This window comes from Streptomyces sp. Isolate_45, from assembly GCF_024721315.2.
Classification (GTDB): Bacteria; Actinomycetota; Actinomycetes; order Streptomycetales; family Streptomycetaceae; genus Streptomyces.
Window position 1 is genome coordinate 1 of the sequence record NZ_JANFAK020000014.1, and the last position, 57,671, is coordinate 57,671.

Sequence of the window (57,671 nt, forward strand, 5' to 3'; positions counted from 1 at the left end):
CCGACGTCGCCGAGGCGGTGCCCCGCAGGCCGGCCGGCCAGGCCAGAGTGACCCGCAGGCCCCCACCACCGGCCCGGGGGGGGGGGGGGGGGGGGGGGGGGGGGGGGGGCGGCCCGCCCCCCCCCCCCCCCCCCCCCCCCCCCCCCCCCCCCCCCCCCCCCCCCCCCCCCCACCGCCGTGTTCACGGTGTCGCGGCGCCGGGGCGGCGGTTGCGCCGGGGCGGCGGGGCGGCGGTGCTGCGGTGCTGCGGTGCTGCGGTGCTGCGGTGCTGCGGTCAGGACACCTTCAGCAGCGCGTCGTCGCGCCACTTCAGCATCTTGTCGAAGCTCACCACGGCTCCCCGACCCGGCCGGTTGCGGAAGCGGACGTGGTCGGCGAGTTCCTCGATCAGGTGCAGGCCCCGGCCGTGCTCGGCCAGGGAGGGTCTGCGACGGGCCACCGTCGCGGCCGGGAACCCCGGGCCGGAATCGGACACTTCGATGCGGCAGCGGTCCCCGTCCAGATAGGCCGTGACGTGGTACGCCCCGGTCCCGTCCGGATCGTCGGAACCATCCCCGTCACCGCCGCCGGAACCGTCCGGGGCGTCGATGCCGGAGGAGCCGCAGCGGGGGCCCGCCCCGCGGCCGCCGTGCTCCACCGCGTTCGCACACGCCTCGGTCAGTGCCACCGACAGGTCGAAAGAGATGTCCGGGTCCACCCCCGCGGTCTCCATCGTCCCCAGCAGCAGTCGCCTGGCGAGCGGCACGCTCGCAGCTTCGCGCCTCAAGTGGAGAGACCACCAGATGCTCATACGGTTACCTATTGCCGCCCAGGGTGGGCCGTAAGCCCCCCATGGCCGGCGGAGCCCTCATTCGGCCGATGCGGCACTCCCGGGAAGCCGTGTACGCCGGTGCCGTCGGGCGGCACGGGAGAGCCCTTCGCCGATCCATGCGCCGATCCCCGCGCCGGCCCCTTCGCTGACCTCGGCCTGACCGGAGGCCGGAACTCAAAGGTCCCTTACGCACCTGCCGTATGCAGGGCCTAAGCGCAGTGCGATGATGGCCCGGCCATGACTGCCCCCCACACGACGCGCACCGGAGCCGGGCTCCGGACCACCCGGGCCGCGGTGTTCGCCGCGGTCTGCGTCGTGCTGTCCGCGGTGGGTCACGTCGTGGCATCCTGCGCCTCCGTGCCGTGGTGGGCGCTGGTCTCCGCCTTCGTCGCCGTGTTCGCGGTCGCGGCCCCGCTCTCCGGACGTCGGCGTTCGCCGGGTGGCATCGCCGCCGCGCTCGCCCTCGGCCAGGTCGGGCTGCACACCCTATTCGGCCTCGGCCAGCACGGCGAAGGCGCCGCACGGGCGACGGCCGCGGACTCCGACACCTCCCTCGCGGCGCTCGCCGCCCGACTGGTCTGCGGGGGCAACTCCGTACCGCTCAGCCCGGCCGACGCCCGGAGGATCCTGGAGACCGCCGGCCTCGACCCGGCCGCCCTGACCGAACAGGCCGCCGCACAGGGCCACGCGGCGCACGAGCACCTGGCGGACGCCGCCGGGCAGCAGGCGACCGGGCTGTTCAGCCCGGCCATGCTCGCCGGGCACCTGCTGGCCGCGCTGGTGGCCGGCTGGCTGCTGGGCCGGGGGGACGCCGCTCTGGTCCGGCTCCTCGAACTGTCCCGGCTCTCCGCCGAAGCCGACCCCGTACGTCCGCTGCGCGCCGCGCTGGCCTTCGTACGCGCCCTCGCCGCCGGAATCCCGGGCGCACCCGTCCGTACCCGGCGCACCGGACGCGGCTCTGCCGCGCCGACGGTGGCGACCGGCCGCGAAGCTCTCCAGCACACGGTGATCAGGCGCGGGCCACCCACGGCACTCGCCCTCGCAGCCTGACGCGGCACCCACGCCCCCGGAGCAGACAGCCACGGGAGCACCGGTGCCGCGACCTCCGCGCGCGCCCGTGTGCGGAGCCGTCACCCCTGCTTCCGTGGAGTGTTTCTGCCGTGAAGACCTCTCGCGTCTCCTTCGCCGCCGCCCTCGCCGCCGGCACCGTCCTCGTCCTGTCCGCTCCCGCCTTCGCGCACGTCGGCGTACAGCCCGGCGAAGCCACCAAGGGCGGCTACGCGACGATCAACTTCAAGGTCCCCAACGAGCGCGACAATGCGTCGACCACCCAGCTGGAGGTCAGCTTCCCGATCGACCAGCCGCTCACGTCCGTCATGCCGCAGGACATCCCCGGTTGGACCGTGAGCGTCGAGAAGAGCAAGCTCGACAAGCCGCTCACCGTGCACGGCAAGCAGATCAACGAGGCCGTCACCAAGGTGACCTGGTCCGGCGGCAAGATCGAGCCCGGCAAGTTCCAGCAGTTCCCGGTCTCCGTCGGCAAGCTTCCGGAGAACGCCGACCAGATGGTCTTCAAGGCGATCCAGACGTACGACAACAACGAGGTCGTCCGCTGGATCGAGGAGGCCAAGGAAGGCGCCCCGGAGCCGCAGACCCCCGCGCCCGTGCTGAAGCTGACCGCCGCCAAGGGCGACGACCACCACGACGCAGGCGACAAGAAGACCGACGACGCGAAGGCCTCCGGCAAGGACGACAAGGCGGCCGGCGACCACCACGACGAGGCCGCCAAGGCCTCCGACACGACCGCCCGGGCCCTCGGCATCGCGGGCATCGTCATCGGACTCGGTGGTGTCGCCTTCGGAATCGCCTCTCGTCGGCGCGCTTCCTGACCCGTCGCGGACGCAGGCCGTGTCATTTCGAGAACATCCGCACCTTCCCCGATCACAGGGACATTCCTCCATGCGCACCACACGTGTGACGGTCGCCGCCCTCGCGGTGGCGACCGCCCTCGCCCTCACCGCTTGCGGCGGTGAAAAGGCCGAGAACACCGGCTCGGTCACCCAGATCACCGGTGAGAAGAAGGCCGGGGCCGCGACGGTCCTCGACCGCCCCTTCGACAAGCCCGAGCTCGTCCTGACGGACACCACCGGCCGGCCGTGGAACCTGCGCGAGCAGACCAAGGGCAAGCCGACGCTCATCTACTTCGGCTACACCAAGTGCCCGGACGTCTGCCCTCTGACGATGAGCAACATCGCCGTCGCCAAGAAGGCACTCCCCAAGGCCGACCAGGACAACCTCCGGGTCGTCTTCGTCACCACGGACCCCGAACGGGACACTCCCGAGTCGCTCGGCTCGTGGCTCAAGGCCCAGGATCCGTCCTTCATCGGACTGACCGGGGACTTCGCCACCATCCAGGCCGCCGCACGGTCGCTCGGCATCGGCATCGAGGCCGCCAAGAAGGAGGCCAACGGAGACGTCGTCTCCATGCACGGTGCCCAGGTCATCGCGTTCTCGCCCAAGACCGACGAGGGCTACGCCCTCTACGGCGAGGGCACCACCGTCGATGACTACACCAAGGACATGCCGAAGCTCGTCAAGGGACTGAACCCGTGAACCACCGCACCACCCGTACCCTCGCCGCCCTCTCCCTGACGGCCGCGCTCGCCATATCCGGCTGCTCGTCCGACTCCTCCGAGTCCTCGGGGGCCGACGGAGCCAAGCCCGAGCTGACGGTCAGCGGGGCCTTCATGCCGGAACCGGTCAACGCCGAGATGGCCGGCGCGTTCATGGTCATCAAGAACGGGTCGAAGACCGCGGACAAGCTGACCGGCGTCACCAGCCCCCTCTCGGACGATGTTCAGATCCACGAGACCAAGGACCAGAAGATGCGGCAGGTCCAGTCGATGGACGTGCCCGCCAACGGCGAGCTGAAGCTGACTCGGGGCGGCAACCACGTCATGTTCATGGGCCTCAAGAGCAAGCCGGCCGTCGGGGACAAGATCACCGTCGAGCTCCGGTTCGAAAAGGCCGACCCGGTCAAGGTCGAGGTCGACGTGAAAGAGCGGACCTACAACGCACAGAACTCCAACGCCCACTGACGGACCGAGGAACTGACACGCCATGACGGCCACCGCCCCCGCCCCTTCCCCAGCCCGGGTCCGCATCACGGCACTCCTGCCGCGGCTCGCGCTGGTCCTCGCAGCCCTGCTGGCAACACTGTTCACCGCGGCCGCACCGGCCACGGCACACGCCGCACTCACCGCGAGCGACCCGCAGGACGGGGCGGTGGTCGCCACGGCACCCGCCCAGGTCACCCTCTCCTTCTCGGAGCAGGTCGCCATGGGCGACGACTCCATCCGCGTCATGGACCCTCAGGGCAGACGAGTGGACACCGGCGAGCTCCGCGACATGTGCAGCGGCTCGGTCATCCGGTACGGCACCGCGCTGCACGCCGGCCTGCCCAACGGCACCTACACCGTCGCCTGGCAGGCCGTGTCCGCCGACAGCCACCCGATCTCCGGCGCCTTCACCTTCTCCATCGGCGCCCCCTCGGCCACCGCCGTCTCCCTGCCCACCCAACAGGCGGGCGGCGGACCCGTCGGCATCGCCTACGGGATCGCCCGGTACGCCGCCTACGCCGGGTTCACCGTCCTCGTCGGTGGCGCCGCCTTCATCCTGATGTGCTGGCGCCGCGGGTCCGCGGAACGGTCGCTGCAGAAGCTCGTCCTGCGCGGCTGGGTCACCCTCACCGCGGCAACCCTGGCGATGCTGGCGCTCCGCAACCCGTACACGGGCTCGGGCAAGTTCGCCGACGTCTTCGACCTCGACGGGCTGCGAGCCGTGCTGGAGACCAAGACCGGCGCCTCGTTCGTCTCCCGGCTGCTGCTCCTCGGCGCCGCCGCGCTGTTCGTCGCCGTGCTCTTCGGGGCGTACGCACGCCATCAGCAGGCGTCGGGTTCCGGGGAAGAGGATCAGGCCGGGGAGGACACCAAGCAGACGAGCGACCTGGCCTTCGGGCTCGGCATCGGTGGAGCCGTCGTGGCCGCCGGCATCGCCGCGACCTGGGCCCTGTCCGAGCACGCCTCCACCGGCATCCAGCCCGGCATCGCGATGCCGGCCGACATCCTCCACCTGCTGGCCGTCGCCGCCTGGCTCGGCGGTCTCACCGCACTGCTGGTCGCCCTGTACAAGGTGCCGGACATCGAGCGGGACGCCGTCCGGCGCTTCTCCAAGGTCGCCTTCGTCAGCGTCGTGGTCCTCGTCGTCACCGGCGTCTACCAGTCCTGGCGTCAGCTCGGCAGCTGGTCGGCCCTCACCGGCACCAGCTACGGCCGACTGCTGATCATCAAGGTGGGGCTGGTCGCCGTACTCCTCGGCATCGCCTACCTCTCACGGGAGTGGACCGCCCGACTCGCGGACGGGCAGGCCACGGCCACCGCCGACGAGCCGATCGGGGCCCTCACGGGGAAGGCCGTTTCACGTGAAACGGCGAGCGATGTTTCACGTGGAACGAGCCCGGCGGCCTCTCCGGAAGCGACCAGTGACGTTCCGCGGGGAACGAGCAGCGATGTTTCACGTGAAACGCACGCAGCCCCCGAAGCCGCCGACCCGCGGCGGGCCGCCCAGCTCGCCCGTCAGCACGCCGCTCGTGAGAAGGCGCGCGAGCACCAGGTGCGCGACGCCGACCCCGTCCGGGGCGGCCTGCGTCGGTCCGTTCTCGCCGAGGCGGCGGTGGCCGTGGCCCTGCTCGCCGTCACCACCGTCCTGACCAGCACGGAGCCGGGACGCGCCGTGGAGCAGGAGGCGGGCAGGGGATCGGCCTCCACCGCAGTGCCCAACCGGCCCATCAAGATCACCCTGCCCTTCGAAACCGGCGGCCAGAACGGCAAGGGCGCCGTACGGCTGGAGCTCGACCCGGGCCGGGTCGGCGCCAACACCCTCCACCTGTGGGCGGAGGACCTGGGCGGCAGGCCCCTCGACCTGCCGGAGATCAAGGTCTCCTTCACCCTCCCCGCCAAGGAGATCGGCCCGCTGCCGCTCGTCCCGGACCGTTCCGGTCCCGGACACTGGACCGCGTCCGGGGTACAGCTGCCGCTGACGGGTGAATGGCGCATCGACGTGACCGTCCGCACCTCCGACATCGACCAGACGACCGTCCAGAAGAACGTGAAGATCGGCTGAGCAGCGTGACCGACAGCATCCGGAGCAACCCGGACATCGAGATTTCCCGGCGCAGGCTGCTGGGCACCGTGGGCGCCGCCGGCGCCGCCGGACTCGCCCTCGGCGCCACGGGCGGGGCCCTTGCCCACGCCTCCGTCGCCGACTCCCCGGCCGGTGCCCCCGGCGCGGCCGGGACGCTCGCCTCCCTGGGCGCCACCGAGGTGGCCTTCCACGGGGACCACCAGGCCGGGATCACCACCCCGCTCCAGGCCAAGGGCCATGTCCTCGCCTTCGACCTGGCGCCCGGCGCCGGCCGTACCGAGGCCGCCGCGCTGCTGCGCCGCTGGTCGGACACCGCGCGGCAACTGATGGCGGGTGCGGCCGCCCCGACCGCCGACACCGGGATCGCCCTCGACGCGGGCCCGTCCTCCCTCACGCTGACCTTCGGGTTCGGGCATTCCTTCTTCGAGCGCACCGGCCTGACCGCCCGCCGCCCCGCGGCCCTCGATCCGCTGCCGGACTTCTCCTCGGACCGGCTCGATGCCCAGCGCAGCAACGGCGACCTGTGGGTCCAGATCGGCGCGGACGACGGACTCGTCGCGTTCCACGCCCTACGGGCCGTGCAGAAGGACGCCGGGGACGCGGCGCGCGTGCGCTGGCAGATGAACGGCTTCAACCGGTCCCCGGGCGCCACCGCGAAGCCGATGACAGCACGGAACCTGATGGGCCAGGTCGACGGCACCGGGAACCCGAAGCCCTCGGAGCCCGACTTCGACAAGCGGATCTTCGTGCCGGATACCGGCCCGGGGCCCACCGAGCACGCCTGGATGGCCGGGGGGTCGTACGCCGTCGTGCGCCGGATCCGGATGCTGCTCGACGACTGGGAGAAGCAGTCCTTGGGCGACCAGGAGCGGGTCATCGGCCGGAGGAAGGCCGATGGGGCCCCGCTGACCGGTGGCACCGAGACCACGGAGATGGCCCTGGACAAGATCGGCGGCGACGGCAAGCCCGTCATCGCCTCCAATGCCCACGCCCGGATCTCGGCGCCGGAGCAGAACGGCGGGGCCGCCATGCTGCGGCGGCCGTTCTCCTTCCACGACGGGATCGCCCCCGACGGCGCTCCGGACGCCGGGTTGCTGTTCATCTGCTGGCAGGCCGATCCGCTGCGCGGCTTCGTCCCCGTTCAGCGCAAGCTCGACCGGGGGGACGCCCTGTCCGCGTTCATCCGGCACGAGTCCAGCGGGCTGTACGCCGTGCCGCCGGGCCCGCGTGCCGGGGAGTACGTCGGACAGCGGCTGCTCGAAGGGTGAACGGCCCCGCGGCGGCGGCCTCCCCGGCATTAGGCTGACCGCATGTCGGCCACCCGCTTCACCTATCTCGGTCCCGAGGGCACGTTCACCGAAGCCGCCCTCCGTACGCTGCCGGAAGCCGCCACCCGGGAGCTCGTCCCGATGGTGTCGGTCCCCGCGGCCCTCGATGCCGTACGGAACGGCGAAGCGGCGGCGGCCCTGGTGCCGATCGAGAACTCGGTGGAGGGCGGGGTCACCGCCACCCTCGACGAGCTGGCCTCGGGCGAGCCGCTGATGATCTACCGCGAGGTACTGCTGCCGATCGCGTTCGCGCTGCTCGTACGGCCCGGGACCAAGCTGTCGGACGTCAAGACCGTCACCGGGCACCCCGTCGCGCAGCCGCAGGTGCGGAACTGGCTGCGGACCCACCTGCCCGACGCGGTGTGGGAGTCGGCCGCGTCCAACGCCGACGGCGCCCGGCTGGTGCAGGAGGGTCGCTTCGACGCTGCCTTCGCGGGTGAGTTCGCCGCCGTCACGTACGGACTGGAGGCGCTGGTCAAGGAGATCCACGACGCGGAGAACGCCGAGACCCGGTTCGTACTCGTCGGTCGGCCCGCCCGGCCGGCCGCGCCGACCGGTGCCGACAAGACGTCCGTGGTGCTGTGGCTCGGCGACGACCACCCGGGTGCGCTGCTGGAGCTGCTCCAGGAGTTCGCGGTCCGGGGTGTGAACCTGATGCTCATCCAGTCCCGGCCGACCGGCCAGGGAATCGGCAACTACTGCTTCGCGGTCGACGCCGAAGGACATATTTCCGACCGCCGGGTGAGCGAGGCCCTGATGGGCCTGAAGCGGACCTGCCCCCAGGTCCGCTTCCTCGGTTCCTACCCGCGGGCCGGTGTCGCTCTCAGTGAGGTGCGCGCGGCACGGCCGGGAACCTCCGACGGCGACTTCACCGCGGCGTCGGACTGGCTGGCGCGCTGCCTCGACGGTCGCGCGTAGGACACCGTCCACTGTCCACAGAGTTATCCACAGGCCGGGATGGGGGCCTGGGGACAAGTCGACACGGCGACGCGACAAGGTCGACAAATCACTCGGGGGCTCAGGTTTCGCGCTGGGGAGCGATAGGTGAACGCTGTCACCCCCGTATCCGCGATCAACTCTTTGGAGCGAGCCATTCCCACCCGAATGAGCGTGTGAGGGCGGTTTGAACCCTGATGGACCCCGCCCCGGCGCCGATCCCTATTGATCTAATTCCGTGTCCACAGATGCGGCGCACAGCCTGTGGATAAGCCGCCCTCACGGAGAATTCCTGTGGACAAGGAACCCCCTCCGACGCTGCTCAGGACCAGCCCCGCGACCGGCACCGTGCCCCATTTCAGCGAATGGCACCGGTTTTATCCACTCCCTGCCCCACCCCGCTTCGGGTTGCCGGACAAGAGATTTCCATTCGTACCAATTGGGACATACTGACACGCAGCGTGATATCGGTGTGATCCCAGGAAGGCCGGCCCGGTAGCCTGGAGGGGTGATTGACCTTCGGCTGCTCCGTGATGACCCTGACCGTGTCCGCGCCTCGCAGCGCGCCCGTGGAGAGGACGTCGGCCTCGTCGACGCACTGCTCTCCGCCGACGAGCGCCGCAGGTCCTCCGGCATGCGCTTCGACGAACTGCGCAATGAGCAGAAGTCGCTCGGCAAGCTCATCCCCAAGGCCTCCCCGGAGGAGCGGGCCGAGCTGCTGACCAAGGCCGAGCAGCTCAAGCAGGACGTCAAGGCCGCCGAGGCCGAGCAGAACGAGGCCGACGAAGCGGCCAAGAAGCTCCTGCTCCAGCTGGGCAACATCGTCCACAGCGACGTCCCGGTCGGCGGCGAGGAGGACTTCACCGTCCTGGAGACGCACGGCACGATCCGCGACTTCGGTGCCGAGGGCTTCGAGCCGAAGGACCACCTCGAACTCGGCGAATCGCTCGGCGCCATCGACGTCGAGCGCGGCGCCAAGGTGTCGGGTTCGCGCTTCTACTACCTGACCGGCGTCGGCGCGCTGCTGGAACTCGCCCTGGTCAACGCCGCGATCGCGCAGGCCACCGAGGCGGGCTTCATCCCGATGCTGACGCCGGCGCTGGTCCGCCCGCGCGCCATGGAGGGCACCGGCTTCCTCGGCCAGGCCGCGGAGAACGTGTACCACCTGGAGAAGGACGACTACTACCTGGTCGGCACCTCCGAGGTCCCGCTCGCCGCGTACCACATGGACGAGATCATCGACGCGGACAAGCTGCCGCTGCGGTACGCCGGTTTCTCCCCGTGCTTCCGCCGCGAGGCCGGTACGTACGGCAAGGACACCCGGGGCATCTTCCGCGTCCACCAGTTCGACAAGGTCGAGATGTTCTCGTACGTCGCGCCGGAGGAGGCCGAGGCCGAGCACAAGCGGCTCCTCGACTGGGAGAAGCAGTGGCTGACCAGCCTGGAGCTGCCGTTCCAGGTCATCGACGTCGCCACGGGCGACCTGGGCTCGTCTGCCTCGCGCAAGTTCGACTGCGAGGCCTGGATCCCCACCCAGGGCAAGTACCGCGAGCTGACCTCCGCGTCGAACTGCGACGGCTTCCAGGCCCGCCGCCTGTCGATCCGCTACCGCGAGGGCAAGAAGACCGCGCCGCTGTCGACGCTCAACGGCACGCTGTGCGCCGTACCGCGCACGATCGTCGCGATCCTGGAGAACCACCAGCAGGCCGACGGTTCGGTACGGGTACCTCCGGTGCTCCGCCCCTACCTCGGCGGCCGCGAGTTCCTGGAGCCGATCGCCAAGTGAGCCCGGCCCCGTTCCCGTACAAGCTCGTCGCGACGGACCTCGACGGCACGCTGCTGCGTGACGACGACACCGTCTCGGAGCGCACCCGTGAGGCGCTCGCCGCGGCCACCGCGGCGGGCGCGGCTCACATCATCGTCACCGGCCGGGCCGTGCCCTGGACCCGCCACGTGCTCGACGACCTCGGCTACAAGGGGATCGCCGTGTGCGGGCAGGGCGCACAGGTCTACGACGCGGGGGCGCACCGGCTGTTGACCTCGGTGACCCTGGACCGGCAGCTGGCCGGCCTGGCGCTGTCGAAGATAGAGGCAGAGGTGGGTCCGCTGGCCTTGGCGGCCAGTCGGGACGGGGTGGACGGCGAAGTGCTGTTCGGTCCTGGGTACCAGGTCCAGGAGGGCCTGCCGGCGCTCTACCTGGAGGACACGGCGGCGGTCTGGACCGCCCCGCTGAACAAGCTGTACATCCAGCACCCGGGGATGGGCGAGGACGAGCTCGTCAGGGTGGCCAGGGCGACGGTCGGCAGTCTCGTGGACATCGTGATGGCGGGTCCCGGCATCGTGGAGATCCTGCCGCTCGGTCTGAGCAAGGCGACCGGCCTGTCGCTGGCCGCTCGACGGCTGGGCGTGAAGGCCGCGGACACGATCGCCTTCGGTGACATGCCCAACGACATCCCGATGTTCGGATGGTCTGCTCACGGCGTGGCCATGGCGAACGCCCACCCGGAGCTCAAGGCCGTGGCCGACGAGGTGACGACCTCCAATCAGGAGGACGGCATCGCGGTGGTCCTGGAACGCCTCCTGGGCGCCGCGTAACACACAGGACGTACGAGAGGTCCGGAGCAGCCCGCGCCGCAAGGCGCGCTCGAAGCGGCTGCCCCGGACCTTTTGTTGCTCCCCGCACCGCTCACTCTGCCCCGGGGCGAAGCCGCGTACCAGCGATTTTCCCCGCGTACGTCATGGGTGCGGTAACTCCGCGCGTCCGGGGGAGGGGACCGGCCCTCGGCATGTTTCACGTGAAACAGGGGTCGTGTTCCACGCGGAACGCGGGTCATGTTTCACGTGAAACGGGGTGGCGGGTGAGCGGCCAGGCAAGCAGTCCGACGGCGAGCGAGATGGCGTGGCCGAGGTCGGTGAAACTGCCGTCGCTGAGCAGCGGGACGCCGAAGAAGGCGACCGCGCCGGCGAGGTAGAACCATCTCCAGGGATGGGGCAGCCGGTAGGTGAGCACGCCCACGGAGGCTGCCAGGCCGTAGCTGACGCCGATGTCGACGACGTGGGTCATGCTGTGCGGCGCGCGGTGGTCCTGAATGGCCATCAGGAGGACCTTCTGGCTGACCAAGGTCGCCGTGATGTGGGCGGTCGCGACGATCAGGAGCCAGCGCACGGTGCCGAGCCAGCGCTCGACGGGGGCGTGGAAGCACTCGAAGAGCAGGGCGTAGAGGGCGAGCGATGCCGGGTTCTCGATCCAGAACGCGCTGCTGAGCAAGGCGCGGATGGGGTGCTGGACGAGTTCGTGGATGTTGCTGCTGTTGCGGTGGAGCAGCACGTGTTCGACCCGGTCCGGGGCGATCACGACGATGACGCTGGTGACGGCGATGATCAGCAGCCAGATGTGCGTCCCGGGGGAGGACCGTATCCAGGACCGCAAGGGTCTGGACGGCTCCGGCCCGGTGTGCTCGATCATGCCCCGATGATCCCGCGCGAAGCTGTGCCCCGCCCGGCCGGTGGGCCGGGCGGGGCACGGGGCGAACAGCCTGTCGGGGTGGGCCTACTCCTCGCCGGCCAGAGTGAGGCGGCGCAGCTTCTGGCCCGCGTAGGCGGTGGCGCCGACGGTGACCACGAGGAGCAGGATCACGGCGGTGGGCAGGCCCACAGTGGCGTCGACGTACCCCGGTCCGGCGACCTTCTCGGCCAGGGACAGGGACCACTGCTGGACGCTGAGGGTCTTCGCTCCGGAGACGAGGCTGCCGAAGAGGGACTCCCAGATCAGGGCGTAGACGAGGCCGAAGACAACCGCGTGCCGGCTGACGGTGCCCAGCAGCAGGAACAGCGCGCTGTAGGCGATCGAGGCGACGAGGGCGGCGACGGTGTAGGCGACGGCGATCTGCTGGCCGTTGCCGTTGAGGATGAAGCCGGCGATCAGTGTGGGGATCGCGGAGAAGGCCATCGTGACGGAGATCGCGACGATCAGCTTGGTCAGGATGATCGTGGGTCGCTTCACCGGCTTGGAGAGCAGGTAGACGATCGAGCCGTCGTCGATCTCGGGACCGATGGCTCCGGTGCCGGCGATGACGCCGATCAGCGGGACCATCGTCGCCAGGGCGAAGCCGCCGAGCAGATCGGCGGCGACCTTGTCGTCCACCCCGGTGAAGGCGCGGACCGCGACGGAGATGACGATCAGCAGGGCGGGCAGCGCGAAGAGGATCAGCGCGCGGCGGCGGCCGAGCAGGGCCCGGTAGGTGAGCCGGGCAACGGTGGGGTTGTACATGCCAGCTCCTTCAGGCCGTGACGAGGTAGGAGAAGACCGACTCAAGGGACTCGTCGGAGGGCGAGACCGTGAGAAGCCGGATGCCGTGCGCCCGGGCCACCTGCGGCAGCAGCTCGGTGAAGCGTCCGAAGTCGACGGCCTGGATGCGCAGGGCGCCCTCCTTGAGGTCGACCTCGATGCCGGCCGTGGAGGGGTCGGCGATCAGGGCGGCGGCGAGGGCCCGGTCGTCGGAGGAACGGACCAGGTAGCGGTGCGGGCGGTCCGTCATCAGGCGGCGGATCCGACGGAAGTCGCCGGAGGCGGCGTGCCGCCCGGCGACGACCACCTCGATGTGCGAGGCGAGCTGCTCGACCTCCTCCAGGATGTGGGAGGAGAACAGGACGGTGCGGCCCTCGTCGCCCATGCGTCGCAGCAGGTCCATGAGCTGCATGCGCTGTCGCGGGTCCATGCCGTTGAACGGCTCGTCGAGGAGCAGCACGGACGGGTCGTGGACGAGCGCCGAAGCCATCTTCACGCGCTGGCGCATGCCCTTGGAGTAGGTGGCGATCTTGCGGTCCTGGGCGTACTCCATCTCGACGGTGGCGAGCGCGCGCTGGGCGGCCGCGTCGTCGAGTCCGTGCAGTTCGGCGTTGGCCACCACGAACTCGCGGCCGGTGAGGAAGTCGTACATGGCCTCGCGCTCGGGCACGACGCCGATCTGCTTGTAGACCTGCTCGTTGCGCCAGATCGGCGCGCCGTCGAGGGTGACGGTGCCCGTGGAGGGGGCCAGGAAGCCGCCCATCATGTTGATGAGGGTGGACTTGCCGGCGCCGTTGGGGCCCAGCAGGCCGGTCACACCGGGGCCGATGCGCATGGTGACGTCGTTGACGGCGACGACGTTGCCGAACCAGCGGGAGGTGTGGTCGATGTCGATGACGGTCACAGCCCGGCCTTCCGGTAGCGGGCCATCAGGGCGGCGTAGGAGCCGGCGATGAGGCCGAGGACGACGAGCAGGTAGACGACGCCGACGGCGGCCGAGGGGCCGTCACCGCCGGGGAAGGCTGAGGTGGCATCGAGGAACGCGGTCTGCACGCCGTCGATCAGGGTGATCGGGGAGAACAGGCCCATCCACTCGATGGCGCCGGTGTTGCCCGTCGAGTAGGCAACGGCCTGGATGGTGGAGACGGCGCCGTAGGGAATGAGCAGCAGGCCGATCACGGCGGCGACGCCGAACCCGCGGCGCGGGGTGAGCGCGGCCATGACCAGGCCGAGGCCCGCGAAGAGCAGCGACAGCAGCAGTACCGACACCAGTCCCTGCCCGAATCCCTTGGTCTGGTCACCGAAGTCGAACTTCGCCAGCAGCGAGCCGATCCACATGATCAGCAGCGGGGTGGCGGTGAGGATGAAGAGGGCCGAGGCCATGGCCGCGTACTTGGCCACCACGTAGTCGACGCGCTCGATGGGCCGCGAGAAGTACAGCGGCACGGTCTTGAAGCGCAGGTCTCGGGAGACCGACTGGGGCGCCTGCGACGCGAGGTAGAGCCCGATGATCACCTGGGTGGTCAGGGCGTACGTCGTGTACTTGATCGGCAGGTCGGTGGAGCCGGGAACGGCGATGGCCACCGCGACGATGATCAGCGCGGGTACGCACATCACCGCGAAGAGGATCATCGGCAGCACCTTGGACTTGGCGGAACGCCCGAGGCCGTACGCGCCCCGCAGGGACTGCGAGAAGAGCGACTTGCGGGCGTAGGCGCGGCCGAGCCGGGGGCCGTCGTAGGACCGGTAGCCGATGTTGTGGATCTGGGTCGAGGTGTCAGGCGCCATCGGAACCGGCTCCCTTCTGCTGGACGAGGTTCTGGGCGGGGGGCTGGGCGGAGGGCAGGGCGGAGGACGGGCCCTGCTGCTGAACGGGCGGCTGGGCCTGCTGCTGGGCTAGCCGGTCACTGTCGCGGAAGACCTCCGCGATGTGGTGGCGGCGCTGCTCCATGCGGACCAGGCCGATGCCGAGGTCGGCGACGGTGTCGCGGACCGTGTCGTACGTCTCCTCGCCCGTGGCCTCCACCAGGAGGATGTGGCCGGCGCCGGGCAGGCCCTGCTCCTCGCCCACGTGCAGGGTGATGCCCGCCGCCACGAGGGCCTTGCGCAGGGCGGCGGTGCCGTCCGGGTGCGCGTCGGAGTCGGTGACCTCGACCGCGAGGGTGGTGGTGGTCTGCGTGAAGTCGCTGGTGGAGCTGGAACGCAGCAGCTTGCCGCCGTCGACGACCACCACGTGGTCGCAGGTCCGCTCCAGCTCTCCGAGCAGGTGGGAGGTGACCAGCACCGAGATGCCGAAGTCGGTGTGGATGCGCCGGATCAGGCCGAGCATCTCGTCCCGGCCCACGGGGTCGAGGCCGTTCGTCGGCTCGTCGAGGAGCACCAGCTGCGGGTCGTGGACGAGTGCCTGCGCCAGCTTGACGCGTTGCTTCATGCCGGTGGAGTAGCCGCCGATGGGGCGGTAGCGCTCCTCGTACAGCCCGACGTGGCGCAGGGTGTCGGCCGTCCGCTCGCGTGCCGCGGTCGGCGGGAGCCCGGACATGCGGGCCATGTGGACGACGAACTCGGTTGCCGAGACGTCGGGTGGCAGGCAGTCGTGTTCGGGCATGTAGCCGACGCGCTCACGGATGGCGCTGCCATGCGTGGCGACGTCGAGTCCGAGTACGGCGGCACGGCCCTCGGTGGCGGGGGACAGTCCGAGCAGGATCTTGATCAGCGTGGACTTGCCGGCTCCGTTGGCGCCCACGAGCCCGGTCACGCCGGGTCCGATGTCCAGGGAGAGCCGGTCGAGGGCGGTCACTCGGGGGTACCGCTTGCTCAGGCTTTCGGTCGCGATGACAGTCACGGCTTCGACGTTAGTGCCGTTGTCCGCGCGGATCGTCAGACCTGGAGCGGGAACCCGTATCCGCCTTGAGGACTACGACGGCGCACGAACCCTGACCGAAGGCTGACGCGAACCGGACAAGTTTGTCCACAGGTCCGTGCACGACCCTTGACGTGACCTCCGGTCATTGTCACATTCATCAGTGTCAAGTTACGGGCGCGTACGGCTATGAGGACGGACGGCTGGTATGGCTGGGGACACGAAGCAACGCACCGCGCGGCCCGCCGGGCGGCTCTCCGCCGAGCTGCGCGGCTTCCAGGAGGTGCAGCGCCTCGCCTACGAGTGCGCCGAGACCGTCGCGGCCCAGTTGCGGCCGGGCGTGACCGAGCGCGAGGCGGCGCGGATGCAGCGCGACTGGCTGCGCGAACGCGGCGTACGGGATTGGTTCCACCTGCCGTTCGCCTGGTTCGGGGACCGCACCGCCTTCACGGGCTTCAGGGTTCCCCTCCAGTTCTTCCCGACGAACCGGCGGCTGGAGCCGGGCATGCCGTTCATCCTCGACATGGCGCCGGTCCACCGGGGCTACGCGGCCGATGTCGGCTACTCCGGGAGCCTCGGCCTCAATCCGGTGCAGGACCGGCTGATGGCCGACCTGCGCCCGCACCGCGACCTGATCCTGGAGCAGGTGCGCGAGCGCCGCTCCCTGCGCGAGATCTACGAGAACGTCGAACGGCTGATGACGCGCCAGGGGTACGCCAACCGGCACCGGGCCTACCCCTTCGGGGTGATCGCGCACAAAATAGACCGGGTCGAGCAGCGGCGCTGGTCGCCGACCGCGTTCGGATTCGGCACCCAGTCCCTCAAGGGGCTCGCCTCCGACGTCCTGCGCGGGCACCGGGACGGCTGGTCCCCGCTGTGGAGCCCCTACCGGTTCTCCGACCACGTGCCGCAGCCCGGCCTGTGGGCGGTGGAGCCGCACCTGGGCTTCCGGGGCACCGGCGCGAAGTTCGAGGAGATCCTGGTGGTCACCGATTCCCGGGACCCCGAGGAGAGCGCGTACTGGCTCGACGACGACCTGCCGCACGTGCGGCGCTGGGCTGAGGAGAAGGCGGGATGAGCGGGATGAGCGGTACGGCACTGGCGGGCGCGCGGGAACGCCGGGTCAGCACGGGCGGCATCGAGCTGTGCGTCGTCGAACTCGGTGACACGGACCGACCGACGGTGGTCCTCGTGCACGGCTACCCGGACAGCAAGGAGGTCTGGTCGGAGGTCGCCGAACGCCTCGCGACCCGCTTCCACGTGGTGCTGTACGACGTACGGGGCCACGGGCGGTCCACGGCGCCGGTCCCGCTGCGCGGCGGCTTCACCCTGGAGAAGCTGACCGACGACTTCCTGGCCGTGGCGGACGCGGTCAGCCCCGACCGGCCGGTGCACCTGGTCGGCCACGACTGGGGCTCCGTACAGGGCTGGGAGTTCGCCACGGTCGCCCGCACCGAGGGGCGGATCGCCTCCTTCACCTCCATGTCCGGGCCCTCGCTCGACCACCTCGGACACTGGATCAAGAAGCGGGTCGCGCGTCCCACCCCGCGCCGGGCCGCCCAGCTGCTGCACCAGGGTTCGAAGTCCTGGTACATCTACTTGCTGCACACGCCGGTCCTGCCGGAACTCCTCTGGCGCGGGCCGCTCGGCAAGCAATGGCCGAAGCTCCTCCGGCGCGCGGAGAACCTCCCCATCGGTTCCTACCCGACGGACTCCCTGCCCTCCGACGCCGCGCACGGTGCCTGGCTGTACCGCGACAACGTCCGTGGACGCGTGCGCGTGCCCCGGAACGACGCCTACGCGCACGTTCCGGTGCAGCTGATCACGCCGACCCGGGACGACTTCCTCTCCGAGCGGCTCTACGACGACCTGGAGCTGTGGGCTCCGGACCTCTTGCGACGCACCCTGCCGGCGAAGCACTGGATACCGCGCACCCGGCCAGACCAGGTCTCGGCGTGGATCTCGGAGTTCGTGACCGCCCGGGAGGAGCCGGCAACGCGCGCTCCGGAGCAGAAGGCTCCGGGTAGGTACGCGGACCGGTTCGGCGGACAGCTGGTGCTCGTCACCGGCGCGGCCAGCGGCATCGGACGGGCCACGGCCTTCGCATTCGCCGAGGCCGGGGCCCGGGTGGTGGCCGTGGACCGGGACGGCGAGGGCGCGGCGCGCACCGCCGAGATGGCCCGCCTCGTCGGCGCCCCCGAGGCCTGGGGCGAATGCGTCGACGTGAGCGACGAGCAGGCGATGGAGAAGCTCGCCGCGAAGGTCGCCGCCGAGTACGGAATCGTGGACGTGCTGGTCAACAACGCGGGGATCGGGCTGTCGGGGCCCTTCCTGGAGACCACGGCCGAGGACTGGAAGAAGGTCCTCGACGTCAACCTGTGGGGTGTCATCCACGGCTGCCGGATCTTCGGTAAGCAGATGGCCGAGCGCGGCCAGGGCGGGCACATCGTCAACACCGCGTCCGCGGCGGCCTACCTGCCCTCCCGCACCCTGCCCGCGTACAGCACCTCCAAGGCGGCGGTCCTGATGCTCAGCGAGTGCCTGCGCGCCGAGCTGGCCTCGCAGTCGATCGGGGTCTCCGCGATCTGCCCGGGCATCGTCAACACCAACATCGCCGCCACCTCGCGGTTCGCCGGGGTGGACACGGCCGAGGAGAAGCGCCGCCAGGAACGCTCCTCGCGGATGTACGGGCTGCGCAACTTCCCGCCGGAGAAGGTCGCCGACGCGATCGTGCTGGCCGTGGTGAAGAACCAGGCGGTCGTGCCCGTCACGCCGGAGTCCAAGGGCGCCCTGTGGATGTCCCGCTTCGCACCGCGCACGCTGCGGCGGATCGCGAGGCTGGAACCCCGGCTGTGAACCAGGCGGGCGGAGCCGACCCCGGCACGGCCATGTCCCCCTACTTCCGACGGTCGTACCATCCCTCGCAGGAGGGCTCGCTGCGCACGGCGGTCGAGTACCTGGCGGCGTCTCCTGCCGCCCGGACCGCGGCGGGCGCGGTCGGCCGAGCCGTCATGTCGTAGGGAGCCGGGATTGTCCGATCAGGCGGTGGCCGAGTACCGGATCGAGGATCTGGCCCACCACAGCGGTGCGACGGTACGCACCATCCGGGCGTACCAGGACCGCGGTCTGCTCCCGAAACCGGAGCGCCGCGGCCGGTCCAACGTGTACCGGGACACGCACCTGGCACGGCTGCGCCAGATCGCGGACCTGCTGGACCGCGGCTACACCCTGGCCTCCATCAAGGAGCTGCTGGAGGCCTGGGACGCGGGGCGCGGACTGGGCGGCGTACTGGGCCTGGTCGCCGAGGTGCACGGGCCGTGGACCGATGAGGAGGCGGCCCGGATCAGCCGGGCCGACCTGGACGAACGGTTCGGCGGCAGGCCCGACGAAGAGGCCGTGGACGAGGCCTGCGAGCTGGGCGTGCTGGAGCGGATGCCGGGCCGCCCGGACGAGTTCCTGGTGCCATCGCCGCAGGAACTCGCGGTGGCGGCCGAGTTGTACGCGGCCGGTGTGCCGCTGGTGGCGATCACCGGGCACCTGCGCGAGCTGCGCGGGCAGGTCGAGCACATCGCCTCGCGCTTCCTGGAGTTCACCACGGAGCACGTCTTCGCCCGCTACCTCGGGGAGGTGCCGCCCACGGACGCCGACGCGGCCGAGGCGGCGACGATGGTGCGGAGACTGCGGCCGCTGGCCCAACAGACGGTGGACGCCGAACTCGCGCGGGCGATGAGGCTGTTCGCCACCCGGCACCTCCAACGGCACCTGGGCGCCACCGGTACCGCCCAGCCGTCGGGACCGACGCCGGTCGCCCTACCGGCGGACACCGTACGGGCGGTGCAGGACCTGGTGGGTACCGATCACGTGGCGGAGTTCGTCCGGGCGGCGACGGAGCGGGAGCTCCAAGCCCGGACGATGAACGATCTGGCCCGCCGGGGCGGCCGGTAATGCTCGATCAGTAGTCCACAGGGCAAATGGCTCAACCGTCTCCCAAAATCACCCAAAGGCCTGTGGACAAGTCTGCTTTTCCTGTGGGCAATGTGGAAGGAACCTCAGACGACGGCCTCGTAGGCCGGCCCGGTGCGGGGTATATCGGCCACCAGCTCCTCCGCGTCGGAGGCCGGCCCGTCCTGAGCGCTCTCCCGCGCGTTGTCCCGCGCCCCTTCCTGCGGCCTTCCCTGCACGTTCACCGGCGCGATCTCCTGCGCGCCCGTGCGGCCCTCCCGTCCGTAGAGCAAGCTCGCGAGGCCCAGTCCGAGGGCGCCGCCGAGCAGTTGGGCCGCGACGAAGCCGGGCAGCGACTGCGGGGCGATGCCGGTGAAGGAGTCACTGAAGGCCCGCCCGACGGTGCCCGCCGGGTTGGCGAAGGAGCCCGAGGAGGTGAACCAGATCGCGGCCCCGATGTACGCGGCCACCGCGGCCGGGATCAGTTTCGCGCGGCCGATGCGGCCGAGCCCCTGGATGACCAGCACCAGCCCGGCGGTGGCGACGACCTCGCCGACCAGGAGGTGGCCGCCGTCGCGCACCTGTGTGGCGAGGGTTCCCGGGGTCCTCCCGAACATCGCCTCGGCGATGACGGCGCCACCGATCGCCCCCGCGATCTGGGCCCCCGCGTAGGACAGGGCTTCCTTGCCGTCGAGACCGTCGCGACCGGAACGGCGCGCCCACCAGGCGGTGAGGGTGACGACCGGGTTGAGGTGGGCGCCGGACAGCGGCCCGAAGAGCGTGATGATCAGCCCGAGGCCGATGGCCGAGACGATCGAGTTGGCCACAAGGGCGACACCGGTGTCGCGACTGAGGGCTTCCGCCTGGATCCCCGAGCCGATCACCACCATGAGCAGTGCCGCGGTACCGATGAGTTCGGCTGCCGCGCGCCGCAGCAGCGAAGCCTCGTACGTCATGTTTTCTCCCTCCGGGTCACCGTCCAGCGGAAAATGTATTCCGTATCTTGGAAGAGCGATAGAGGTGGTCCACCCGTCGGCACCGGCGAAAATCCCTGCCGGAGACCCGCCCGACCCGGCACGCTGGGGACATGGATGAAAGACGCACCGTGAAGGTGTCCAAATACGTCTCGAAACACCTGCGGCACCAGCCGGAACGGATCGGACTGACGCTCGATCCCCAGGGCTGGGTCGAGATCGACGACCTGCTCGACGCGGCCGCGGCCCACGGATTCCACGTCAGCCGGGCCGAGCTCGACCACGTGGTCGCCTCCAACGACAAGCAGCGCTTCGCCGTCGTCGGCACCCGCATCCGGGCCAGCCAGGGCCACACCGTCGCCATCGACCTGGACCTGCCCGAGGCCGAACCCCCGGCGTACCTCTACCACGGCACCGTGGCCTCGGCCCTGGACTCGATCCGCTCCGAGGGCCTGCGCCCGATGGCCCGCCACCACGTGCACCTGTCGCCCGACCGGGAGACCGCGACCCGGGTGGGCGCGCGCAGGGGGCGGCCGGTGGTCCTCGCCGTCGACGCCGGGGCCATGCGCGCCGCCGGCCACGTGTTCCGGATCAGTGCCAACGGGGTGTGGCTGGCGGACGCGGTACCCCCGCGGTTCCTGCGGTTCTCGTAGGAACCACGGCGGACGACTCACAGGGCGGACAATTCACAGAGGAATTGTCGGATCATCCCCCTACTCTGTTCCTCACTCCGGGATCCGTGAGGGGGGGTACCTCGCGATCGCCGACCATCCCATGCGAGCAAGCGAGGTGACGCCTCATGACGTCCACACCCCGGCCCCCGTCCCCCTCCCCGTCTCCTTCCCAGTCCCCGTCTCCTTCCCAGTCCCCGTCTCCTTCCCAGTCCCCGTCTCCTTCGCCGTCCCAGTCGTCGCTCTCGTCCTCGTCCTCGTCCTCCGATGAAGAGGCCGCCGTCAACAGCTTCCAGGTCGACCTGCGCGGCCTGGTCGACCTGCTGTCGCACCACCTCTACTCCAGCCCGCGCGTCTACGTCCGCGAACTCCTGCAGAACGCCGTCGACGCCGTCACCGCCCGCCAGGCCCACGAGCCCGGCGCGCGGGTCCACATCCGGCTGTCGGCCACCGCCGGACGGGTCACCATCGAGGACTCCGGCATCGGCCTGACCGCCGCGGAGGCCCACTCCCTCCTCGCCACCATCGGCCGCAGCTCCAAGCGCGGCGGCGAGCACGGCCTGGAAACCACCCGCCAGGAATTCCTCGGCCAGTTCGGCATCGGGCTGCTCGCCTGCTTCGTCGTCGCCCGGCAGATCCGCGTCGTCACCCGCTCCGCGCGCGACCCCGAGGCGGCGCCCGTCGAATGGTTGGCCACCGACGACGGTTCCTACACCGTCCGCGAACTCGCCCACGACGCCCGCCCGGAGCCCGGAACCACCGTCCACCTGGAGGGTCGTCCCGGCTCCGAGGAATGGACCGAGCCCGCCAAGGTCGAACGACTCGCCCGTGACTACGGCTCCCTGCTCCCCTACGACATCACCTTCGACGACGGCGAGGGCGGTGCGCCCCGCCCGGTCACCGACCGGCCCGCCGTGTGGGACCGCCCCTTCCCCACCCCCGCCGCCCGCCGCGTCGCACTCGCCGGCCAGTGCGCGCGGCTCTTCGGCTTCACCCCGCTCGACACCATCGACCTCGACCTGCCGGTGGCCGGAGTGCGCGGAGTCGCGTACGTCCTGCCCGAAGCGACCAGCCCCGCCCACCGGGCCGGACACCGCGTCCACCTCAAGGGCATGTTGCTCACCGACCAGGCCTCCAACCTGCTGCCCGACTGGGCGTTCTTCGTCCGCGTCGTCCTGGACACGGACACGCTGCGGCCCACGGCCTCCCGCGAGAACCTGTACGACGACGAGACGCTGGCCGCCGTACGCGAAGCACTCGGCGGCCGCATCCGGGCCTGGCTGACCGAGCTCGCCGCGAGCGAACCGGAGCGTCTGGCCGCCTTCCTGCGCGTCCACCACCTCGGGGTGAAGTCCCTCGCCCGGCACGACGCCGAGCTGCTCGGGCTGATGCTGCCGTGGCTGCCGTTCGAGACCAGCGACGGCTCGATGAGCCTGGAGGAGTTCGCGGCGGCCCACAGCGACATCCACTTCACGCCCACCGTGGAGGAGTTCCGCCAGATCGCCCCGATCGCCGCGGCCCACGGCCTGGGCGTCATCAACGCCGGCTACACCTACGACGCGGACCTGCTCGCCCTGCTCCCCTCCGTACGACCCGACCTCAAGGTCACCGAGCTCGACGCCGGCGCCGTCACCGAGCGCCTCGACCCCGTCCCCACCGACGTCGAGCTGTCCCTCGCCGCCTTCCTGTCCACCGCCCGCACCCGCCTGGAGCCCCAGGCCTGCGACGTGGTGCTGCGCGCCTTCCAGCCCGTCTCCGTCCCCGCCCTCTACCTCGACGACCGGCAGGCCCGTCAGGAGCGCGACCGCACGGCCGCGCTCGACAACGCCGACAGCCTGTGGAGCGGCATCCTCGGCTCGCTGCGCGGTTCGGGACCGCGCGCCCGCCTGGTCCTCAACCACAACAACCCGCTGATCCGAAGGATCGCGGGACTGCCCGACGCGACCCTGACCGGCACCGCCGTCGAATCCCTCTACGGGCAGGCGCTGCTGATGTCCCAGCGACCGCTGCGGCCCGCCGACTCCACCCTGCTCAACCGGGCCTTCCTCGGGCTCCTGGAATGGGCGACCCACTCCGTCGAGAACCCGAAGGACGCCCAGTGAACGGCATGACGGCCGAAGAGATCCGGCAGGCGCTGTACGAGAACCACGGCGTGCCGCAGGGCGCCGCGCGCAACGCGCAGGCCGAGGCGTTGACCGCCGCCGCCGAGGCCTGCGGCGACCCCGACGTGTTCCGCCAGGCCCTGATCACCCAGATCGACGCCTACGAGTACAGCTCCGAGCGCAGCCGCATGGTGGTCCCCTTCGCCCGCCTCCTCCAGGAGTACGACCGCGACCCCGGGGCCTTCGACGCGAGCGACGCCCACTCCCTCTTCTGGCGGTTCAAGTGGGTGTCGGGGCAGATCATCAGCACGCCCGACGTCCCCATCGCGGCCGTCACCGGCTACCTCGACGACATGGAGAAGCGCTACCGGATCGCCGGGTACGGCGAGCGCGCCGTACGGCAGTCCGAGTACTTCCTCGCGGACGCCATCGGGGACGACGAGCGTGCCGAACGGGCCATGGCCCGGTGGCGGGCGGCCGACCGCGACGCGATGAGCGACTGCCACGCCTGCGAGACGAACTCCCAGGGCTCCTACTGGGCGGGCAAGGGCGAGGACGCCAAGGCGATCGAGGTCTGGGAACCCGTCCTGAACGGCGGCCAGACCTGCATGGAGGAGCCGCACCGGGTCCTCGCCCGGTCGCTGCGCCCGTTGCTGCGCCTCGGCCGCAACGACGACGCCCGCGCCCACCACCTGCGCGGGTACCGCATGGCACGCGGCAAGGAGGGGCTGCTGCGGGCGATCGGTCAGCACATCGAGTTCTGCGCCCTCACCGGCAACGAGGCGCGCGGCGTGGAAATCCTCGCCGAACACGGCACCCACCTGCGCCCCCTCGCGGACGTCGAGACGCAGATGGACTTCTACGGCGGGGTCCTCGTCCTGCTGCGGCGGCTGTCCGAACTCGGGCACGGCGCCGACCCGACGGTGCCCTTCGCGGGCGCCGCCCGCACCGTCGACGAGCTGCACGGGATCCTGCACGCCGAGGCCCTGCACATCGCGGAACGCTTCGACGTCCGCAACGGCACCACCCGCGTCTCGGAGCGGTTCCTCACCCGGATCGCACAGACGCCGCTGGTCGACGTCCTGCCGCTCGGCGTGCGCAGTGCCGCGCTGCCGCAGCCGACCCCTGCCTCGACCTCCCGGTCGACGCACCCGTCCGCCCCCGCGGCTGCCCGCTCGACCGGCGCTCCCGCCGCGGAGGCGTTCGCCGAGCTGGTGGAGCGGGCCCGGGACGCGCGGGAACTGGGGCACCCGGGCTCGGACGCGCTGTGGGACGCGGTGGCCGTACGGGCGGACGCGCTCCCCGCGTCGGAGGTGGAACCCCTGGTCGCCGCGGACGTGGCCGACCACCACGCCCTGATCGCGGCGCGGGCGGGCACCGCGGACGCGGGCCCGCTCCTGACCGCGGCCCGGGACGCGTACCGGGCGTTGGGGCACGCCTCCCGCGCGGCCCTCGCGGAGCTCCGGCTGGCGAGCGTCGCCGCACAGGCCGGAGCGGAACCGGCGGAGGTACGGTCCCTGCTGACGACGGCCGCCCGGTCCGCCGGAGCCCTGGATCCGGCCGACCCGCGGCGGACCCGCCGGATCGCCCTCGCGGAACTCGCCGCGATCCGCCTGGAGCCGTACCTGCGGTCCGTCGAGGCTGCGCGGGAACACGCGGACGACACGGCCGACCACGGCCACGGCCACGATCACGATCACGACGCCGGTACCGCGCTGCTCGCGTCCGCGCTGGCAGACTTCGTCACCGTGCACGAGGAGACCGACGCCTCCGGGAAGGAGCTGTCGGACGTGATCTCGGAAGCCGAGGAACTGCTGGGCCGGGTGGCGCTCTCCCAGGGCGACACCGACCACGCGCTGGCCCTGCTGAATGCCTCCGCCGCCCGGTCCGTCCAGGCGGCCCGGCCTTGGCTGGCACTGGATCCCCTGGTCCTGCGGGCCGGGGTACTGAGGTCACTGGACCGGGTCGAGGAGGCGGAGGAAGCGGCGCGGGAGGCGCTGGAGCATGCCGCCGAGGTGACGGACCCCGAGCAACAGGGCATCGTACGGCTGACGCTGGCCGACGTCCTGCTGCGCCGGCCGGGTGGGGCGGCGGAGGCCGCCGAGCACTCCCTGACAGCGGCGCACTGGTTCGACCAGGCCGGCCTGACCGCCGACGGCGGGGCGCAGGCCCGGCTGCTGCTGGCCCGCGCCTACGCGCAGGACGGCCGCAACGCCGACGCGGCGGAGGTGCTCCAGTCGACGCTGCCCGATCTGCTGGAGCACGGCGAGGGTCAGGCCGTGGCGGCCCGGGAGTTCCTGGGCGACCTGCTGCGGGAACTGCGCGAGTCCCGGCCCGCGGCGGAGCAGTACCTGTTGGCGGCCGAGCTGGTCAAGGAATGGGAGGATCCGCGGCCGCAGGCGGGCTTCGCCCAGTCCGCCGCCGACTGCCTCTCCGACGCCGGGCTGGTGGAAGAGGCCGTCGCCGCTTACCGCCGGTCGCTGGAACTGCACCGGCAGGCCGGCGGGGCCGTGATCGCCGAAGTCCGGATCCTGCGTTCGCTGGCCTGGCTGGGCCTTCGCGAGCGGGTCGACGAGACCTCGGTGGCGGCAGCCCGGGTCCGGATGGACGAGGCGGCCGGAATCCTGGAGGAGGCTCTGGTCGCCGATCCGCAGGCCCCCGAGCTGCGCTCCGAGCTGGCGCAGACCTGGCACCAGATCGCGCAGGTCCTGGACCGGCAGGTCAGCGCGCAGGAACAGGACGAAGAGGGCGCGGCCGAGGACGGCGCGGAGGACCGGGGCGACGCGCAGGAGGGGGCGTCCGAGGGCCCCGGCCGGTTGAGTGCGGACCGGATCGAGGCCCTGAGGCTGGAGGAGGTCGCCCTGTGGGAGCGGGCCGCCGCCCTCTACGCCGAGCTGGGCACCGACTACCTGCAGGGCCGTTTCCAGTGCCTGAACAACGCCGCCTGGACCGAGCAGGAACTGGGACGTCCGGAAGCCGGCGCCGCACGGATCTCGGCGCTGGTCGAGGAGATCAAGGCACTGCCCGCGGAGGTCGTCCCGGAGTGGCTGCTGCCGCAGGCGGAACGGACCGTGGCGAACCTGACGTCCTGACGCCCGGTGCGGGGCGTCAGGACGTCAGGTGCGGGATGCCCAGACGCGCGGTGCGGGCCGCCCAGACGTCCTCACGTCCTCACGTCCTGACGCGAGACGCCTGACGCCGCACCGGCCCCGGTCCGGACCGCTTCGCGCGGTACCGGACCGGGGCCGGGCCGGTGCGGGGGCGTGTCGGTGTGCCGTCGGTCAGGCGTCCAGCTGCGCGAGCGCCTCGGTGGCGATCTGCTCGAAGACGGCCTCGTCCGCGGCGAAGTCCGAGTCGGGGATCGGTGCGTGGATGACGAGCTCGGTGAACCCCAGCTCACGGTGGCGGCCCGCGAAGTCGACGAAGGCGTCCACGGATTCCAGCATCGTGCTGCGCTCCGGGGTGAAGCCGGTCAGCAGCACCTTCTCGATGCTCTCGGACTCCCGCCCGATCTCCGCCAGAGCCTTCTCCAGCTTGCCCACCTGACCGCGGAGCGCCTCCAGCGACTGCTCTGGCGTGCCCTCGAACACCTTCGGGTCACCGGCCGTCACCCAGGCCTGGCCCAGGCTCGCGGCGAGCTTCACCCCGCGCGGGCCGGTCGCGGCCACGGCGAAGGGAAGCCGGGGGCGCTGGACGCACCCGGGAATGTTGCGGGCCTCCTCGGCGGAGTAGAAGGTCCCGTGGTGAGTGACCGCGCCCTCGGTCAGCAGCCGGTCAAGCAGCGGTACGAACTCCGCGAAGCGGTCGGCCCGCTCCCGGGGAGACCACTGCTCCTGCCCCAGCGCGACCGCGTCGAAGCCGTTGCCGCCGGCGCCGATACCCAGGGTGATGCGCCCACCGGAGATGTCATCCAGCGTCATGAGGTCCTTGGCGAGGGTCACCGGATGCCGGAAGTTCGGCGAGGTGACCAGCGTGCCCAGGCGGATCGACTCGGTGGCGGCGGCCGCCGCGGTCAGGGTGGGCACCGCACCGAACCACGGGCCGTCGCGGAAGGTCCGCCAGCTCAGGTGGTCGTAGGTGTAGGCGGTGTGGAACCCGAGCCGCTCGGCCCGCTGCCACTGGTCGCGGCCGCCTTCATGCCAGCCGCGGACCGGGAGGATCACAGTGCTCAGACGCAAACTCATGCGTTCGAGCCTACGGCGACGCGTGCACCAACCGCACATCACGCACCGCCCGCCCCACCTCGAACCCGGGCGGGGTCCGCGTTTCACGTGAAACACCGGCGGAAAGTTCGTCGGTTTCACGTGAAACATCTCCAGCCGAACATGGTCGGACGGTAGGTGCACATGGGCGAAGATGGGTCCGTGACCTCGGCTCCCCAGCGCCCGGACGGGCCAACCCCAGCGACCCGGCTCATCGCCACCGATCTCGACGGCACCTTGCTGCGCGACGACAAATCCGTGTCGCCCCGCACGATCGCCGCCCTCGCCGCCGCCGAGGAAGCCGGGATCGAGGTCTTCTTCGTCACGGGCCGCCCGGCCCGCTGGATGGGCGTGGTCAGCGATCACGTGCACGGCCACGGTCTGGCGATCTGCGCGAACGGCGCCGCCGTCGTGGATCTTCGCGCCGGAGGAGAGTTCATCCAGGTCCGGGCACTGCCCCGGGCCACCGCTCTGACAGTGGTGAACACCCTGCGCGCCGCCGCGCCCGGTACGTCCTTCGCCGTCGAGCTGACCACCGGCATCAACTACGAGCCGACGTACCCCCCGTTCTTCCAGGACCCGGGCGCCGCCGTGGCCACCGCCGAGAAGCTCTTGCGCGAGGAACTCGACGGCAGCTCGGCGCCGGTGCTGAAGGTGCTCGCACACCATGCCGAACTGGGTCCGGACGAGTTCCTGGCCCTGGCGCGCTCGGCTGCCGGCGCCTACGCGTCGATCACGCGCTCCAGCCCGACCTCCCTGCTGGAGGTCAGCGGGCTCGGCATCTCCAAGGCCAGCACCTTGGCGCTGTGCTGTGCCGAGCGCGGCATCACTCCCGCCGAGGTCGTCGCCTTCGGGGACATGCCGAACGACGTGGAGATGCTCCGCTGGGCGGGTACCTCGTACGCCATGGGCAACGCCCACCCGGATGTGATCGCCGCCGCGTCCGGCCGGACGGTCGCCAACAACGAGGACGGGGTCGCCGTGGTCATCGAGCGCATCCTCGCCGAACGCGCGACGCACCGGAACTAACGCCTCGAAACTCCGTCGCGTCAGAGCGGGGCCTCCCACACGAGGGTGGTCCCGCCCCCGTCCTCCCCGATGCCCGGACCGTACGAGCTCGCGCCGCCCAACGACTCGGCCCGTCGACGCAGGTTCCGCAGTCCGCTGCGGCGGCCACCCTCCGGAATGCCCACCCCGTCGTCGGCGACCTCCAGCCGTACTGCGGGGCGCCCGTCGGCCAGGGTGACGGTCGAGTCGAGGACCACCTCGATCCGGGACGCCTCCGAGTGTCGGAACGCGTTGGACAGGGCCTCGCGCAGGGCGGCGATCAGGTTCTTGCCGACGAGTTCGCCGACGACCGCGTCGATCGGGCCGAGGAAGCGGTGGGCCGGCTTGAAGCCCAGCGGCACGGCGGCCATGTTGATCTCCCGTAGCACCCGGGTGCGCAGGCCGGACGGGGCCTCCGCCGGTCCCTGCTGGAGCGCGAAGATCGCGGTGCGGATCTCCTGGATCGTCACGTCCAGCTCGTCCACGGCCTTGCCCACTCCGTCGCGGACCTCCGGGACGATCGACCTGCGCTGCGCGCCTTCCAGCATCATCCCCGTCGCGAACAGCCGCTGGATCACGAGGTCGTGCAGGTCACGGGCGATCCGGTCGCGGTCCTCGAACACCGCGAGACGCTCCCGGTCACGCTGCGCCTCGGCCATCATCAGCGCCAGGGCAGCCTGCGAGGCGAACTGCGTGGCCAGGGTCCGCTCCGCTTCGGTGAACGGCCTCTGGCCACGGGCGCGCGGGGTCACCAGCGCGCCCAGCACCCGCCCGCCGCTGTGCAGCGGCAGCATCATGCACGGGCCGTACTGGCTGGTCAGCCTGCCGATCATGCGGGGGTCACCGGCCGCGTCATCGACGAACACCGGCTCGCCCTCCAGCAGTCGTCCCACCACCGGGCTTTCGGCGGGGATCACCACGCCCAGCGAGGTGGCCGGGTTCTCGGCCGAGACGGCGACGATCTCCATCCCGCCCTCCTCCGCCGGCAGCATCACGATCCCGGCGGCGGAGTCGGCCAGCCTGCGGGCCTGTTCGGCCACGACCGAGAGGGCGTCGTCCGCGTCCCCGCCGGAGAGGAGGGCAGTGGTGACGGCCACCGAACCGTCGATCCACCGCTCGCGCTGGGTGGCGGCCTCGTACAGGCGGGCGTTGCCGATCGCGATGCCCGCCTCGGTGGCCAGTACCCGGACCATGTGGACGTCGTAGTCGTTGAAGTCGACGCCGCCGTTCTTCTCGGCGAGGTACAGATTGCCGAAGATCTCCCCCTGCACCCGGATCGGGACGCCGAGGAAGGTCTTCATGGGCGGATGGTGCGCCGGGAAACCCGCCGACCGCGGGTCCTTCGTCAGGTCGGCGAGCTGGACCGTGTCGGGATGCGAGATGAGCGCGCCGAGCAGACCCCGCTTGCCGTCCGGGCGGTGTCCGATCCTCCGGGCCGTTTCCTTGCTGATGCCGAAGGTGACGAAGTCCGAGAGACCGCGTCCCTCCGTGTCGACGACCCCGATCGCGGCGTACCGGGCGTCCGCGAGCTCGGCAGCCGTCTCGCAGATCCGGTCGAGCGTGGAGTGCAGTTCGAGACCGGTACCGACCGAGCGCATGGCCTCCAGCAGTTGCGGCACCCGAGCGGTCAGCTCGGTGGACAGCCCCTGCAGACTCCGGGTGGCCTGGGTGGCGGCCTCCAGCGGGTCCGGTGTTCCGCGGGTCGGTTCCGGTGTTTCCTGAGACTCCTGGGCTGACATGCCCTTGAGCCTAGTTAGTCCCCTTTGGTGGGGAAAGTCGCAGCGTTCGGAACGCGCCAAGCGGTCAGCGTCGGACCGGCGTCAGACGGGCACCGGACCGGCGCCGGCGAAGCCGCCGGAACCGCCTCAGCCGCGACCGGCCCGCAATCCGTCGGCTTCCCGCTCCCGGTCCAGGAGCGTGCGCAGCGGTCCTTCGACGCCGGCCAGCTCCGCGTACGCGCCGCGCTGTACGACGGCCCCCCGGTCCAGGACCAGCACCTCGTCGACGGCCTCCAGTCCGGCGAGCCGGTGCGTGATCAGTACGGTGGTCCGGCCCTCGGTCGCGGCCAGCAGGTCCGCGGTCAAGGCGTCCGCGGTCGCGAGGTCCAGGTGCTCGGCGGGCTCGTCCAGGACCAGCACCGGGAAGTCCGCGAGCAGCGCCCGGGCCAGGGCCAACCGCTGTCGCTGACCGCCCGAGATCCGCTCCCCGTGTTCACCGACCAGGGTGTCCGGACCGTCCGGAAGCCCGTCGACCCACTCCAGCAGCCGGGCCGCCGCCAATGCCTCGCGCAGTTCGGCCTCGCTCGCCCCGGTACGGGCGAGCCGCAGGTTCTCACGTACGGAACTGTCGAACAGGTGGGCGTCCTGGGCGCACAGTCCCACCGTGCGGCGGACGTCGTCGCCGTCGAGGGCCCGTACGTCGATCCCGCCCAGGGTGTACGTACCGTCGCTCGGGTCCAGGAACCGCAGCAGCACCTGCGCCAGCGTGGTCTTGCCCGAACCGGAGGGCCCGACCACGGCGATGCGCCGGCCCGCTTCCAGCGTCAGGTCCATCCCGTGCAGGGCGTCCCGTTCCTGCCCGGGGTGGCGTGCGGCGAGGCCGGTCAGTCGCAGGGGGAAGGGCGAGGCCGGTGCCGCCAGGGGTTCGGCCGGTTCGATCACGGGCACCGGGGCGTCGAGGACCTCGTAGACCCGCTCTGCGCTCCGACGGACACGCTGGCGGTACTGGACCGCGAGCGGAAGTCCGCTGACCGCCTCGAACGCGGCGAGGGGGGTCAGTACGACCACCGCCATGGCCACCCCGGAAAGCCGTCCCCCGGCGACGGCGGCGGCACCGGCGAGCGCGGCGAACACCACGGTCAGCCCGCAGACCAGCGCGGACAGCCCGCCGCCGAGCCCGGTGGCGAAGGCGCCGCGCGAGGCGATCCGGGTCAGTGCCCCGTCGCTCTCCCGCACCCGGCCCTTGCGCCCGGCCAGGGCCCCGGCGACGGTGAGTTCGGCCGTACCCGTGAGCAGATCGGCGGCCCGGGTGGCGAGCTCGCCCCGTGCCGGCGCCAGCCGCCGCTCCGCGCGCCGCGCGCAGGCACCGCTGATCAGCGGCACGACGACGCCGGCCGCGAGCAGGCCCACCGCCAGGACCGCGCCGGCCTCGGGCAGCAGCCAGGCGGTGAACGCCACCGAGCCGGTTCCGACGAGCACCGCGGTGCCGACCGGGAGCAGCCAACGCAGCCAATAGTCCTGAAGGGCGTCGGCGTCGGCCACGAGCCGGGACAGCAGGTCCCCGCGCCGCTGCTCGCGCAGCCCGGCGGGGGCGATCAGCTCCAGCCGGCGGTACACGGAGACCCGCAGGTCGGCCAGCATCCGCAGGACGGCGTCGTGCGAGACGAGCCGCTCGGCGTAGCGGAACACGGCCCGGCCCAGACCGAAGGCCCGCGTCGCCGTGACGGCGACCATCAGGTAGAGCACCGGCGGCTGTTCGGAGGCACGCGAGATGAGCCACCCGGACACGGCCAACAACCCGACGCCGCACCCGACGGCGAGTGCCCCGAGCAGCAGCCCGAGCCGGAACCGTCCCTGCCAGGCGGCGGCCGCGGCCCGCACCCGGCTCAGCGGATCGCCGCCACCCGTCCTGGTAGGGCCCCCCGCTGCGACCCGTTCGGAGGTGGGCCCGAGGATCCATTCCCCGGGGTCCGCCACCGGTGCCTGGGCCCGCGGCGGCGCGGCCTCGGACCCCGCGATCCCGGCGGCCGGGGCCACGGACCCGGCGGCAGGGCCAGCAGGCCCCGCAGTCCCGGGAGTGCCCTCACCTACCGCCACCACCCGGTCGGCCACGGCCAGCAGCGCCGGGCGGTGCACCACCAGCAGCACGGTCCGGCCCACCGCGAGGCGGCGTACGGCGTCCACGACGGCCGCCTCCGTCTCCCCGTCGAGGGCCGCCGTCGGTTCGTCCAGCAGCAGCACCGGACGGTCGGCGAGGAACGCCCGTGCCAGTGCGAGGCGCTGCCGCTGTCCCGCCGACAGGCCGACGCCGCCCTCACCCAGCGACGTACGGATCCCGCCCGGCAGCGCGGCCACGAACTCCCAGGCCCCGGCGTCCCGGAGCGCCGATTCCACGTCCTCGTCGCAGGCCCCGGGCCGAGCCAGCCGTACGTTCTCGGCGATGCTCCCCGCGAAGAGGTGCGGCCGCTGCGGCACCCACGCGATCCTCTCCCGCCACTCTTCCAGGGACAGCTCCGCCTGGTCGACGGCGCCGATCCGCACCCGTCCGGCCGTCGGCGTGACGAAGCCCAGCAGCACGTTCAGCAGCGTGGACTTGCCCGCGCCGCTGGGCCCGGTGAGGGCGACGCACTCGCCGGGCTCCACCACCAGGGACACGGGACCGGGCGAGCTCGCGCTCCGGCCCTCGTAGCGCACCTCGACTCCGTCGAACTCGATCCGCAGCCCCGAGTCCGGCACCCGGACGCCGCCGCCCGTCGCGGGCGGCTCGGTCTCCAGCACCTCGAAGATCTCTTCCGCCGCGGCCAGGCCCTCGGCGGCCGCGTGGTACTGAGCCCCCACCTGCCGCAGGGGCAGGTAGGCCTCCGGCGCCAGGATCAGGATGACCAGTCCGGTGTAGAGGTCGAGTTCGCCGTGGACGAGCCGCATGCCGATGGTCACCGCGACGAGGGCGACCGACAGCGTGGCGAGCAGTTCCAGCGCGAACGAGGAGAGGAAGGCGATGCGCAGCGTGCGCATCGTGGCTTGGCGGTAGTCATCGGTGATCTTGCGGATCGACTCGGCCTGGGCCTTGGCCCGTCCGAAGACCTTCAGCGTCGGAAGTCCGGCCACCACGTCCAGGAAGTGTCCCGACAGCCGCGACAGCAGCCGCCACTGTCGGTCCATCCGGGACTGGGTGGCCATGCCGATCAGGATCATGAAGAGGGGGATCAGCGGCAGGGTGACCACGATGATGGCCGCCGATACCCAGTCCTCCGTGACGATCCGGGCGAGGACCGCCACCGGTACGACGACGGCGAGCCCGAGCTGGGGCAGGTAGCGGGCGAAGTAGTCGTCGAGGGCGTCCACTCCCCGGGTGGCCAGGGCCACCAGCGACCCGGTCCGCCGGCTGTCGGTGGCGCCGGGCCCCAGGTCGGCTGCGCGGTCCAGCAGCCGCACCCGCAGCTCGGACTTGACCGCCGCCCCGGCACGGTGCGCGGCCAGTTCCGTGAGCCAGGCGACCAGACCGCGTCCGAGGGCCACCGCTGCGAGGAGGAGCAGCGGGATGCGCAGCTCACCGGCGCCGAGCCCCTGTTCGAAAGCGCCGACCACGATCTCGGCGATGAGCATCGCCTGACCGACGACCAGCCCCGCTCCGGCGAGCCCGAGGAGCACCACCGCTCCCAGGAAGAGGCGGGTGGATCGGGCGTACCGCAGCAGGCGCGGGTCGATCGGTTTCACGTGAAACATCTCCTCGGCAGGGTCGAGCAGGAGAGTCGGGCATCGGAGGGAGCGGGTGCCTCAGTGCGCGTCGACGATGTGCTGCGTACCGATCCGCTTGCGGAACACCCAGTAGGTCCACCCCTGGTAGAGCAGGACGAGCGGGGTGGCCACCGCGGCGCACCAGGTCATGATCTTCAGGGTGTACGGGCTGGACGAGGCGTTGGTGACCGTGAGGTTCCAGGCGTCGTTCAGCGACGACGGCATGACGTTCGGGAAGAGCGTCAGGAACAGCATCGCGACGGCGGCCGCGATGGTGACCCCCGAGAGCGCGAAGGACCAGCCCTCACGACCCGCCAGGTTGAAGCCCAGGGCCCCGACCAGCGCGAGTACCGCGACGGCCATCGCGATCAGGCTCCAGCCGTCACCGCGCGAGACCTGCGTCCAGATCAGGAAGACGAGGGCCAGCACCGCGGTGACCACGCCCAGCCGGGTGGCCAGCGTGCGCGACCGCTCCCGGATGTCACCGACCGTCTTGAGCGAGGTGAACACCGCGCCGTGGAAGGTGAACAGGGTGAGGGTGACCAGACCGCCGAGGATCGAGTAGACGTTGAGCAGGTCGAGGAAGGTGCCGACGTACTCCATGTCCTGGTCGATCTTCACTCCGCGCACGATGTTGGCGAAGGCCACGCCCCACAGGAACGCGGGGATCAGCGAGGTCCAGAAGATCGCGTGTTCCCAGTTGGTCTGCCACTTGTCCTCCGGCCGCTTGTGCCGGTACTCGAAGGCGACGCCCCGGATGATGAGGCAGACCAGGATGATCAGCAACGGCAGGTAGAAGCCGGAGAAGAGCGTGGCGTACCACTCGGGGAATGCGGCGAAGGTCGCGCCGCCGGCGGTGAGCAGCCACACCTCGTTGCCGTCCCAGACGGGCCCGATCGTGTTGATCAGGACCCGCTTCTCGGTGCGGTCACGGGCGAGCAGCTTGGTGAGTACGCCGACTCCGAAGTCGAAGCCCTCCAGGAAGAAGTAGCCGATCCACAGGACGGCGATGAGGACGAACCAGACGTCGTGGAGTTGCATGGGGTGGTCTCCGCTGTCTCAGTACGAGAAGGCCATCGGACGGTCGGGGTTCTTGTCGTCCCCGCCGATCTTCGTCGGCGGGTTCAGGTCGGCCTCGGTGAGTTCGGGGGGGCCGAGCTTGACGTACTTCACGAGCAGCTTGACTTCGATCACCGCGAGGACGGCGTACAGCAGGGTGAAGCCGATCATCGAGGTGAGTACCTCGGCCTGGGTGACGTTCGGCGAGACGGCGTCCCGGGTGCGCAGGACCCCGTAGACGACCCAGGGCTGACGGCCCATCTCGGTGAATATCCAGCCCCAGGAATTGGCTATGAGCGGGAAGCACATGGTCCAGAGCGCGACGATCCAGTACAGGTTGGCGAAGCGCGGGCTCAGGGCCTTCTTGAAGAGGACCAGGTTCGGCACCTCGTCCGGTCCGGTGCGCAGCCCCCGCGGCAGCAGGAACTTCTTGCGGGTCAACCAGAGCCCCACGACACCGATGGCGAGCGAGGCCATGCCGAAGCCGATCATCCAGCGGAAGCCCCAGTAGGCGACGGGGATGTTGGGCCGGTAGTCGCCCGGTCCGAACTTCTCCTGCTGGGCCTTGTTGACGTCGTTGATGCCCGGGACGAACGAGGTGAAGTCGTCGTTGGCCAGGAAGGACAGCAGCCCGGGGATCTCGATCGCGACCTTGTTGTGGCCCTTGTCGACGTCGCCGTAGGCGAAGACGGAGAAGGGGGCCGGTGCCTCGCCGTCCCACAGGGCCTCGGCGGCGGCCATCTTCATCGGCTGCTGCTTGTACATCACCTTGCCGAGCAGGTCGCCGCTGATGGCGGTGCCCATACCGGCAATGATCATGACGATGAGGCCGAGGCGCAGCGAGCTCCTCATGACCGGCACGTGCTTCTTGCGCGCCAGGTGGAACGCGGCGATGCCGGCCATGAACGCGCCGCCGACCAGGAAGGCCGCCGTGATCGTGTGGAAGAACTGGGTCAGCGCGGTGTTCTGGGTGAGAACCAGCCAGAAATCGGTGAGCTCGGCCCGTCCGCGCTCCTCGTTGATCCGGTAGCCGACGGGGTGCTGCATCCAGGAGTTGGCCGCGAGGATGAAGTAGGCGGACAGGATGGTGCCGATCGACACCATCCATATGCAGGCGAGGTGGATCCTCTTGGGCAGCTTGTCCCAGCCGAAGATCCACAGGCCGATGAAGGTGGACTCGAAGAAGAAGGCGATCAGCGCCTCGAAGGCCAGGGGCGCCCCGAAGACGTCGCCGACGAAGCGCGAGTAGTCGGACCAGTTCATGCCGAACTGGAACTCCTGGACGATGCCGGTGACGACACCCATCGCGATGTTGATCAGGAAGAGCTTGCCCCAGAACTTGGTGGCCCTGAGGTACTTCTCGTTCTCGCTCCGGACCCATGCGGTCTGCAGGCCGGCGGTGAGCGCGGCGAGCGAGATCGTCAAGGGAACGAACAGGAAGTGGTAGACGGTGGTGATGCCGAACTGCCATCGCGCCAGCGTCTCCGGCGCCAAAGCTAGGTCCACGTCCTCGTCTCCTTCGGGTCACCGTGGTCACACCGGCAGTCTGCCGTTTGTGTCCCACTCAATTCGGGAGGAAGCGGGACACGCTTGTGAACGCGTTCACATTCACAAGCATTATGGCGCACGGGTTCGGAAGCCCGTACGGCGGGGTCCCCCTAGCCAAGACATTCAACAGATTGTTGAATGCGGCGCATGCAGATACGAATCTCCTGGCCCTCCGGCCAGCTCACCGCGACCCTCGACGAGACCCCGACCAGCAAGGCCCTGGTCGAGGCCCTCCCGATCTCCGCCTCCGCCAACACGTGGGGCGAGGAGGTCTACTTCGACACCGGGGTGTCAGTGGCCCTGGAACACGACGCCCAGCAGGTCGTCGCCCCGGGCACCATCGCGTTCTGGACCGAGGGCGACGCGCTCGCGCTGCCCTACGGTCCGACGCCCATCTCGCGCGGAGGCGAGAGCCGCCTGGCGAGCCCGTGCAACGTCCTCGGCTCGTTCGACGGCGACCCCCGCCTGCTGTCCACCGTCCGCGACGGCGACCCCATCCGCGTGGAGCTCGTGTAACCAACCCCGCGGGGGCCGCCGTCGGGCGCCGCCACCCCGGGCCACGGCCTCTCGGCCGCTCCCGGGCGATGACTACAGCTCCTTGAAGAACGCCTCCGCCGTGTGCAGGAAGAGGTCGTTCGCCTCGGTCTCACCGATCGTGACCCGCAGGCCCTCACCCGCGAAGGGCCGGACCACCACACCGGCCTTCTCGCAGGCCGCCGCGAACTCGGCGGTCCGCTCCCCCAGCCGCATCCACACGAAATTGGCCTGGGTGTCCGGGACGACCGTCCAGCCCTGGGCGAGCAGCGTGCCGTGCACCCGCGCGCGCTCGCCCACCAGCGAACCGACCCGGCCCATCAGCTCGTCCTCCGCCCTCAACGAAGCGACCGCGGCGTCCTGGGCGAGCTGGCTGACGCCGAAGGGGACCGCCGTCTTGCGCAGCGCGGCCGCCACCGGCTCGTGCGCGACCGCGAATCCGACCCGCAGACCGGCCAGCCCGTACGCCTTCGAGAACGTACGCAGCACCGCGACGTTCGGGCGGTCGCGGTAGAGCTCGATGCCGTCGGGGACGTCGGCGTCGCGGACGAACTCGCGGTATGCCTCGTCCAGCACCACCAGGATGTCCGAGGGCACCCGGTCCAGGAAGCGTTCCAGCTCGGCCCGGCGCACCGCGGTACCGGTGGGGTTGTTGGGGTTGCACACGAAGATCAGACGCGTCCGGTCCGTGATGGCCGCGGCCATGGCGTCCAGGTCGTGCACGTCGCCGTCGGTGAGGGGCACCTGGACCGACGTCGCACCCGAGATCTGCGTGATGATCGGGTAGGCCTCGAAGGACCGCCAGGCGTAGATGACCTCGTCGCCGGGGCCCGCCGTCGACTGGATCAGCGACTGGGCCACTCCGACGGAACCGGTGCCCGTGGCGATGTGCTCGACCGGCACCCCGAACCGGTCGGCCAGCTCGTTCACCAGGCCCGTGCAGGCCATGTCCGGGTAACGGTTGAACCGACCCGCGGCCGCGACCGCGCTCTCCAGGACACCCGGCAGCGGCGGGTACGGGTTCTCGTTCGAGGACAGCTTGAACGCCACGGGCCCGCCGGTGGCAGCGGGCTTTCCGGGCTTGTAGGTGGGAATGCCGTCCAGCTCGGCGCGCAGCTTCGGGCTCTTCTCGCTCACCGCAGGTCCTCCTCGACCGTCCCGTCGACGGCACCGTCGACTCAATACTGCTCACCTTATGAGGATTCCGCCGATCCGAGAATGGCGGGCGCCCGGAACACCGGGGGAGCGCGCGCATATATGCGCGCGCCGGTGGCCTGCGCCGTGGCGCGCGTCCCTCGTGCAGGTGAGTTGCGACCGGTCCGGGGCGGCCCCGTTTTGGCATGCTCGTACCCGTCGACAAGCGGCACCCTCACCCACATCGACAAATGACCTTCGTTTCCAAGGTCATTGGGGGTGGCGAAACATGCAGAATCGTGCCTGTCAACGAGTGCATATGCATCCGGACCACCCACCCCACCGAGCCCTACTATCGGCTCGCCATGACAGCAGCAGGGAAGCATCAGGTGAGCCGGGCCGAGACCACCCGGCGAGTCGGCGGCCGACAGGGCCGGGCCGGCATCAGAGACGTGGCCGCCGCAGCGGGCGTCTCCATCACAACCGTCTCCGACGCGCTCAATGGCAAGGGGCGGCTGCCGGACGCCACCCGCCGCCACGTCCGCGAGGTCGCCGACCGGCTGGGCTATCGCCCTTCCGCGGCCGCCCGCACCCTCCGTACCGGCAAGTCGGGCCTCATCGGCCTGACCGTGACGACGTACGGGGATGAACCTTTCACCTTCACCGAATTCGCGTACTTCGCGGAGATGGCACGGGCCGCCACCTCCGCCGCGCTCGCCCGTGGGTACGCCCTCGTCATCCTGCCCGCCACCTCACGACACGACGTCTGGTCCAACGTGGCCCTCGACGGCACCGTCGTGATCGACCCGTCCGACCACGACCCCGTGGTCAGCGAGCTGGTCCGTCAGGGACTCCCCGTGGTCTCCGACGGCCGACCGGCCGGCACCCTCCCCGTCACCGCCTGGGTCGACAACGACCACGAAGCGGCCGTACTCGGCCTCCTCGACCACCTCGCAGCCGCCGGCGCCCGCCGCATCGGGCTGCTGACCGGCACCACCACCGACACCTACACCCGACTCTCCACCACCGCCTACCTCAGCTGGTGCGAACGCGTCGGCCAGGACCCCGTCTACGAGTCCTACCCCGCCCACGACCCGTGCGCCGGGGCCGTGGCCGCCGACCGACTGCTCGCCCGGCCCGACCGGCCCGATGCCGTGTACGGACTCTTCGACCCCAACGGCACCGACCTCCTCGCCGCGGCCCGGCGCTACGGCCTGCGCGTCCCGGAGGACCTGCTCCTCGTGTGCTGCAGCGAATCCACCGTCTACGCCAGTACCGAACCGCCCATCACGACGCTCTCCCTCAAACCGCGCCGCATCGGCACCGCCGTCGTGCAGTTGCTCATCGACGCGATCGAAGGGGTCGACACCGGACGCCCCGTAGAACAGGTCGTTCCGACCGAACTCATCATCCGTACCTCCTCGCAGCGCAGGACGCCCCGAACCACCGTCAGCCCACCCCGTTCACCGGCCCAGGACTGACCTCCGGACCACGGCACGGCGGGGTCGACGACCCCGCCCAGGATTTCAGCAACACCGATATCGGGCTAAAACAGTAGGAACAACCGGCTCCGGCCAGGATTCACCACCCCTGGTGCGTCACAGAGCGCGAGCCGCATTCCTATGATGGGCGCACGACATCACGGACCCTCCGACCCGGAGGTCAGGAGGGTCCGCAGGTGTACGGCAGCGCGACGGTGGTGGAGGGGTCGATGACTCAGGGGGCCGGTCAGGGACCCGCGATGCGGACGGACACGCTGCGGGACTTCCGGGTGCCGGTCAGCGAACCCGCGCCGCGCGAAGCGTCCACCGGCCTGCCCGGGGACGCCCCCGGGTACGGCGGGCATCCCGCGTACTACGGCGGGGCGCCAACGCCCGTGCCACCGGTGCCCGGATACGTGCCGGGACAGCCCGAGTACCTCGGCTCCACCCCCACGGCCCGTCCCGCGCCGGAAACCGTTCCGCACCAGCGCACGGCCACCGCCAGGGCCGACGCCCCCGCACCCGAGCCGGGCGACGACGAACCCGACGACGGCTACACGCCCACGCAGCGGGACCTGCCCGTCATCGGACGCGGCGCACAGGGCGGCCCCGGCGACACCGTCCAGGTCCAGTACGTCCCCCAGGAGGCCCAGGCCACCGGTCCGGGTCCGCTGTACGTGGTGGGCGACGTCCACGGGTACCTCGACGAACTGGTCACCGAGCTCCAGGCGCAGGACCTCATCGACGCCGACCGGCGATGGTCCGCCGGCAACGCGCGGCTCTGGTTCCTCGGCGACTTCACCGACCGCGGGCCCGACGGCATCGGCGTGATCGACCTCGTCATGCGACTCTCCGCCGAGGCCGCCGCGGCCGGCGGCTACTGCAAGGCCCTCATGGGCAACCACGAACTGCTGCTGATCGGCGCCAAGCGGTTCGGCGACACTCCCGTCCACTCGGGGGCGGGCACCGCCACCTTCCAGGCCGCCTGGCTGCTCAACGGCGGCCAGCGCACCGACATGGAACGTCTTGAGGACGTACACCTGCAGTGGATGTGCCGGCTGGACGCGGCCACGCTGGAGGACGGACACCTGCTCCTGCACTCCGACACCACCGCGTACCTCGACTACGGCGACTCCATCGAGGACGTCAACGACACCATTCACGAACTCCTCAACCGCAACGACGCCGACATCACCTGGGACCTGTTCCGCAAGTTCACCAAGCGGTTCGCCTTCCGCGACGAGGAGACCGGCCCCCACGCCGTACGGGAACTCCTCGGCACCTACGGCGGCGGACGCGTCGTCCACGGACACAGTCCCATCCCCTACCTGCTCGGCGAAGTCGGCACCGAGGACGGCGACGGGGCCCGCGGGCCGGAAGCCGTGGACGGGCCCCACGTGTACGCGGAGGGCCTGGCCATCGCCATGGACGGCGGCGTCACCATGGCGGGCAAGTTGCTCGTCGTTCAACTACCTCTGCGCGACTGAGCGTTCTCGGAGCGGGGTATTTCGGCAAAGCCCCTGTCACGGCGTGGCAGGGGCGCTCTACCATCGCTCTATCCGTAGCAGGCTCTCCTCCGTTTGTGCCGGCGCCCGGGGTCTACGCGGGCAAACCGGCTTGTACGGAGCATCGGGGGATGCACATGACCAGCGCTCCGCACCTGCTGACCGAAGACCGGCCCGAGTTCGACCGGCTCCTGAACGAAACGCTGCGCGCGGCGGACGAACGGCCCGAGCTCGCCACCCTGGGCGAGCGACTGAACGCCGAACAGCTGCGCACGATGGCACTGAACGCGATCGCGCTGCTGACCGCCGCGGCAGCCGCCGAGTACGACCACTACGTGAAGGTCCGTGAGGAACTCCGCGGCGAAGCCCGCTCGGCATCCGCCGGCAGGGGAGAGTACGCGACGGGCGACCGGGACGACGGAGCCGGTCTGAGCGCCGTCGTGGCCGTCCTCGCGCCCGTCCTGGCGGGCACCGCCATGCTGATCTTCCTGCTGGTGGGCTACAGCCTGAAGATGATCGATCCCGAACCGGCCTTCGCGAGGACGATGCTGACGGCGGGCTGGCTGTTCGGGGCCCTCACCGTGGCCGCCCTGCTGTTCGCGGTCATCGGCCTGCTGGTGACGGCCCTGCGCAACAGCTCGACGGAGGTGGCCGCGGCGGAGACCGTGGTGGTCCCCGAGGAGCTCTCACGGGCCCGGGAAGCCTGGCGCAACGCACTGCTGGAGCGGGGCATCATCCCGTTCCTGCGGGACGCCCTGGCCGACCCGAGCGCCGACGGCTATCCGACCCCTCGGACGCCGGGGGCCGGGCGCATCCCCCAACTGGGATACACCCGGCCCGACTTCAGCAGTCCCGGATCACCGTCACAGGGACCCCGGCCCGGCTACGCGTCCCCCGACTTCACCAGCCCTGACTTCGGCGGCCCGGAACACGAACCGGATTGAGGAGGAACCGGTCGCGGCCCAGCGCCGGTTGAGGTCCTCGGCATCGAGCATGTGCCGGAACTTCCCGCGAACGGCGACCGTGCTCGCGGCGTCCGCGCCCGCGCAGTACGACGACTCGTCCGGCCGTCAGCGGAACGGCGCATCCGGTGGGGCCAACTTGGCCGTCCGCGAGGGCCACTCGGGTCCGCGCTCCGGCGTGCCTCGCCCGCCGGCACCAGCCCCGTCCCTAGGGTCAGCGGCCGTGAAGCCGACGATTTGCCTGTGCATGATCGTGAAGAACGAATCCGCCGTCATCGAGCGCTGCCTCAAGTCGGTACGGGGGCTCATCGACACCTGGGCCATCTCCGACACGGGATCCACGGACGGAACCCGGCAACTGATCCGAACCGCCCTGGAAGGAATCCCCGGGGAACTCCACGAGGAACCATGGGTCGACTTCGGGCACAACCGCAGCCTCAACATCAGGCACGGTCTCGGCAAGGCCGACTACGTGCTGCTCCTCGACGCCGACCACGTCCTGCGCCCCCAAGGTCCGCTGCCCGCCCTCACCGCGGATTCGTACATGCTCCGCCACGAGGGCGCGACCGAGTACCGCATCAAGCGCCTGGTCCGTGCCGATCTCCCCTGGCGGTACGAAGGCGTCACCCACGAGTACCTGACCTGCGACCGTCGCGACGAGAACGACCGGCGACCGGGCCTCCAGGAGAACCTCGACGCACTCGTCATCGAGGACTATGCCGACGGGGGCTCCCGACACGACAAGTTCGAGCGGGACGCGCGACTGCTCGGCGCTGAACTGCAGCGCGACCCCTCCAACACCCGGACCGTCTTCTACCTGGCGCAGACCCTGCGGGACATGGGCGACACCGCGCCCTCGATCAAGCTCTACGAACGCCGCGCCGGCATGGGCGGCTGGGGCGAGGAGGTCTACTACGCACTGCTCCAGGTCGGTGTCCTGCACGGCGAGTCCGGTGACTGGCCGGCCGCGATGGACGCCCTCTCGCGAGCCTGGGACTCACGCCCCGGCAGGCTGGAAGCCTGCTACGAACTCGCCGCACGGCTCAGGATGCTCGGCCGGTACCACTCCGCCCATGCCGTCACCGCAGCCGTCCTGAACCGTCCGGCACCGGACGACCTGCTCTTCGTACAGCCCTGGGTGTACCGGTGGGGCCTTCTCTTCGAGCACTCGATCAACGCCTACTGGGTCGGCGACATGGGCGCCTCCCTCAGCGCCTGCGACCGGTTGCTCGCACTCCCCGACCTGCCGGAGGTGTACCGGCGCCAGACGGAGGACAACCGGGCCTTCGCCGTCGCCGCCCTCCGTCGCTCGTCCCCGTCCGTTTCACGTGAAACACCCGCTCCCGTTTCACGTGAAACGACCGCCCTCATGTGAACGACCGGCGCCGTTTCACGTGAAACGGACCACACCCCGTTTCACGTGAAACAACGGGGCCCGCGCCTAGGACGCGGCCGCCCGCTCGCCGAGCACCCGACGGCGCAGGCCGGCGTCCGCCAGAGCCGGCGGGCGCCAGACTCCGTCCGGCCGGTAGAGGTTCACGCCGGGCGCCACGATCTCGTCGATCCGGTCGAGCACCGAGTCTTCCAGGACCAGCCCGGCCCCCTTCACCAGCGACTCCATCTGCTCCATCGTCCGCGGCCCGATGATCACCGAGGTGACGGCGGGGTGGGCGACGGGAAACGCCACGGCCAGCTCCGGCAGCGTGCAGCCGATCGAGTCGGCCAGCTCGACCAACTGCTCCACCGCCTCCAGCTTGGCGACGTTGCCCGGGATCGCCGGATCGAACCGTGCCGGGGTCAGTGCCGCCCGTCCCGAGGTCAGGTCGACGGGCCCCCCGAGCCGGTACTTCCCGCTCAGGAAGCCGGATGCGAGCGGACTCCAGGTCAGCACTCCCATTCCGTACCGGAGCGCGACCGGCAGGACGTCCGCCTCGATCCCCCGCGCGAGGATCGAGTACGGCGGCTGTTCCGTACGGAACCGGGGCAGCGCCCGCCGGTCCGCCACGTGGTGTGCCTCGACGAGCTCCTCGGCCGGGAACGTCGAGCAACCAAAGGCACGGATCTTGCCGGCCCTGACCAGGTCGCCGAGGACCGACAGGGTCTCTTCGACGTCGGTCGTGTGGTCCGGCCGGTGCACCTGGTAGAGGTCGATCCAGTCGGTGCCGAGCCTGCGCAGGCTGTCCTCCACCGCCCGTACGATCCACCGCCGGGAGTTGCCGCTGCGGTTACGGCCCTCTCCCATCCGGAAGTGGACCTTCGTGGCGAGCACGACGTCGTCGCGCCGCCCCTTGAGCGCCTTGCCGACGATCACCTCGGACTCACCGGCGGAGTACATGTCCGCCGTGTCTACGAAGTTGATGCCCCGGTCGAGTGCGGCATGGATGATCCGCACGCACTCCTCGTGATCCGGGTTCCCCACCGCGCCGAACATCATCGTGCCCAGGCAGTGGGCACTCACCTCGATGCCGGTGCCACCAAGATTTCGGTATCCCATGGTCATGCGGCCGCACTTTAGGACGTGGAGCGCACTCCAGGTCAAGGACCGCACTCGCGAACCATCAGAATCCGAGCCCCTGCCCCGCAGGGCCCGGACACGGCGCTGCTCCCGGTCGGCGGAACCCCGCCGGCCGGGAGCAGCACTCCCCCCGAACGTGCGTCAGTCCGCCAGCGGCAGGTAGACGCGGTTGCCCGCAGCGGCGAACTCGGCGGACTTCTCCGCCATGCCCGCCTCGATCTCATCGGCCTTCAGGTCCCCGCCGTGCTGACGGCGGATGTCCTGAGAGATCTTCATCGAGCAGAACTTGGGACCGCACATGGAGCAGAAGTGCGCGGTCTTGGCGGGCTCGGCCGGCAGGGTCTCGTCGTGGAACTCGCGGGCCGTGTCCGGGTCGAGGGCCAGGTTGAACTGGTCCTCCCAGCGGAACTCGAACCGTGCGTCCGACAGGGCGTCGTCCCACTCCTGGGCGCCCGGGTGCCCCTTGGCCAGGTCCGCCGCGTGGGCGGCGATCTTGTAGGTGATGACGCCGGTCTTCACGTCGTCACGGTTGGGCAGGCCCAAGTGCTCCTTGGGCGTGACGTAGCAGAGCATCGCCGTGCCCCACCAGGCGATCATCGCGGCGCCGATGCCCGAGGTGATGTGGTCGTACGCGGGCGCGACGTCCGTGGTGAGCGGGCCGAGCGTGTAGAACGGCGCCTCTTCGCAGATCTCCTGCTGGAGGTCGATGTTCTCCTTGATCTTGTGCATCGGGACGTGGCCCGGGCCCTCGATCATCGTCTGGACGTTGTGGCGCTTGGCGATGGTGTTCAGCTCGCCCAGCGTCTTCAGCTCGGCGAACTGCGCGGCGTCGTTGGCGTCGGCGATGGAGCCGGGGCGCAGGCCGTCGCCCAGGGAGTACGTGACGTCGTAGGTCGCGAGGATGTCGCAGAGCTCTTCGAAGTTCGTGTAGAGGAAGTTCTCCTTGTGGTGCGCCAGGCACCACGCGGCCATGATCGAACCGCCGCGGGAGACGATTCCGGTCTTGCGGCGGGCGGTCAGCGGTACGTACGGCAGCAGCACGCCCGCGTGGACCGTCATGTAGTCGACGCCCTGCTCGGCCTGCTCGATGACCGTGTCCTTGTAGATCTCCCAGGTCAGGTCCTCGGCGCGGCCGTCGACCTTCTCCAGCGCCTGGTAGAGCGGCACGGTGCCGATCGGAACGGGGGAGTTGCGCAGCACCCACTCGCGCGTGGTGTGGATGTTGCGACCGGTCGAGAGGTCCATGACCGTGTCGGCGCCCCACTTGGTGGCCCAGGTCATCTTGTCGACCTCCTCCTCGATGGAGGAGGTGACCGCGGAGTTGCCGATGTTGGCGTTGACCTTCACCAGGAACCGCTTGCCGATGATCATCGGTTCGATCTCGGGGTGGTTCACGTTGGCCGGGAGAACCGCGCGACCTGCGGCGATCTCCTCACGCACGACCTCGGGGGAGACGTTCTCGCGGATCGCGACGTACTCCATCTCCGGGGTGATCTCGCCGCGGCGGGCGTACGCGAGCTGGGTGACCGCGGCGCCGCCGCGGCCGCGGCGGGGCTGCCGGGGGCGTCCCGGGAAGACCGCGTCCAGGTTCTTGAGGCCACCGCGGGGCGAGGTGTGCTTGATGCCGTCGTCCTCGGGCCGCGCGGGGCGGCCCGCGTACTCCTCGGTGTCGCCACGGCTGATGATCCAGTTCTCGCGCAGCGGCGCGAGGCCCCGACGGACGTCCGTCTCGATCCCGGGGTCGGTGTACGGACCCGACGTGTCGTAGAGCGTCACGTCCTTGCCGTTGGTGAGGTGGACCTGGCGGACCGGCACCCGGATGTCGGGGCGGGAGCCCGCCACGTAGCCCTTGTGCCAGCCCGGCTGGCGCTCGTTCCCGCCGTCGGCGTCCTGGCTGACGGCAGGCGTGCGTGCGTCCTGAATGGTCATGAGACCTATCTCCCTACGCCGGCATTACCCGGTAACAGGTTCGGCGGTCGACGCAGCCTCTTCCCGTACGCATTCTCATGTGCGTACGGTGATCAGCGCCCTCTCAGCCCGGTGCTCCGAGCTCCCGCGTTGTGCAAAGGTGCCCCCACGCTAGCGTCATCTGTGGCGTGCTGAACAGTGGGCCCCCTCATCTCTTGCGATGATCTGCCGGTGACGTCCTTGCCGCAGCCCCCCACCGAGCCCACCGAACCCACGGGTCACCACGACCACGAGCACGCGCCCCATGGTCATGCGGTCGTGCCCGCACAGGGCCATTCCCACAGCCACAGCCACGGGCCGGCGGCCCCCGTGTCCAAGCACCTGCGCAAGGTCATCGCCGCGGTACTGATCCCCTTCGCGGTGGCCGTCTTCATCGGCATGGTGGTGCTGTGGCCGGGCGGCGCACCCGCCCACGAACGGACCGGCGTGGGATTCGACCGGCAGACCCAGCAGGGCCAAGTCGTCGCGCTCGAAAGCGTCGACTGCAAATCGGTGAACGCCTCGCAGGTGCCGTCGACGGGCGATCTCTCGACCCCGCAGGGCCGCGAGGCCAAGGCCGCGCAGACGGGGGACTGCAAGAAGGCCACCGTCGTGGTCGGCAGCGGCCCGGACAAGGGGCGCGCCTTCTTCGAGATCGTCCAGCCGGGCGCACCAAGGCAGTTGAAGCAGGGGCAGGAGGTGGTCGTCGCCCACGCGCCGGACGCCCCCCGGGACCTCCAGTACTCGGTGATCGACGTGAACCGCAAGCTCCCGATGGCCCTGCTGGCCGGCATCTTCGCCGTGGCGGTCGTCGTGGTCGGCCGACTGCGGGGCCTGTTCGCGCTCGTCGCCCTGGTGATCAGTTTCGCGATCCTGACCCTCTTCATCCTCCCGGCGATCCTGCAGGGCTCGAACCCCCTGGTCGTCGCGATCGTCGGAGCCAGCGCGATCATGCTGATCGCCCTCTACATGTGCCACGGGCTGACAGCCAGAACCTCGGTCGCCGTCCTCGGCACCCTGGTCTCGCTGCTGCTGATCGGCCTGTTGGGCTCGGTGTTCATCGACTGGGCGTTCCTGAGCGGCAACACAGATGACAACACGGGCCTGATCCACGGCCTCTACCCCGACATCGACATGAGCGGTTTGCTGCTCGCAGGTGTGATCATCGGCTCGCTCGGCGTACTCGACGACGTGACGGTCACCCAGACCTCCGCGGTGTGGGAACTCCACCAGGCCGACCCGAAGATGGGGCCGCGCGCCCTGTACCGGGCGGCGATCAGGATCGGCCGCGACCACATCGCGTCCGTGGTCAACACCCTCGTACTCGCCTATGCGGGCGCCGCGTTGCCGCTGCTCCTGCTGTTCTCGATCGCCAACAGCAGCATGGGGTCGGTGGCCAACAGCGAGTTGGTGGCGGAGGAGATCGTACGGACCCTCGTGGGCTCGATCGGACTCGTCGCGTCGGTTCCCGTGACCACGGCCCTGGCCGCGCTGGTGGTTTCCGCGGACCGGCCGGGCGCCCCGGCCGCCGCGGCGGCCACGGGACCGGTCCGCGGCGGCCGGGGCCGACGGCGCAAGCGCTGAGGTCGACTCAGCCCGCGTTCTGTTCGTTCTGTCGGGCTTCGGCGAGGATCTTGTCGAGCGCCTCGTCGAGGTCTCCCTCGAAGTCGCCGAGGTTTCGCTCCTGACCGAGCGGAACAAGCCGGTCGGTCCGGTCGAGGAATGCGACGAGCGGTGCCGCGCCAGCGCGGAACAGGGCCCGATCCCCGCCGACCTGAAGGCGGATGTGGACGTCGGACAGCTCCTCGGGGTGGGTGGGGGCGATGTGCACGTCGCCGTCGCCGCAAGGCTTGTTGATGCCGTCGAGAAGCAACTCCCGGCCGAACGCCCAGGTCACAGGCGCGTCTCCGGGAAGGTGGAAGGTGAGGCGTACTGCGTAGGGGTCACGAGCGTCGTACCGGAGTTCCACCGGGATCCGGAACGAGAGCTCCTCGGAAACGAGGAAGCTCATCATGACCTCTGCCTGTACCGACTCGCGCATTGCCTACCCCGCTGTAGTGGAAGTGGCCAGGAATGGTCCCCCAAGCCCTCTTGACAAGAGTGGTGGAAGCGCTCGGAGATCACAAGGAGTGAGTTTTCAGATACTGATAGAGAACGAGAGGGTGCTCAACAGCGCGCCTACTTCACTCCGTAGCCGATCCACCGCATAGGGCAACCGACTTTGCTGGTGCGCGGGGAGCGAAATGGCCATGGTTGCGGCGGTATCGCCCGCTGTGATCGGGATGGCAGCACACACCGTGCCCAGCGCGTACTCCTGACTCTCCGTAACCGGCTGCATCCGCTCCCACGAAACGATCCTCTGTTCCAGTGCGTGGAGGTCCCTCACGGTGTAGGGGGTGATCCCCTCGACCGGGTGACGGTCGTAGTGGTCCTTGCGCGCCTTCTCGTCGAGCTGGCCGAGCAAGCACTGGCCGATGGCGTGCGCGTGGCCGGTCGCCCGGAAATCGGCCCACTCCTCGCAGGCGGGGCCGGCCGGGCTGTCCGAGACGCCGACGACCTCGATCTCACCCTCGCGGTAGACCGCGAAGTAGACGGGCGCCCCGACCGCGTCGCGGAAGTGCGCGAGGGAGTCGAGGATCATGCTGCGACGTTTCTGCTGAAGTCCGCCACCCGCCAACCGCCCGGCAGCGGCCCCGAGGACGAAGACCCCTCCCTCCCGGCGCAGATAGCCCTCGTGCGTCAGGGTGCGCAGCAGGTGGTACGCCGTGGGGAGCGGGAGCCCGGCTTCGCGCGCGAGTTGTTTCGCCGGGGCTCCGTCACCGTGGGAGCCCGCCGCCTCCAGCAACCTCAGCGCTCTCTGCACCGAACCGATCAAAGTCGGCACACCGGCATTGTGAACCGAAGACAAAGCTCACCCCCAGGCGTGGCGGCGGGCCTGGGGGGCCCGCCCTGCGGGGGCCGCCCCCGCGTGTGCCGTGGCTCCTGGGGGTGTTGCTCGGATGCTCCGGATCTGATCGCCCGTCCGGAGCGGAGTACCAGCTGACGGTGCCCAGGGGAGCGACACAGATTGCGACCCTATCCGCCGATTCCAGCGCTGTGGGCGTTTTGCCGTGCCGCGTTCCCCCGCATGGGTCAATCCCGTACCGCCCGGGTTGCGGGTTTCCTACCACTCTCCGGAGGAGGAAGAGGAGGACTTCGAGCCGCTGCCGCTGAACTTCTTGACCACGAAGATCAGACCGCCGACGAGGGCGACGAAGAGCAGCAGCTTGAAGACGAGGCCGATCAGCGTGCCGATGATGCTGGTGATCACCCCGCCGAACACGAAGATGGCCAGCACCGGAACGGCGATCCACTTGACCCACCAGGGCATGCCCGCGAATATCGCTCGGATCCCGTCCATGTCTTCTACCTCTTCCTCGTCCGTGACTTCCTGGTCCCGATGCTAGGAGCCACCGGCCACGGCCGGGGGCCGGAGAGCCCCCGGAACCCCCTGATCCGCCCCCTAGGGGGACCGGGGGGCGACCCCCGGGAAGAAGGGCCCCGGGAAGAGGGCCCCGGCCCCGCGCCCTCAGCCCTCCGGCGGGGAGAACACCACCAGCACCTTCAACGGCTCGGTGATGTGGTGGAACTTGTGCGGCACCCCGGCCGGTACGTAGACGACGCTGCCGTTGGCCACCACCGTCGTCTCCTCCCCGACCGTGATCGAAGCCCGACCGCTGACCACGAAGTACACCTCGTCCTGCCGGTGCGGCTGCTGCGGATCGCTCTGACCCGCTTCCAGGGCGTACAGCCCCGCCGACATGTTCCGTTCCCGCAGGAATTGCAGGTAGGCGCCATCGTTGGCCGCCCTCTCCGCCTCGAGCTCATCCAGCCGGAAGGCCTTCATCGTTGCTGTGCTCCTCGTTCGCCGCTGCCGCGGGATCCGCTGATCTGCTGATGTCCCACCAGGATCTTCTCTGCCACGATCAGACACATGACGAATTTCGTAGTCAAGACGCTCGCCAACGCGGCGGCCCTGGCCGTGGCCATCTGGCTGCTCGCCGGCATCACGCTCGACGACGGCAGCAGCACCGGCCGACGAGCCGCCACACTGATCCTGGTGGCGCTGGTCTTCGGCCTGGTCAACTTCATCGTGAAGCCCGTGGTGAAGCTGCTTTCCCTCCCCTTGTTCATTCTCACCCTCGGCCTGTTCACCCTGGTCGTGAACGCTTTGATGCTGCTCCTGACCTCCTGGCTGGCGAAGCAATTCGACCTCAGCTTCCACGTGGACAACTTCTGGACCGCGATCCTCGGCGGTCTGATCATCTCCATCGTCTCCTGGGCCGTGAACCTGGCCCTGCCCGACAAGAACTGACCGGCCGACGATGTACCGCGTATGTTTCGTCTGCACGGGCAACATCTGCCGCTCTCCCATGGCCGAGTCGGTCTTCCGCGCCCACGTCACCGAGGCCGGACTGGACGACCGGGTCGAGGTGGACAGCGCCGGCACCGGCGGTTGGCACGAGGGCGACGGCGCCGACCGGCGCACCGTGGCCGTGCTGGAGGCCGCCGGGTACGCGCAGGATCACCGGGCCCGACAGTTCCGGGCCTCCTGGTTCGACCGCCTCGACCTCGTCATCGCGCTCGACACCGGCCACCTGAATGACCTGCGTGCCCTCGCACCGACCCCCGAGGCCGCTGCCAGGATCCGGCTGCTGCGCTCGTACGACCCCGCGGCCGGGCCGGGGCACCTACCGGACGCGATGGACGTACCGGACCCTTACTACGGCTCCCTCGACGGGTTCGAGGAATGCCTGGAGCTGGTCGAGGCCGCGAGCCCCGGCCTGCTGGACGCGGTACGCACCGCGGTGAAGGAGCACACCCCGTGAACGACCACCCCGCCGGCGAAAGCGCCACGACGGACCGGTACGGCGAGGGCACCCGGGCCGTGCGCGCCGGATTCCCCGAAGCCGTCAAGAACGAACCGACCCTGCCCGGTCCCGTGTTCGCCGCACACTTCCACCTCCCCGGAGACGTGACGGGTCCGTACACCTACGGCCGCGACAGCAACCCGACGTGGACCCTGTTGGAACGCGCCATCGGCGAACTGGAGGCACCCGGGGCGCAGGACGTGGAGACCGTCGTCTTCGCCTCCGGCATGGCGGCGATCTCCGCCGTCCTCCTCTCCCAGGCCCGCACCGGCGACACCGTCGTCCTGCCCGACGACGGCTACCAGGCGCTGCCGCTGCTCCGGGAGCAACTGGAGGCGTACGGGATCCTGGTGCGCACGGCCCCGACCGGCGGCGACGCCCAGCTGACGGTCCTCGACGGAGCCCGACTGCTGTGGATCGAAACCCCCTCCAACCCGGGGCTCGACGTGTGCGACGTGCGCCGTCTCGTGGAGGCCGCGCACGACGGCGGCACCCTGGTCGCCGTCGACAACACCCTCGCCACCCCGCTCGGGCAGCGACCGCTGGAACTCGGCGCGGACTTCTCCGTGGCGAGCGGCACCAAGGGACTCACCGGCCACGGAGACCTCCTGCTCGGCTACGTCGTCTGCCGGGACCCGGCGCTCGCCGCGGGCGTCCGCCGCTGGCGCAAGATCGTCGGGGCCATCCCCGGGCCCATGGAGGCCTGGCTCGCCCACCGCTCGCTGGCCACCATCCAGCTGCGCGCCCAACGCCAGTGGGGAAACGCCCTCGCGGTCGCCGAAGCCCTCACCGACCGCGCCGAGGTGAGCGGCCTTCGCTACCCGGGCCTGCCTTCGGACGCGGCCCACAAGACAGCGGCCCGGCAGATGTCCGGATTCGGCTCGGTGGTCTCCTTCACGCTGCCGGACCGCGCGCACGCGGAACGCTTCATGGCCGCCCTGCACCTGGTCGAGGACGCCACGAGCTTCGGCGGAGTGCGCTCCACGGCGGAGCGGCGCGGCCGCTGGGGCGGCGATGCCGTGCCAGCGGGCTTCATCCGTTTCTCCGCCGGCGCCGAGGATCCCGAGGATCTGGTCGCCGATGTGCTGCGGGCCCTTGACCACGCGGGCTCCGGGGCCTGAACGACACGTGAAACGGTCCGAGCCTCCCCCCGGTGACTCGGACCGTTTCCTGGGTTCCACAAGTGAAGAACCACACGAACAAGGCTAATTGACCCTGCGTCAGAGTCCAATCACGGTAACGACAGGGGCCTATCGGCATATTTATAGTTGAAGGCCCCCACCGGAAGGGGCCGCCATGGACCTTGCCCTGCTGCGCACCTTCGTCGCCGTCCACCGGGCCGGCTCGTTCACCCGGGCCGCCACCCTCCTCGGACTGTCCCAGCCCGCGGTCACCTCGCAGATCCGAGCCCTGGAACGCCAGCTGGGCCGCCCCCTGTTCGACCGCCGCGCCCGCGGTGTCACGCCCACCGCGATCGGCGACGAACTGGCCCACAAGGCGGCCCCGCACCTGGACGCCCTACTACGGATCACCGAGACCGAGCGCGAATCCGCAGGCTCCTCACGCACCCTGCACCTCGCCGGACCACCCGAGTTCCTCTCCCTGCGGGTGCTCCCCGCCCTCGCGCCCCTCGTCGTCCAGGGTCAGACCCTGCGCACCGCCTTCACCTCCGATGCGCGGACGACCCTCGAGGGACTGGGTGCCGGACAACACGACCTCGTCGTCACGGCGGCCCGGCCGCGCGGCGGGCTGTTCACGGCCTCCGTCCTGTGCGACGAGGAGCTGGTGCTGGTCGCGGCGCCCTACTGGGCCGCTCTGGTCGACCCCGCCCACCTGCGCGACAAGGGCCCCGGCGCCCTGGACGGAATCCCCGTCGTCGAGGTGCACGCGAGCCTGCCGCTCGTGACCCGCTACTGGGCCGCCCTCTTCGACTCCGCCCCGGAGCCGGCCGCCACCGTCGTCGCACCGGATCTGCGCGCCGTGCTGGAATGCGTCCGAGCCGGAGCCGGGCTCGCCGTGCTGCCCCGCTACCTGTGCCGGGACGCCCTCGACGGCGGTCGGATCGTAGCCCTGCTGGAGCCTCCCGTACCGCCACTGCGGACCTGGTTCCTCGCCGTACGGGCCGGAAGCCTCGCCCTCGCCCACCTCGACCGCGCCCACGACATGCTGTTGCGCGCCGCCACGCACTGGTGAGCCCCCTGTTTTCGGCCTGTGGTGCGTTTCAGACGGGTTGTACCGGGCCACTCTTCTCCCATGACCGAACGCCCCGTGGTCAAACGCACCGCCCGCGCGATCCTGCTCGACGGTGACGACCTGATCCTCATCAAGCGCACCAAGCCCGGCGTCGACCCGTACTGGCTCACCCCGGGCGGCGGGGTCGAGCCCTCGGACGACACCGTCGTGGACGCCCTCCACCGCGAGGTCCACGAAGAACTGGGCGCCAAGATCACCGATGTGGTGCCCTGTTTCGTCGACACGGTCGAGCACATCGCCTCCGGGGGAGTGACCGGCGTGAAGGTGCAGCACTTCTTCGTCTGCCACCTCGAATCGATGGACCTCGCACAACGCCACGGCCCCGAGATCGACGAGCCCGAGGGCGAGTACGAGATCGTCCGCGTGCCCTTCAGTCGGGTCGGGATCGCCGCGGTCCACCTCGTACCGCTGTCCTTGCGGCACTACCTCGACGGGAACATCGAGGGGGTGCGCGCCATGCACGCCCCCGACCTGGGCTGAGCACGCCGGGGAGCCGGCGGGCCCGTACCGGTCTCAGCCGGCGACGCCCGCCAGCTCCTCGAACGCGTCGTAGCGGATCCGCTCCCCGGGAATGCCGATCCGCTTGAGGGCGTCCACACCGCTGCGGATCATCGCCGGTGGCCCGGACACGAAGGCGTCGTACGAACTCCAGGGCCCGTGCTCACCGACCGCCTGCGGCAACTGGCCGTCCAGGCCCCCTCCCACCACCGGGCGCACCGACAGCCACGGATGGGAACGCTGCAACCCCATCAGGGTGTCCTTGTCGTAGAGGTCGTTGTCACTTCGCGCCCCGAAGAAAACCTCCATGGGCCGCCGCTCGCCGTGCTCGGCGACGTCCTCGATCAATGCCTTGATGGGGGCGATGCCGGTACCGCCCCCCAGGCACAACATGCCGTTGTCCGTCGTGTGGTCCACCACCATCGACCCCGCCGGAGGGCCGAGCCGCAGCACGTCGCCCGGCTGTGCGTGCCGTACGAGGGCGTTGGAGACCCACCCCGCCGGGACGGCCTTGATGTGAAAGGAGAGGAGGCCGTCGGCGCGCGGCGCCGAGGCGAAGGAGTAGTGCCGCCAGACCCGTGGCCACCACGGGGTCTCCAGGCTCGTGTACTGGCCCGCCAGGAAGGGGTACGGCTGGTCGGGGCGGACCGTCAGCACCGCGATGTCCGAGGTCCGCAGGTCGTGCGAAACGACTTCCGCGTGCCACCACGCGGGGGCCTTCACCTCGTCCTCGGCCGCCGCGTCGATCATGATCTGGGAGATGGCCGTGTACGCGCGCACCCAGGCCGCCTGGGTCTCGGGCCCCCAGGTGAACTCCGCGTACCGGGCCAGGGCGCCGATCAGGGCCTCGCCCACGGCCGGATAGTGGCCGGCCATGGTTCCGTACTTGCGGTGTCCCGTGCCCAGTCGGCGGAGGTACGGGACGAGGACGTCCGGGGCGTCGATGTGCTCGGCCGCGGTCAACAGTGCCTTCAGCAGCCTGTCGCGCTGGACGTCCATGGAGGCGGGGAACATTCCCCGCACATCGGGGTGCCCGGTGAAGACCAGGGCGTAGAAGTACGAGGTGACTTTGTCGGCGACGGGTGCGATCTCGGCGAGGGTCCGGTGGATGAGCACCGAATCCGGTGAGGGCTCTTTCGCACCGCCCCCGGAGGGTATCCGGCCCGTCGGTCTGGCCGATCTGATTGGCGGAGCGTCCATGCGGTGCCTCGCTTCGAGCATCTCGGTCGGTGTGCACGCGCCACGGCCTCGAATCCGTGGTTCCGGGTTTCACAGCGTGCCGGCCGACCAAGAGCACTGCGGGGGAATGGGAAAAATCTGCGTTTCGAACCCTCTTTCCCCTTAAGATGCCTCGACTTCCGGGCGGGTCACCCCCACGAGCTGGTATGCCTCACGGAGGTCGCGACCCTCGTAGACGTACGTCGCCCGCTCGGCCAGGTACGGACGGGCATTCACCGCCACCGACCTCGGAACGGCATCGAAGAGAACCGCGTCGGTCAGGGAGTCCCCGTAGGCCACGCAGTCGCCCCGACTCACTCCGAACCGTGCGCACAGCTGGTCGGCGATGCCCACCTTGCCCTCGGGCGTCAGGATCCCCGCCAGGTCGACGGGCCGGGTGAAGGGCACCGCGGGGAACACCGAGCCGTGCGCGGCGTGGGCACCCCATTCGAGCAACAGCTCGACGAAGAACGAAGGGGACAGCGAGATGACCGCGCAGTAGTCGCCGCGCTCGCGGATCTCCTGCCAGACGTCCCGGATGCCCGCCAGCCACGGAGCACCGTCGAACGCCGCCCGAACGTGTGCGGGCGTCAGCTCCGACCACAGCTCCCGCACCGCCATCGAGAACTGGTGGGGGCTGATCTCCCTCGCGGCGAAGGACCGCTCCAGTTCGGCAATCTCGATGCCCACGCCGAGCTGCCGGGAAATCTCGACCGGCGCGGCCGAGCCGAACATCAGGGTCCCGTCGAGATCGAAGAGGTGCAGCATCGTCATAGCCGTCGAGGCTAGCCGCTCCGTTTCACGTGAAACAGCGTGTTTCACGTGAAACGCCGTGAGTCCACGTGAGGAACGGCTGTGTTTCACGTGAAACCAGCGGCGTTTCACGTGAAACGTGGCTGCCGTGCCCCACCTTCGATGGGCGGTTTCACGTGAAACACCGACGTCACCCGCCGCGCCATATCCTCTGGACTCCCACCCGGCCCGTGATCCAGTCTGGGCAGGTGACACCACCACCGCTCACCGACCTGCCGATCAGCTTGCTCACCACGGATGATCTCCGGCACTGCGCCGATCTGTCCGAGGACCGTGGCTGGCCCCGCGAGGACCACAAGTGGGGGCTCCTCCTCGCGGCCGGGGACGCCTATGGCATCAAGGCCCCCGACGGAGAGGGACTTGCCGCCGCCTGCGTCGTCACCCGCTACGGCCCAAGCCGGGCCAACCCGGACCTCGCCGCCCTCGGCATGGTCCTCGTCGCGGAGCGGTACGCCCGCAGGGGACTGGGCCGCCGACTGATGACACACGTGTGCGACGAGGTCCTGACGGGCATCCCCCTGACCCTGCACGCCACGCCGTACGGCCGCCCCCTGTACGAGGAGCTCGGTTTCGACACCACGGGCCGTGCGGAGATGCTCGTGGGTGCCTTCCGCCCCGCCGGAGACGGTCCGGTCCCGGGCGACGAAGCCGTCCGCCCGGCCACATCCAGGGACATCCCGGCCATCATCCGTCTGGACACCGAGGTGTTCGGCGCCGACCGCACCCACCTGATCACCCGCCTACCCGCCTTCGCCGACCGGCTGCTCGTCATCGAGGACGATCGGGGCGAGCTCGTCGGGTACGCCGCCATCTGGCCCAACATGCAGACCCATGTCGTGGGCCCGTTGATCGCGCGCGACACCGTCGGCGCCCAGGCACTCGTGACCGCGCTGGCCGCCACCACCGACCGACCCCTGCGCACCGACGTCGACGTACGCCACGAGGAACTTCTCGCCTGGCTCAAGGAACGAGGTCTCGAATCCGTGGCGTTCAACGCCGTCATGACCCGGGACATCCCCCACCTGCCCGGCGACTGGACCCGCCGCTGGGCCCCGCTGACCGTCGCAGCCGGCTGAGAGAAGGAAGAGCGCACCATGACCGAAACCCACGACCTGAGGATCCGCCCCGCCACCGAGGCGGATCTGCCGGCCATCGTCGAGATGCTCGCCGACGACCCGCTCGGCGCCACCCGGGAATCCCCGGACGACCTCGCCCCGTACGTAGCGGCCCTCAAGCGCCTGAGCGAAGACCCCAACCAGCACGTCGTCGTCGCCGTCCGTGGTGAGCGCGTGGTGGGCACCCTCCAGCTCACGTTCGTACCGGGACTCTCCCGCATGGGGGCCACCCGGTCGATCATCGAAGGCGTCCGCGTGCACTCCGACGAGCGGGGCAGCGGCCTCGGCACCCGTTTCATCGAGTGGGCGATCGACCGGTCCCGCCAGGAGGGCTGTCAGTTGGTCCAGCTCACCTCGGAC

At 70.5% G+C, this 57,671-nt stretch carries 50 protein-coding genes, 1 pseudogene and 1 riboswitch (1 of these 52 running past the window's edge); of the genes and pseudogenes, 30 read left to right on the forward strand and 21 right to left on the reverse strand.

Annotated elements, in window-relative coordinates; translation table 11 throughout:
• Positions 1-274: 274 nt before the first annotated feature.
• Positions 275-790 carry an ATP-binding protein gene (locus NOD94_RS07235; RefSeq protein WP_281204897.1) on the reverse strand — a complete coding sequence of 172 codons (516 nt, stop codon included), beginning with the start codon at positions 788-790 and terminating at the stop codon, positions 275-277.
• A 258-nt stretch (positions 791-1,048) separates the two neighbouring features.
• Here NOD94_RS07235 and NOD94_RS07240 point away from each other — a divergent pair, with 258 nt between their 5' ends.
• The 9 genes from NOD94_RS07240 (at position 1,049) to NOD94_RS07280 (ending at position 10,872) form a co-directional block, all read left to right on the forward strand.
• Positions 1,049-1,861, forward strand: a complete 813-nt coding sequence (locus NOD94_RS07240) for a hypothetical protein (RefSeq protein WP_281204898.1) — start codon at positions 1,049-1,051, stop codon at positions 1,859-1,861.
• A 110-nt stretch (positions 1,862-1,971) separates the two neighbouring features.
• Positions 1,972-2,700, forward strand: a complete 729-nt coding sequence (locus NOD94_RS07245; RefSeq protein ID WP_281204899.1) for a YcnI family protein — start codon at positions 1,972-1,974, stop codon at positions 2,698-2,700.
• Between the two features lie 70 nt (positions 2,701-2,770).
• Positions 2,771-3,424 (forward strand): SCO family protein, encoded by a 654-nt coding sequence (locus NOD94_RS07250; RefSeq protein ID WP_281204900.1) that lies wholly within the window; start codon positions 2,771-2,773, stop codon positions 3,422-3,424.
• A complete protein-coding gene (locus NOD94_RS07255) occupies positions 3,421-3,909 on the forward strand; it encodes a copper chaperone PCu(A)C (protein ID WP_281204901.1) in 489 nt (162 codons plus the stop codon). The genes NOD94_RS07250 and NOD94_RS07255 overlap by 4 nt, the downstream gene beginning before the upstream one ends.
• Positions 3,910-3,931: 22 nt before the next feature.
• Complete coding sequence (locus NOD94_RS07260) at positions 3,932-5,992, forward strand: copper resistance protein CopC (protein WP_281204902.1); 2,061 nt, start codon at positions 3,932-3,934, stop codon at positions 5,990-5,992.
• A 5-nt stretch (positions 5,993-5,997) separates the two neighbouring features.
• Positions 5,998-7,281: an iron uptake transporter deferrochelatase/peroxidase subunit gene (gene efeB, locus NOD94_RS07265; RefSeq protein WP_281204903.1), complete on the forward strand. Its 1,284-nt coding sequence runs from the start codon at positions 5,998-6,000 to the stop codon at positions 7,279-7,281.
• Between the two features lie 42 nt (positions 7,282-7,323).
• Positions 7,324-8,259, forward strand: coding sequence for a prephenate dehydratase (gene pheA, locus NOD94_RS07270; RefSeq protein ID WP_281204904.1), 936 nt, complete (start codon positions 7,324-7,326; stop codon positions 8,257-8,259).
• A gap of 526 nt (positions 8,260-8,785) precedes the next feature.
• Complete coding sequence (serS, locus tag NOD94_RS07275) at positions 8,786-10,063, forward strand: serine--tRNA ligase (RefSeq protein WP_281204905.1); 1,278 nt, start codon at positions 8,786-8,788, stop codon at positions 10,061-10,063.
• Complete coding sequence (locus NOD94_RS07280; RefSeq protein WP_281204906.1) at positions 10,060-10,872, forward strand: HAD family hydrolase; 813 nt, start codon at positions 10,060-10,062, stop codon at positions 10,870-10,872. The genes serS and NOD94_RS07280 overlap by 4 nt, the downstream gene beginning before the upstream one ends.
• Positions 10,873-11,107: 235 nt before the next feature.
• Here NOD94_RS07280 and NOD94_RS07285 read toward each other — a convergent pair whose 3' ends face one another.
• The 5 genes from NOD94_RS07285 to NOD94_RS07305 all read right to left on the reverse strand — a co-directional run bounded on the left by NOD94_RS07285 (position 11,108) and on the right by NOD94_RS07305 (position 15,407).
• Positions 11,108-11,743 (reverse strand): rhomboid-like protein, encoded by a 636-nt coding sequence (locus tag NOD94_RS07285; RefSeq protein WP_281204907.1) that lies wholly within the window; start codon positions 11,741-11,743, stop codon positions 11,108-11,110.
• 84 nt (positions 11,744-11,827) lie between these two features.
• On the reverse strand, positions 11,828-12,547 hold the full coding sequence (locus tag NOD94_RS07290) for an ABC transporter permease subunit (RefSeq protein ID WP_281204908.1): 720 nt from the start codon (positions 12,545-12,547) through the stop codon (positions 11,828-11,830).
• Positions 12,548-12,557: 10 nt separating this feature from the next.
• Positions 12,558-13,469, reverse strand: a complete 912-nt coding sequence (locus NOD94_RS07295) for an ABC transporter ATP-binding protein (protein ID WP_281204909.1) — start codon at positions 13,467-13,469, stop codon at positions 12,558-12,560.
• On the reverse strand, positions 13,466-14,353 hold the full coding sequence (locus NOD94_RS07300; protein WP_281204910.1) for an ABC transporter permease subunit: 888 nt from the start codon (positions 14,351-14,353) through the stop codon (positions 13,466-13,468). Before NOD94_RS07300 ends, NOD94_RS07295 begins: the two co-directional genes overlap by 4 nt.
• Positions 14,343-15,407 (reverse strand): ABC transporter ATP-binding protein, encoded by a 1,065-nt coding sequence (locus NOD94_RS07305; protein ID WP_281204911.1) that lies wholly within the window; start codon positions 15,405-15,407, stop codon positions 14,343-14,345. Before NOD94_RS07305 ends, NOD94_RS07300 begins: the two co-directional genes overlap by 11 nt.
• Before the next feature lie 226 nt (positions 15,408-15,633).
• Between NOD94_RS07305 and NOD94_RS07310 the strand changes: the two genes are divergently transcribed.
• The 4 genes and pseudogenes from NOD94_RS07310 to NOD94_RS07325 all read left to right on the forward strand — a co-directional run bounded on the left by NOD94_RS07310 (position 15,634) and on the right by NOD94_RS07325 (position 19,370).
• Positions 15,634-16,503 carry a M24 family metallopeptidase gene (locus NOD94_RS07310; protein ID WP_281204912.1) on the forward strand — a complete coding sequence of 290 codons (870 nt, stop codon included), beginning with the start codon at positions 15,634-15,636 and terminating at the stop codon, positions 16,501-16,503.
• A 5-nt stretch (positions 16,504-16,508) separates the two neighbouring features.
• Positions 16,509-18,281, forward strand: coding sequence for an SDR family oxidoreductase (locus NOD94_RS07315; protein ID WP_281204974.1), 1,773 nt, complete (start codon positions 16,509-16,511; stop codon positions 18,279-18,281).
• A gap of 41 nt (positions 18,282-18,322) precedes the next feature.
• Positions 18,323-18,445 (forward strand): annotated as a pseudogene (locus tag NOD94_RS07320) (metal-dependent hydrolase); the annotation flags it as partial.
• 10 nt (positions 18,446-18,455) lie between these two features.
• The gene (locus tag NOD94_RS07325; protein WP_281204913.1) at positions 18,456-19,370 is read left to right on the forward strand and encodes a MerR family transcriptional regulator; all 915 of its coding nucleotides are present in this window, start codon (positions 18,456-18,458) and stop codon (positions 19,368-19,370) included.
• A gap of 104 nt (positions 19,371-19,474) precedes the next feature.
• Here the strand turns inward: NOD94_RS07325 and NOD94_RS07330 are convergent, their stop codons facing one another.
• Positions 19,475-20,323: an aquaporin gene (locus NOD94_RS07330; protein WP_281204914.1), complete on the reverse strand. Its 849-nt coding sequence runs from the start codon at positions 20,321-20,323 to the stop codon at positions 19,475-19,477.
• A 131-nt stretch (positions 20,324-20,454) separates the two neighbouring features.
• On the opposite strand from NOD94_RS07330, the gene NOD94_RS07335 reads away from it, so the two are divergent.
• The 3 genes from NOD94_RS07335 to NOD94_RS07345 all read left to right on the forward strand — a co-directional run bounded on the left by NOD94_RS07335 (position 20,455) and on the right by NOD94_RS07345 (position 26,206).
• Positions 20,455-20,994, forward strand: a complete 540-nt coding sequence (locus NOD94_RS07335; RefSeq protein ID WP_281204915.1) for an RNA 2'-phosphotransferase — start codon at positions 20,455-20,457, stop codon at positions 20,992-20,994.
• Positions 20,995-21,140: 146 nt separating this feature from the next.
• The gene (locus NOD94_RS07340) at positions 21,141-23,114 is read left to right on the forward strand and encodes an HSP90 family protein (RefSeq protein ID WP_281204916.1); all 1,974 of its coding nucleotides are present in this window, start codon (positions 21,141-21,143) and stop codon (positions 23,112-23,114) included.
• Entirely contained in the window at positions 23,111-26,206 is a 3,096-nt protein-coding gene (locus NOD94_RS07345) for a tetratricopeptide repeat protein (protein WP_281204917.1), read from the forward strand. Before NOD94_RS07340 ends, NOD94_RS07345 begins: the two co-directional genes overlap by 4 nt.
• 189 nt (positions 26,207-26,395) lie before the next feature.
• Here the strand turns inward: NOD94_RS07345 and NOD94_RS07350 are convergent, their stop codons facing one another.
• Positions 26,396-27,298, reverse strand: a complete 903-nt coding sequence (locus tag NOD94_RS07350) for an LLM class flavin-dependent oxidoreductase (RefSeq protein ID WP_281204918.1) — start codon at positions 27,296-27,298, stop codon at positions 26,396-26,398.
• Positions 27,299-27,460: 162 nt separating this feature from the next.
• Between NOD94_RS07350 and NOD94_RS07355 the strand changes: the two genes are divergently transcribed.
• Entirely contained in the window at positions 27,461-28,345 is an 885-nt protein-coding gene (locus NOD94_RS07355) for a Cof-type HAD-IIB family hydrolase (protein WP_281204920.1), read from the forward strand.
• A 20-nt stretch (positions 28,346-28,365) separates the two neighbouring features.
• On the opposite strand, the gene NOD94_RS07360 is transcribed toward NOD94_RS07355, so the two are convergent.
• The 4 genes from NOD94_RS07360 to NOD94_RS07375 all read right to left on the reverse strand — a co-directional run bounded on the left by NOD94_RS07360 (position 28,366) and on the right by NOD94_RS07375 (position 36,384).
• The gene (locus NOD94_RS07360; protein ID WP_281204921.1) at positions 28,366-30,102 is read right to left on the reverse strand and encodes a GAF domain-containing protein; all 1,737 of its coding nucleotides are present in this window, start codon (positions 30,100-30,102) and stop codon (positions 28,366-28,368) included.
• Between the two features lie 126 nt (positions 30,103-30,228).
• Positions 30,229-33,798 carry a thiol reductant ABC exporter subunit CydD gene (cydD, locus tag NOD94_RS07365; protein WP_281204922.1) on the reverse strand — a complete coding sequence of 1,190 codons (3,570 nt, stop codon included), beginning with the start codon at positions 33,796-33,798 and terminating at the stop codon, positions 30,229-30,231.
• 60 nt (positions 33,799-33,858) lie between these two features.
• On the reverse strand, positions 33,859-34,860 hold the full coding sequence (gene cydB, locus NOD94_RS07370) for a cytochrome d ubiquinol oxidase subunit II (protein ID WP_281204923.1): 1,002 nt from the start codon (positions 34,858-34,860) through the stop codon (positions 33,859-33,861).
• Between the two features lie 18 nt (positions 34,861-34,878).
• Entirely contained in the window at positions 34,879-36,384 is a 1,506-nt protein-coding gene (locus tag NOD94_RS07375; protein WP_281204924.1) for a cytochrome ubiquinol oxidase subunit I, read from the reverse strand.
• A 189-nt stretch (positions 36,385-36,573) separates the two neighbouring features.
• Here NOD94_RS07375 and NOD94_RS07380 point away from each other — a divergent pair, with 189 nt between their 5' ends.
• Positions 36,574-36,942, forward strand: a complete 369-nt coding sequence (locus tag NOD94_RS07380; protein ID WP_281204925.1) for a cyclophilin-like fold protein — start codon at positions 36,574-36,576, stop codon at positions 36,940-36,942.
• Between the two features lie 72 nt (positions 36,943-37,014).
• On the opposite strand, the gene hisC is transcribed toward NOD94_RS07380, so the two are convergent.
• Positions 37,015-38,097: a histidinol-phosphate transaminase gene (gene hisC, locus NOD94_RS07385; protein WP_281204926.1), complete on the reverse strand. Its 1,083-nt coding sequence runs from the start codon at positions 38,095-38,097 to the stop codon at positions 37,015-37,017.
• Between the two features lie 362 nt (positions 38,098-38,459).
• Between hisC and NOD94_RS07390 the strand changes: the two genes are divergently transcribed.
• From NOD94_RS07390 to NOD94_RS07405, 4 genes are all read left to right on the forward strand, one after another.
• Complete coding sequence (locus tag NOD94_RS07390; protein WP_281204927.1) at positions 38,460-39,575, forward strand: LacI family DNA-binding transcriptional regulator; 1,116 nt, start codon at positions 38,460-38,462, stop codon at positions 39,573-39,575.
• Between the two features lie 230 nt (positions 39,576-39,805).
• The gene (locus tag NOD94_RS07395; RefSeq protein WP_281204928.1) at positions 39,806-41,062 is read left to right on the forward strand and encodes a metallophosphoesterase; all 1,257 of its coding nucleotides are present in this window, start codon (positions 39,806-39,808) and stop codon (positions 41,060-41,062) included.
• Positions 41,063-41,211: 149 nt separating this feature from the next.
• A complete protein-coding gene (locus tag NOD94_RS07400; protein WP_281204929.1) occupies positions 41,212-42,024 on the forward strand; it encodes a hypothetical protein in 813 nt (270 codons plus the stop codon).
• Between the two features lie 265 nt (positions 42,025-42,289).
• Positions 42,290-43,417, forward strand: coding sequence for a glycosyltransferase (locus NOD94_RS07405; RefSeq protein WP_281204930.1), 1,128 nt, complete (start codon positions 42,290-42,292; stop codon positions 43,415-43,417).
• Positions 43,418-43,483: 66 nt separating this feature from the next.
• On the opposite strand, the gene NOD94_RS07410 is transcribed toward NOD94_RS07405, so the two are convergent.
• Entirely contained in the window at positions 43,484-44,536 is a 1,053-nt protein-coding gene (locus NOD94_RS07410; RefSeq protein WP_281204975.1) for an aldo/keto reductase, read from the reverse strand.
• Between the two features lie 162 nt (positions 44,537-44,698).
• The gene (gene thiC / locus NOD94_RS07415) at positions 44,699-46,486 is read right to left on the reverse strand and encodes a phosphomethylpyrimidine synthase ThiC (protein ID WP_281204931.1); all 1,788 of its coding nucleotides are present in this window, start codon (positions 46,484-46,486) and stop codon (positions 44,699-44,701) included.
• Positions 46,480-46,624, reverse strand: a riboswitch (TPP riboswitch). It overlaps the preceding gene by 7 nt.
• Before the next feature lie 72 nt (positions 46,625-46,696).
• Here thiC and NOD94_RS07420 point away from each other — a divergent pair.
• A complete protein-coding gene (locus NOD94_RS07420) occupies positions 46,697-48,088 on the forward strand; it encodes a YibE/F family protein (protein ID WP_281204932.1) in 1,392 nt (463 codons plus the stop codon).
• A 7-nt stretch (positions 48,089-48,095) separates the two neighbouring features.
• On the opposite strand, the gene NOD94_RS07425 is transcribed toward NOD94_RS07420, so the two are convergent.
• The 4 genes from NOD94_RS07425 to NOD94_RS07440 form a co-directional block, all read right to left on the reverse strand.
• Positions 48,096-48,545 (reverse strand): SsgA family sporulation/cell division regulator, encoded by a 450-nt coding sequence (locus NOD94_RS07425; protein ID WP_281204933.1) that lies wholly within the window; start codon positions 48,543-48,545, stop codon positions 48,096-48,098.
• Between the two features lie 96 nt (positions 48,546-48,641).
• Entirely contained in the window at positions 48,642-49,388 is a 747-nt protein-coding gene (locus NOD94_RS07430) for a helix-turn-helix domain-containing protein (protein ID WP_281204934.1), read from the reverse strand.
• Between the two features lie 279 nt (positions 49,389-49,667).
• Positions 49,668-49,904 carry a DUF5326 family protein gene (locus NOD94_RS07435; protein WP_281204935.1) on the reverse strand — a complete coding sequence of 79 codons (237 nt, stop codon included), beginning with the start codon at positions 49,902-49,904 and terminating at the stop codon, positions 49,668-49,670.
• A gap of 168 nt (positions 49,905-50,072) precedes the next feature.
• Positions 50,073-50,390 (reverse strand): cupin domain-containing protein, encoded by a 318-nt coding sequence (locus NOD94_RS07440; RefSeq protein WP_281204936.1) that lies wholly within the window; start codon positions 50,388-50,390, stop codon positions 50,073-50,075.
• An 87-nt stretch (positions 50,391-50,477) separates the two neighbouring features.
• On the opposite strand from NOD94_RS07440, the gene NOD94_RS07445 reads away from it, so the two are divergent.
• The 5 genes from NOD94_RS07445 (at position 50,478) to NOD94_RS07465 (ending at position 54,147) form a co-directional block, all read left to right on the forward strand.
• Positions 50,478-50,858, forward strand: coding sequence for a phage holin family protein (locus tag NOD94_RS07445; protein ID WP_281204937.1), 381 nt, complete (start codon positions 50,478-50,480; stop codon positions 50,856-50,858).
• Between the two features lie 10 nt (positions 50,859-50,868).
• Positions 50,869-51,372: a low molecular weight protein-tyrosine-phosphatase gene (locus tag NOD94_RS07450; RefSeq protein ID WP_281204938.1), complete on the forward strand. Its 504-nt coding sequence runs from the start codon at positions 50,869-50,871 to the stop codon at positions 51,370-51,372.
• A complete protein-coding gene (locus tag NOD94_RS07455) occupies positions 51,369-52,535 on the forward strand; it encodes a cystathionine gamma-lyase (protein ID WP_281204939.1) in 1,167 nt (388 codons plus the stop codon). Before NOD94_RS07450 ends, NOD94_RS07455 begins: the two co-directional genes overlap by 4 nt.
• A gap of 175 nt (positions 52,536-52,710) precedes the next feature.
• Positions 52,711-53,607, forward strand: a complete 897-nt coding sequence (locus NOD94_RS07460; RefSeq protein WP_281204940.1) for a LysR family transcriptional regulator — start codon at positions 52,711-52,713, stop codon at positions 53,605-53,607.
• 60 nt (positions 53,608-53,667) lie between these two features.
• Positions 53,668-54,147, forward strand: coding sequence for an NUDIX hydrolase (locus NOD94_RS07465; protein WP_281204941.1), 480 nt, complete (start codon positions 53,668-53,670; stop codon positions 54,145-54,147).
• Between the two features lie 33 nt (positions 54,148-54,180).
• Here the strand turns inward: NOD94_RS07465 and NOD94_RS07470 are convergent, their stop codons facing one another.
• Both NOD94_RS07470 and NOD94_RS07475 read right to left on the reverse strand, forming a co-directional pair.
• Positions 54,181-55,386 carry a globin domain-containing protein gene (locus NOD94_RS07470; protein WP_281204942.1) on the reverse strand — a complete coding sequence of 402 codons (1,206 nt, stop codon included), beginning with the start codon at positions 55,384-55,386 and terminating at the stop codon, positions 54,181-54,183.
• Between the two features lie 120 nt (positions 55,387-55,506).
• Positions 55,507-56,157, reverse strand: a complete 651-nt coding sequence (locus NOD94_RS07475) for a haloacid dehalogenase-like hydrolase (protein WP_281204943.1) — start codon at positions 56,155-56,157, stop codon at positions 55,507-55,509.
• 227 nt (positions 56,158-56,384) lie between these two features.
• Here NOD94_RS07475 and NOD94_RS07480 point away from each other — a divergent pair, with 227 nt between their 5' ends.
• Together NOD94_RS07480 and NOD94_RS07485 are read left to right on the forward strand one after the other, a co-directional pair.
• Positions 56,385-57,272, forward strand: coding sequence for a GNAT family N-acetyltransferase (locus NOD94_RS07480; RefSeq protein ID WP_281204944.1), 888 nt, complete (start codon positions 56,385-56,387; stop codon positions 57,270-57,272).
• A gap of 18 nt (positions 57,273-57,290) precedes the next feature.
• On the forward strand, positions 57,291-57,671 hold the 5' portion of the coding sequence (locus tag NOD94_RS07485; RefSeq protein WP_281204945.1) for a GNAT family N-acetyltransferase. Its footprint extends 81 nt past the window's final position; the window shows 381 of its 462 coding nt (coding positions 1-381); it begins with the start codon at positions 57,291-57,293; its stop codon lies off the right edge, out of view.

Excerpts from the sequence above, each read along its gene's own strand:
- NOD94_RS07235 (WP_281204897.1), bottom strand. The coding sequence starts at position 790 with ATGAGCATCTGGTGGTCTCTCCACTTGAGGCGCGAAGCTGCGAGCGTG.
- NOD94_RS07240 (WP_281204898.1), top strand. The coding sequence starts at position 1,049 with ATGACTGCCCCCCACACGACGCGCACCGGAGCCGGGCTCCGGACCACC.
- NOD94_RS07250 (WP_281204900.1), top strand. The coding sequence starts at position 2,771 with ATGCGCACCACACGTGTGACGGTCGCCGCCCTCGCGGTGGCGACCGCC.
- NOD94_RS07260 (WP_281204902.1), top strand. The coding sequence starts at position 3,932 with ATGACGGCCACCGCCCCCGCCCCTTCCCCAGCCCGGGTCCGCATCACG.
- pheA (WP_281204904.1), top strand. The coding sequence starts at position 7,324 with ATGTCGGCCACCCGCTTCACCTATCTCGGTCCCGAGGGCACGTTCACC.
- NOD94_RS07285 (WP_281204907.1), bottom strand. The coding sequence starts at position 11,743 with ATGATCGAGCACACCGGGCCGGAGCCGTCCAGACCCTTGCGGTCCTGG.
- NOD94_RS07290 (WP_281204908.1), bottom strand. The coding sequence starts at position 12,547 with ATGTACAACCCCACCGTTGCCCGGCTCACCTACCGGGCCCTGCTCGGC.
- NOD94_RS07300 (WP_281204910.1), bottom strand. The coding sequence starts at position 14,353 with ATGGCGCCTGACACCTCGACCCAGATCCACAACATCGGCTACCGGTCC.
- NOD94_RS07310 (WP_281204912.1), top strand. The coding sequence starts at position 15,634 with ATGGCTGGGGACACGAAGCAACGCACCGCGCGGCCCGCCGGGCGGCTC.
- NOD94_RS07315 (WP_281204974.1), top strand. The coding sequence starts at position 16,509 with ATGAGCGGTACGGCACTGGCGGGCGCGCGGGAACGCCGGGTCAGCACG.
- NOD94_RS07330 (WP_281204914.1), bottom strand. The coding sequence starts at position 20,323 with ATGACGTACGAGGCTTCGCTGCTGCGGCGCGCGGCAGCCGAACTCATC.
- NOD94_RS07335 (WP_281204915.1), top strand. The coding sequence starts at position 20,455 with ATGGATGAAAGACGCACCGTGAAGGTGTCCAAATACGTCTCGAAACAC.
- NOD94_RS07340 (WP_281204916.1), top strand. The coding sequence starts at position 21,141 with ATGACGTCCACACCCCGGCCCCCGTCCCCCTCCCCGTCTCCTTCCCAG.
- NOD94_RS07350 (WP_281204918.1), bottom strand. The coding sequence starts at position 27,298 with ATGAGTTTGCGTCTGAGCACTGTGATCCTCCCGGTCCGCGGCTGGCAT.
- NOD94_RS07355 (WP_281204920.1), top strand. The coding sequence starts at position 27,461 with ATGGGCGAAGATGGGTCCGTGACCTCGGCTCCCCAGCGCCCGGACGGG.
- NOD94_RS07360 (WP_281204921.1), bottom strand. The coding sequence starts at position 30,102 with ATGTCAGCCCAGGAGTCTCAGGAAACACCGGAACCGACCCGCGGAACA.
- cydB (WP_281204923.1), bottom strand. The coding sequence starts at position 34,860 with ATGCAACTCCACGACGTCTGGTTCGTCCTCATCGCCGTCCTGTGGATC.
- NOD94_RS07380 (WP_281204925.1), top strand. The coding sequence starts at position 36,574 with ATGCAGATACGAATCTCCTGGCCCTCCGGCCAGCTCACCGCGACCCTC.
- NOD94_RS07390 (WP_281204927.1), top strand. The coding sequence starts at position 38,460 with ATGACAGCAGCAGGGAAGCATCAGGTGAGCCGGGCCGAGACCACCCGG.
- NOD94_RS07395 (WP_281204928.1), top strand. The coding sequence starts at position 39,806 with ATGACTCAGGGGGCCGGTCAGGGACCCGCGATGCGGACGGACACGCTG.
- NOD94_RS07400 (WP_281204929.1), top strand. The coding sequence starts at position 41,212 with ATGCACATGACCAGCGCTCCGCACCTGCTGACCGAAGACCGGCCCGAG.
- NOD94_RS07405 (WP_281204930.1), top strand. The coding sequence starts at position 42,290 with ATGATCGTGAAGAACGAATCCGCCGTCATCGAGCGCTGCCTCAAGTCG.
- NOD94_RS07410 (WP_281204975.1), bottom strand. The coding sequence starts at position 44,536 with ATGGGATACCGAAATCTTGGTGGCACCGGCATCGAGGTGAGTGCCCAC.
- thiC (WP_281204931.1), bottom strand. The coding sequence starts at position 46,486 with ATGACCATTCAGGACGCACGCACGCCTGCCGTCAGCCAGGACGCCGAC.
- NOD94_RS07425 (WP_281204933.1), bottom strand. The coding sequence starts at position 48,545 with ATGCGCGAGTCGGTACAGGCAGAGGTCATGATGAGCTTCCTCGTTTCC.
- NOD94_RS07435 (WP_281204935.1), bottom strand. The coding sequence starts at position 49,904 with ATGGACGGGATCCGAGCGATATTCGCGGGCATGCCCTGGTGGGTCAAG.
- NOD94_RS07440 (WP_281204936.1), bottom strand. The coding sequence starts at position 50,390 with ATGAAGGCCTTCCGGCTGGATGAGCTCGAGGCGGAGAGGGCGGCCAAC.
- NOD94_RS07445 (WP_281204937.1), top strand. The coding sequence starts at position 50,478 with ATGACGAATTTCGTAGTCAAGACGCTCGCCAACGCGGCGGCCCTGGCC.
- NOD94_RS07450 (WP_281204938.1), top strand. The coding sequence starts at position 50,869 with ATGTACCGCGTATGTTTCGTCTGCACGGGCAACATCTGCCGCTCTCCC.
- NOD94_RS07460 (WP_281204940.1), top strand. The coding sequence starts at position 52,711 with ATGGACCTTGCCCTGCTGCGCACCTTCGTCGCCGTCCACCGGGCCGGC.
- NOD94_RS07465 (WP_281204941.1), top strand. The coding sequence starts at position 53,668 with ATGACCGAACGCCCCGTGGTCAAACGCACCGCCCGCGCGATCCTGCTC.
- NOD94_RS07470 (WP_281204942.1), bottom strand. The coding sequence starts at position 55,386 with ATGCTCGAAGCGAGGCACCGCATGGACGCTCCGCCAATCAGATCGGCC.
- NOD94_RS07475 (WP_281204943.1), bottom strand. The coding sequence starts at position 56,157 with ATGACGATGCTGCACCTCTTCGATCTCGACGGGACCCTGATGTTCGGC.